Annotated in this window: 46 protein-coding genes and 11 pseudogenes (1 of these 57 only partly in view); 20 read left to right on the top strand and 37 right to left on the bottom strand. The window is 56.9% G+C overall.

Annotated elements, in window-relative coordinates; all coding sequences use genetic code 11:
* The 4 genes and pseudogenes from JZM24_RS03415 to JZM24_RS03400 all read right to left on the bottom strand — a co-directional run.
* Nucleotides 1-309: the beginning of a glycosyltransferase family 4 protein gene (locus JZM24_RS03415; RefSeq protein WP_215668568.1), read on the bottom strand. Its footprint begins 819 nt before the window's first position; only the first 309 of its 1,128 coding nucleotides appear in the window; its start codon is at nt 307-309; the stop codon falls past the left edge of the window.
* Between the two features lie 114 nt (nt 310-423).
* Complete coding sequence (gene rfaQ / locus JZM24_RS03410) at nt 424-1,536, bottom strand: putative lipopolysaccharide heptosyltransferase III (RefSeq protein WP_215668567.1); 1,113 nt, start codon at nt 1,534-1,536, stop codon at nt 424-426.
* 616 nt (nt 1,537-2,152) lie between these two features.
* Nucleotides 2,153-3,098: pseudogene (locus tag JZM24_RS03405) on the bottom strand (glycosyltransferase).
* A gap of 52 nt (nt 3,099-3,150) precedes the next feature.
* On the bottom strand, nt 3,151-4,254 hold the full coding sequence (locus JZM24_RS03400; protein WP_215668566.1) for a glycosyltransferase: 1,104 nt from the start codon (nt 4,252-4,254) through the stop codon (nt 3,151-3,153).
* A gap of 210 nt (nt 4,255-4,464) precedes the next feature.
* Between JZM24_RS03400 and JZM24_RS03395 the strand changes: the two genes are divergently transcribed.
* Nucleotides 4,465-5,439, top strand: coding sequence for a polysaccharide deacetylase family protein (locus tag JZM24_RS03395; RefSeq protein ID WP_215668565.1), 975 nt, complete (start codon nt 4,465-4,467; stop codon nt 5,437-5,439).
* Here JZM24_RS03395 and JZM24_RS03390 read toward each other — a convergent pair.
* Nucleotides 5,403-5,978: an O-antigen ligase family protein gene (locus tag JZM24_RS03390; protein ID WP_246579864.1), complete on the bottom strand. Its 576-nt coding sequence runs from the start codon at nt 5,976-5,978 to the stop codon at nt 5,403-5,405. The two genes, JZM24_RS03395 and JZM24_RS03390, sit on opposite strands and share 37 nt — an antisense overlap.
* A gap of 334 nt (nt 5,979-6,312) precedes the next feature.
* Between JZM24_RS03390 and JZM24_RS18320 the strand changes: the two genes are divergently transcribed.
* Nucleotides 6,313-6,549 carry a hypothetical protein gene (locus JZM24_RS18320; RefSeq protein ID WP_246579863.1) on the top strand — a complete coding sequence of 79 codons (237 nt, stop codon included), beginning with the start codon at nt 6,313-6,315 and terminating at the stop codon, nt 6,547-6,549.
* 37 nt (nt 6,550-6,586) lie between these two features.
* Here the strand turns inward: JZM24_RS18320 and JZM24_RS03385 are convergent, their stop codons facing one another.
* The 9 genes and pseudogenes from JZM24_RS03385 to envC all read right to left on the bottom strand — a co-directional run bounded on the left by JZM24_RS03385 (nt 6,587) and on the right by envC (nt 16,450).
* Nucleotides 6,587-7,492, bottom strand: a complete 906-nt coding sequence (locus tag JZM24_RS03385; RefSeq protein ID WP_215668564.1) for a sugar glycosyltransferase — start codon at nt 7,490-7,492, stop codon at nt 6,587-6,589.
* A 54-nt stretch (nt 7,493-7,546) separates the two neighbouring features.
* Nucleotides 7,547-8,669, bottom strand: a pseudogene (locus JZM24_RS03380) (glycosyltransferase family 9 protein).
* A gap of 6 nt (nt 8,670-8,675) precedes the next feature.
* A complete protein-coding gene (rfaC, locus tag JZM24_RS03375; protein WP_215668563.1) occupies nt 8,676-9,650 on the bottom strand; it encodes a lipopolysaccharide heptosyltransferase RfaC in 975 nt (324 codons plus the stop codon).
* A complete protein-coding gene (rfaF, locus tag JZM24_RS03370; protein ID WP_215668562.1) occupies nt 9,650-10,699 on the bottom strand; it encodes an ADP-heptose--LPS heptosyltransferase RfaF in 1,050 nt (349 codons plus the stop codon). The genes rfaC and rfaF overlap by 1 nt, the downstream gene beginning before the upstream one ends.
* A 31-nt stretch (nt 10,700-10,730) precedes the next feature.
* Entirely contained in the window at nt 10,731-11,663 is a 933-nt protein-coding gene (gene rfaD / locus JZM24_RS03365) for an ADP-glyceromanno-heptose 6-epimerase (RefSeq protein WP_215668561.1), read from the bottom strand.
* Between the two features lie 119 nt (nt 11,664-11,782).
* Nucleotides 11,783-12,690: pseudogene (locus tag JZM24_RS03360) on the bottom strand (hypothetical protein).
* A gap of 17 nt (nt 12,691-12,707) precedes the next feature.
* Nucleotides 12,708-13,914 (bottom strand): annotated as a pseudogene (locus JZM24_RS03355) (glycosyltransferase).
* Between the two features lie 282 nt (nt 13,915-14,196).
* Nucleotides 14,197-15,117 (bottom strand): divergent polysaccharide deacetylase family protein, encoded by a 921-nt coding sequence (locus JZM24_RS03350; RefSeq protein WP_215669986.1) that lies wholly within the window; start codon nt 15,115-15,117, stop codon nt 14,197-14,199.
* A 34-nt stretch (nt 15,118-15,151) separates the two neighbouring features.
* Nucleotides 15,152-16,450, bottom strand: coding sequence for a murein hydrolase activator EnvC (gene envC, locus JZM24_RS03345; RefSeq protein WP_215668560.1), 1,299 nt, complete (start codon nt 16,448-16,450; stop codon nt 15,152-15,154).
* Nucleotides 16,451-16,658: 208 nt separating this feature from the next.
* On the opposite strand from envC, the gene JZM24_RS03340 reads away from it, so the two are divergent.
* From JZM24_RS03340 to cysE, 5 genes and pseudogenes are all read left to right on the top strand, one after another.
* On the top strand, nt 16,659-17,090 hold the full coding sequence (locus tag JZM24_RS03340) for a rhodanese-like domain-containing protein (RefSeq protein WP_215668559.1): 432 nt from the start codon (nt 16,659-16,661) through the stop codon (nt 17,088-17,090).
* 25 nt (nt 17,091-17,115) lie between these two features.
* Nucleotides 17,116-17,354 (top strand): annotated as a pseudogene (gene grxC / locus JZM24_RS03335) (glutaredoxin 3).
* A gap of 66 nt (nt 17,355-17,420) precedes the next feature.
* Complete coding sequence (gene secB / locus JZM24_RS03330; RefSeq protein WP_215668558.1) at nt 17,421-17,891, top strand: protein-export chaperone SecB; 471 nt, start codon at nt 17,421-17,423, stop codon at nt 17,889-17,891.
* Nucleotides 17,892-17,893: 2 nt separating this feature from the next.
* Nucleotides 17,894-18,910 (top strand): NAD(P)H-dependent glycerol-3-phosphate dehydrogenase, encoded by a 1,017-nt coding sequence (gene gpsA, locus JZM24_RS03325; RefSeq protein ID WP_215668557.1) that lies wholly within the window; start codon nt 17,894-17,896, stop codon nt 18,908-18,910.
* A 37-nt stretch (nt 18,911-18,947) separates the two neighbouring features.
* Nucleotides 18,948-19,763 carry a serine O-acetyltransferase gene (gene cysE / locus JZM24_RS03320; protein WP_215668556.1) on the top strand — a complete coding sequence of 272 codons (816 nt, stop codon included), beginning with the start codon at nt 18,948-18,950 and terminating at the stop codon, nt 19,761-19,763.
* Nucleotides 19,764-19,769: 6 nt separating this feature from the next.
* On the opposite strand, the gene trmL is transcribed toward cysE, so the two are convergent.
* From trmL to cpxR, 3 genes are all read right to left on the bottom strand, one after another.
* Nucleotides 19,770-20,237 (bottom strand): tRNA (uridine(34)/cytosine(34)/5-carboxymethylaminomethyluridine(34)-2'-O)-methyltransferase TrmL, encoded by a 468-nt coding sequence (gene trmL / locus JZM24_RS03315; RefSeq protein WP_215668555.1) that lies wholly within the window; start codon nt 20,235-20,237, stop codon nt 19,770-19,772.
* Between the two features lie 238 nt (nt 20,238-20,475).
* Nucleotides 20,476-21,849 carry an envelope stress sensor histidine kinase CpxA gene (gene cpxA, locus JZM24_RS03310; RefSeq protein WP_215668554.1) on the bottom strand — a complete coding sequence of 458 codons (1,374 nt, stop codon included), beginning with the start codon at nt 21,847-21,849 and terminating at the stop codon, nt 20,476-20,478.
* Entirely contained in the window at nt 21,846-22,544 is a 699-nt protein-coding gene (gene cpxR, locus JZM24_RS03305; protein WP_025424069.1) for an envelope stress response regulator transcription factor CpxR, read from the bottom strand. Before cpxR ends, cpxA begins: the two co-directional genes overlap by 4 nt.
* A 193-nt stretch (nt 22,545-22,737) precedes the next feature.
* Here cpxR and JZM24_RS03300 point away from each other — a divergent pair.
* Nucleotides 22,738-23,077, top strand: a pseudogene (locus JZM24_RS03300) (Spy/CpxP family protein refolding chaperone); the annotation flags it as partial.
* Here JZM24_RS03300 and JZM24_RS19590 read toward each other — a convergent pair.
* From JZM24_RS19590 to JZM24_RS03285, 3 genes are all read right to left on the bottom strand, one after another.
* Nucleotides 23,026-23,688 carry an NUDIX hydrolase gene (locus tag JZM24_RS19590; protein WP_376775506.1) on the bottom strand — a complete coding sequence of 221 codons (663 nt, stop codon included), beginning with the start codon at nt 23,686-23,688 and terminating at the stop codon, nt 23,026-23,028. The pseudogene JZM24_RS03300 and the gene JZM24_RS19590 sit on opposite strands and share 52 nt — an antisense overlap.
* Before the next feature lie 10 nt (nt 23,689-23,698).
* Nucleotides 23,699-24,190: an LOG family protein gene (locus JZM24_RS03290; protein WP_215668553.1), complete on the bottom strand. Its 492-nt coding sequence runs from the start codon at nt 24,188-24,190 to the stop codon at nt 23,699-23,701.
* An 849-nt stretch (nt 24,191-25,039) separates the two neighbouring features.
* The gene (locus tag JZM24_RS03285; RefSeq protein WP_215668552.1) at nt 25,040-25,408 is read right to left on the bottom strand and encodes a hypothetical protein; all 369 of its coding nucleotides are present in this window, start codon (nt 25,406-25,408) and stop codon (nt 25,040-25,042) included.
* A 605-nt stretch (nt 25,409-26,013) separates the two neighbouring features.
* Between JZM24_RS03285 and JZM24_RS03280 the strand changes: the two genes are divergently transcribed.
* Both JZM24_RS03280 and JZM24_RS03275 read left to right on the top strand, forming a co-directional pair.
* Nucleotides 26,014-26,319 carry a TM2 domain-containing protein gene (locus JZM24_RS03280; RefSeq protein ID WP_215669985.1) on the top strand — a complete coding sequence of 102 codons (306 nt, stop codon included), beginning with the start codon at nt 26,014-26,016 and terminating at the stop codon, nt 26,317-26,319.
* 396 nt (nt 26,320-26,715) lie between these two features.
* Nucleotides 26,716-27,501 carry a phosphonopyruvate hydrolase gene (locus tag JZM24_RS03275; RefSeq protein ID WP_215668551.1) on the top strand — a complete coding sequence of 262 codons (786 nt, stop codon included), beginning with the start codon at nt 26,716-26,718 and terminating at the stop codon, nt 27,499-27,501.
* 128 nt (nt 27,502-27,629) lie between these two features.
* Here the strand turns inward: JZM24_RS03275 and psiE are convergent.
* Nucleotides 27,630-28,029: pseudogene (gene psiE / locus JZM24_RS03270) on the bottom strand (phosphate-starvation-inducible protein PsiE).
* 499 nt (nt 28,030-28,528) lie between these two features.
* On the opposite strand from psiE, the gene pfkA reads away from it, so the two are divergent.
* The gene (gene pfkA / locus JZM24_RS03265; protein ID WP_215668550.1) at nt 28,529-29,491 is read left to right on the top strand and encodes a 6-phosphofructokinase; all 963 of its coding nucleotides are present in this window, start codon (nt 28,529-28,531) and stop codon (nt 29,489-29,491) included.
* A 195-nt stretch (nt 29,492-29,686) separates the two neighbouring features.
* The gene (locus JZM24_RS03260) at nt 29,687-30,667 is read left to right on the top strand and encodes a sulfate ABC transporter substrate-binding protein (RefSeq protein WP_215668549.1); all 981 of its coding nucleotides are present in this window, start codon (nt 29,687-29,689) and stop codon (nt 30,665-30,667) included.
* A gap of 117 nt (nt 30,668-30,784) precedes the next feature.
* Here the strand turns inward: JZM24_RS03260 and tpiA are convergent, their stop codons facing one another.
* The 3 genes from tpiA to fpr form a co-directional block, all read right to left on the bottom strand.
* Nucleotides 30,785-31,552, bottom strand: coding sequence for a triose-phosphate isomerase (gene tpiA / locus JZM24_RS03255; protein WP_215668548.1), 768 nt, complete (start codon nt 31,550-31,552; stop codon nt 30,785-30,787).
* A gap of 125 nt (nt 31,553-31,677) precedes the next feature.
* Nucleotides 31,678-32,205: a DUF1454 family protein gene (locus JZM24_RS03250; RefSeq protein ID WP_312884992.1), complete on the bottom strand. Its 528-nt coding sequence runs from the start codon at nt 32,203-32,205 to the stop codon at nt 31,678-31,680.
* A 269-nt stretch (nt 32,206-32,474) separates the two neighbouring features.
* The gene (gene fpr, locus JZM24_RS03245; RefSeq protein ID WP_215668547.1) at nt 32,475-33,221 is read right to left on the bottom strand and encodes a ferredoxin--NADP(+) reductase; all 747 of its coding nucleotides are present in this window, start codon (nt 33,219-33,221) and stop codon (nt 32,475-32,477) included.
* A gap of 381 nt (nt 33,222-33,602) precedes the next feature.
* Between fpr and emrD the strand changes: the two genes are divergently transcribed.
* Complete coding sequence (gene emrD / locus JZM24_RS03240) at nt 33,603-34,778, top strand: multidrug efflux MFS transporter EmrD (RefSeq protein ID WP_215668546.1); 1,176 nt, start codon at nt 33,603-33,605, stop codon at nt 34,776-34,778.
* 27 nt (nt 34,779-34,805) lie between these two features.
* On the opposite strand, the gene glpX is transcribed toward emrD, so the two are convergent.
* The 3 genes from glpX to JZM24_RS03225 form a co-directional block, all read right to left on the bottom strand.
* Nucleotides 34,806-35,816: a class II fructose-bisphosphatase gene (gene glpX, locus JZM24_RS03235; RefSeq protein WP_215668545.1), complete on the bottom strand. Its 1,011-nt coding sequence runs from the start codon at nt 35,814-35,816 to the stop codon at nt 34,806-34,808.
* An 88-nt stretch (nt 35,817-35,904) separates the two neighbouring features.
* Nucleotides 35,905-37,410, bottom strand: a complete 1,506-nt coding sequence (gene glpK, locus JZM24_RS03230) for a glycerol kinase GlpK (protein ID WP_215668544.1) — start codon at nt 37,408-37,410, stop codon at nt 35,905-35,907.
* A gap of 38 nt (nt 37,411-37,448) precedes the next feature.
* Nucleotides 37,449-38,312, bottom strand: a complete 864-nt coding sequence (locus JZM24_RS03225; RefSeq protein ID WP_215668543.1) for an MIP/aquaporin family protein — start codon at nt 38,310-38,312, stop codon at nt 37,449-37,451.
* 517 nt (nt 38,313-38,829) lie between these two features.
* Between JZM24_RS03225 and zapB the strand changes: the two genes are divergently transcribed.
* A complete protein-coding gene (gene zapB, locus JZM24_RS03220; protein ID WP_074013146.1) occupies nt 38,830-39,069 on the top strand; it encodes a cell division protein ZapB in 240 nt (79 codons plus the stop codon).
* Nucleotides 39,070-39,268: 199 nt separating this feature from the next.
* On the opposite strand, the gene rraA is transcribed toward zapB, so the two are convergent.
* The 7 genes and pseudogenes from rraA to priA all read right to left on the bottom strand — a co-directional run bounded on the left by rraA (nt 39,269) and on the right by priA (nt 47,145).
* Entirely contained in the window at nt 39,269-39,754 is a 486-nt protein-coding gene (rraA, locus tag JZM24_RS03215; RefSeq protein WP_215668542.1) for a ribonuclease E activity regulator RraA, read from the bottom strand.
* An 89-nt stretch (nt 39,755-39,843) separates the two neighbouring features.
* Nucleotides 39,844-40,779 (bottom strand): 1,4-dihydroxy-2-naphthoate polyprenyltransferase, encoded by a 936-nt coding sequence (locus JZM24_RS03210; RefSeq protein WP_215668541.1) that lies wholly within the window; start codon nt 40,777-40,779, stop codon nt 39,844-39,846.
* 87 nt (nt 40,780-40,866) lie between these two features.
* Nucleotides 40,867-42,185, bottom strand: a pseudogene (gene hslU / locus JZM24_RS03205) (ATP-dependent protease ATPase subunit HslU).
* An 11-nt stretch (nt 42,186-42,196) separates the two neighbouring features.
* A pseudogene (gene hslV, locus JZM24_RS03200) lies at nt 42,197-42,725 on the bottom strand (ATP-dependent protease subunit HslV).
* Nucleotides 42,726-42,812: 87 nt separating this feature from the next.
* Complete coding sequence (gene ftsN / locus JZM24_RS03195; protein WP_215668540.1) at nt 42,813-43,679, bottom strand: cell division protein FtsN; 867 nt, start codon at nt 43,677-43,679, stop codon at nt 42,813-42,815.
* A gap of 89 nt (nt 43,680-43,768) precedes the next feature.
* Nucleotides 43,769-44,769 (bottom strand): annotated as a pseudogene (locus JZM24_RS03190) (substrate-binding domain-containing protein).
* A gap of 180 nt (nt 44,770-44,949) precedes the next feature.
* The gene (gene priA, locus JZM24_RS03185) at nt 44,950-47,145 is read right to left on the bottom strand and encodes a primosomal protein N' (RefSeq protein ID WP_215668539.1); all 2,196 of its coding nucleotides are present in this window, start codon (nt 47,143-47,145) and stop codon (nt 44,950-44,952) included.
* A 202-nt stretch (nt 47,146-47,347) separates the two neighbouring features.
* Here priA and rpmE point away from each other — a divergent pair, with 202 nt between their 5' ends.
* Complete coding sequence (rpmE, locus tag JZM24_RS03180; protein WP_215668538.1) at nt 47,348-47,563, top strand: 50S ribosomal protein L31; 216 nt, start codon at nt 47,348-47,350, stop codon at nt 47,561-47,563.
* Nucleotides 47,564-47,721: 158 nt separating this feature from the next.
* Here rpmE and JZM24_RS03175 read toward each other — a convergent pair.
* Nucleotides 47,722-48,839: pseudogene (locus tag JZM24_RS03175) on the bottom strand (IS3 family transposase).
* Nucleotides 48,840-49,089: 250 nt separating this feature from the next.
* Here JZM24_RS03175 and dnaB point away from each other — a divergent pair.
* From dnaB to JZM24_RS03155, 4 genes are all read left to right on the top strand, one after another.
* Nucleotides 49,090-50,496, top strand: coding sequence for a replicative DNA helicase (gene dnaB, locus JZM24_RS03170; RefSeq protein WP_215668537.1), 1,407 nt, complete (start codon nt 49,090-49,092; stop codon nt 50,494-50,496).
* Between the two features lie 139 nt (nt 50,497-50,635).
* The gene (locus JZM24_RS03165; protein ID WP_215668536.1) at nt 50,636-51,832 is read left to right on the top strand and encodes an amino acid aminotransferase; all 1,197 of its coding nucleotides are present in this window, start codon (nt 50,636-50,638) and stop codon (nt 51,830-51,832) included.
* 70 nt (nt 51,833-51,902) lie between these two features.
* On the top strand, nt 51,903-52,304 hold the full coding sequence (locus JZM24_RS03160; protein ID WP_215668535.1) for a secondary thiamine-phosphate synthase enzyme YjbQ: 402 nt from the start codon (nt 51,903-51,905) through the stop codon (nt 52,302-52,304).
* Between the two features lie 12 nt (nt 52,305-52,316).
* A complete protein-coding gene (locus JZM24_RS03155; protein WP_215668534.1) occupies nt 52,317-52,670 on the top strand; it encodes an MmcQ/YjbR family DNA-binding protein in 354 nt (117 codons plus the stop codon).
* Nucleotides 52,671-52,933: 263 nt separating this feature from the next.
* On the opposite strand, the gene uvrA is transcribed toward JZM24_RS03155, so the two are convergent.
* Nucleotides 52,934-55,777, bottom strand: a complete 2,844-nt coding sequence (gene uvrA, locus JZM24_RS03150) for an excinuclease ABC subunit UvrA (protein ID WP_215668533.1) — start codon at nt 55,775-55,777, stop codon at nt 52,934-52,936.
* 243 nt (nt 55,778-56,020) lie between these two features.
* Here uvrA and ssb1 point away from each other — a divergent pair, with 243 nt between their 5' ends.
* Nucleotides 56,021-56,560 (top strand): single-stranded DNA-binding protein, encoded by a 540-nt coding sequence (gene ssb1 / locus JZM24_RS03145; RefSeq protein ID WP_215668532.1) that lies wholly within the window; start codon nt 56,021-56,023, stop codon nt 56,558-56,560.
* Nucleotides 56,561-57,101: 541 nt separating this feature from the next.
* On the opposite strand, the gene JZM24_RS03140 is transcribed toward ssb1, so the two are convergent.
* Nucleotides 57,102-57,635 carry a hypothetical protein gene (locus JZM24_RS03140; protein ID WP_215668531.1) on the bottom strand — a complete coding sequence of 178 codons (534 nt, stop codon included), beginning with the start codon at nt 57,633-57,635 and terminating at the stop codon, nt 57,102-57,104.
* Nucleotides 57,636-57,671: the final 36 nt, after the last annotated feature.

Genomic DNA, 57,671 nt, shown 5'->3' with positions numbered 1-57,671 from the left:
ATCGCCGGCGCGAAAGACATCGCAGCTGGCGATGCGCTCATGGCTTTGCACCAAAGTGAACTGATGCTGTTGCCAGTACTGCCGGGCGGCCGCGGCAAAACCGCGCTCGCGGGCGATGCGACCGCTGCCGCCCGGGTTACAAATGTGCACATGCCAGTCTGGCCTGGGCTCCCCTGACCACTGGCGGGTGATGATGTTCAGCTCCAACCCGCTGTTATCAAGCGCCTCCAGGGCGCGGGAGATAAAACGTTCCGCGCCGCCGTCGGGACGGTATTTTTGCCGTACTATCGCGAGGCGGATAGTTGTCATGTCGGATTTTCCCTTACCGCCGCGGTCCACGGGCGGCCGTTTACGATAACCAAAATGCCCTTGTCGGTCCCGTACCGTGTGCGGACGGCGATTCTCTACCGGCGTCGTAACTGTTCAGGGCGCAGACTCCCTTCGCGCCGCCGGCATCGGTGCCGAAAGATAGCTCATTGCCGCCGCCAGCACCGGCTCAAGCGGTATGGCGCTCAGGTAGCGCTGCCGGGTCTGAGTATCAATGGTATCCGGATCCGGCAGTTCAGCATAATCCCCTGCCCACAGCACGGTACTTTTTTCGCTCCATGGCCGCCAGTGCTGCAGTTTCGTCGGGCCAAACAGTGCCACACAGGGGGTATTCAACGCCGCCGCCATATGCATTGGCGCTGAATCGACGCCGATGAACAGACGCGCGCCATCAATAACCGCCGCCAACTGGGCAAGAGATAGCTGACCCGCTAGATTGATGGGCTTCACCCCGCGGCAAAGCGAAATGATATGCGCCACCATTTGTCGTTCATGCTCATCCGGCGCGGCGGTCAGCACCACCGGCAACCGGCTCGATGCCAAACCATCAATCAGCTGCGCCATTTTGGCGTCGTCCCAGCATTTATACAACCAGCGCGACGTGGGCTGGATGACAATATAGTCGCCCGTCACCCCCTGTTCGCACAGCTTCGTTTCACCGCTGGCTTTATCCGCCGCGGCATAATACATGCTGCTGCGGCGGTCGGTAATCGCCAGGTTGAGCGGGTCCAGGATACTGAGGTTTTGCTCTACGGTGTGCAACCGGGCGTGATTGGCGGTGGTAACTAAATGATTGTGGGCCAGGCGCCAGAGGAAAGAGCGCCGCTTGGTATAGTCGAAACCAATCCGCTGCGCCGCGACGCTGAGCAGGGCGACAATCGCGCTGCGCCATTGATCGGCGAGATTGATAACCAGATCATAATGGCGAGCGCGCAAGGTTTGCGCGAGAGCGTATTCTTGCTTCAGCTGACGCAACAGGCCCTGCTTTTTCCATTGACGATCGACGACATGAATGTGGGCGATGGCCGGGTGGTGCGCCAGCATCGGCGCCGTCTCTTGATACAAGAGCACGTCAATTTCCGCCGCCGGATAATGCTGGCGCAGGTTATTGATAACCGGAGTCGTCAAAATCATATCGCCATGATGGCGCAATTTAATCAGCAGTATTTTGCGGGGCACGGCGGGCGTGACGTCATGACGCGTGGGCATGTTGGCGCGGACCTGTATTGAACAGTGGATTACTGAGCAGGACCGGCCAGAAACTGGACATCGCCAAGGGTGAACGCCTGCTTTATCCGGTAAATTACAGTAAGTAATACCATTATTAGATAATTATATGTATCGCATATGGTAACGACAACCTCTAATCATGCAGGGTGCGTCGGTCAGTGAAGGGCGTCGTTGCGGCAGCGGTAACGATTCATGTGCCGGTCCACGCCAGGGGCAGCTCCCGGGTGGCCCGAAGCAGTTTGGCAATAACTCATTATCTTCCCCAACGGGTAGCGTCAGGCTATGGCGTTGGGGCAACGGATGCGTCTAGGTAGCGCCAGATGGCCACCGTGAGGACATCATATAAAGTTTGCAGTGAATGTGGCGGGATGTACCGACACAGGCCATGTTCTCAAGGCGTCAGGAAGGACTCTGTGCGTCGGTAAAAGGGGAGGACGCCGCCGATAAAGCGCCGCGACAATGGTAGAACGGAAAAAGGAACGGGAGATGCTGGTCGGTCGGCGAGGGCTATGCCGCCCGGCCAAAGGTACTGCCGCAGCGGTTAGCGGCGACGCCAGGCGTAAAGACGGCACAGCCATAACAGCAACTGATACCCTTAGCGGATGCCACGCGCGTTGCGGATCATGCGCTTGTGGGTACCGGTGCTAAATATATCGTTGATGATCATCTGCCGCGCCGCAGGGTCCGGCTCTCGTCGCGCCGCATGGCAGACAGAGAGCGCCTCATGGGTCACCTGCCGCGCAAATTCAGGGGAAAGACGAATTTTGCCGCGATAGCGCCGGTTGATATCTTCGAGCAATTCGGCGATACGCAGATAATGTCGCTGGTATTCGACGTTTTTCATGCCGGTTCGTTTACGGTTGCTTATCGACTGGTCGTGGATGTAATAGCGGTACAGCACGTCTTGGGTATAGCGGACGCGGCGGGCGTTGAACATCAGCTCGGTGGTCCAGGGAATATCCTGATGATGCAGCCCCGGCTCAAAGCGCAAATCCAGCTGCTTTATCAAGGACAGCCGATAGATGCCCAGCCACACCACATGCAGGTAACGTCGGGTCGCCAACGCCCGGCGCAACCATTGGTGGCCGCTCAGCACGCCGGTCGAGCTCAGACGATCGAGGGGGATCAGCGTCTTGATCCGCTGTGAGCCGGCAAAAAAACGCTCGCCGTTGCATTGCGCCACATCCAAATCTTCTTGCTCCGCCATTGCCACCAGCCGCTGGTAGAGGGTGGGATAGAGCATATCCTCGGCGTCGGGAAAGGTAACATATTCGCCGCGCGCCGTCGCCAGCCCGGAGTTGCGCGCGCGTGAGACGCCGCCGTTGGCCTGATCGATCACCAGGACATGGGGATACCCGCTCGGCGTATTCCCGCGCCAGCACTTCCGACCCGTCCGTCGAGCCGTCGTTAACCAGAATGATTTCCAGCTCGGTAAGCGTTTGCGCCAATAGGGAAGACATAAAGGTGTGAAACATGGCGCCGGCGTTATACAGGGGAACGATAACGCTAAGCTTGATCGCTGCAGATGCCGGTTGTGTCATTGTCGTCATGTGCCGTTCATCGGATGATTTGCACCCGGCGCTGTCGCTGGGGTCAGGACGCATTATGCGCCAGGGCGATATATTGCCGGCAAATTGTCGCTATCTCGTAGGCCTGCAGATGGGAAGGTGAGATTGCCGGCGGCCGCTCATAAATCGCCCGCATGGTTTTCGCCAGCGAAGCGCTGCTTAAATCCGCCAGCCCCGCCGACAGGTCGCCGTCCAGAATTTCCACCGGACCGCCGGGACAGCGGGTGCTTACCACCGGCGTATGGCAGATAAGCGCCTCTACCAGCACATTGCCGAACCCCTCGCTGTCGGAGCTTAAAATCAACAAACGGGCATGGCGGATATAAGGGTAGGGATTGGTATTGAAGGCTTTGAACCGCACCCGATCGGTAATCTGCAAATCCTGCGCCAGGGATTGCAGCCGGCGCAGCATTGCTTCGCTGCCTTTGCCCAAAATCACCAACGGCGCCTGGATACCGCTTTCGGCGTAGGCTTTCAGCAGACGATCCTGACGCTTATTTTCTTGCAGGCGACCCACATGAATCAAATAATCCTGACCGGCCAATTCGCAGGGCGCATCGGCCAGCCGGCGTATAGCGGCGAAATCGAAGGGATTGTAAATCACCTCGGCCTGACGCGGCATAGCATTGAAGGTCTGCCGTATATCCTCCAATACGCCGCGCGAGACGGCGATAATATTGCGATCTTGATAAAGCGCGCGGATTTTACGGCGTTTCAGCCAACGCGAAAGCCCTTTACGATGGCCCAAATAGCCTAACGAGAACATGGTATGCAGACAAAACCAGATACGATCCCGCGGCGGCACCCGGCTGCGCGCCACGATGCGATCGGTTTTATGCAGATGAGAAACCACCAGATCGAACTCGCCGTTGCGCTGTTGCGACGCCCGGACCGTTTTATCCAGCGCCCGCGCCCGGCGCGACAGCTCGGTCAATTTGCGCCAGGGGCTATGGGCGTGGTCAGCGATAATCTGGTATTCGATACCCTCCGGTAGGGCGTAGTCGCACACGCCCCGCAGCGAAAATATCGATACTCGATGGCCCTGGGACACTAACCCCTGTGCGAGCGTTAGTAGCACTTTCTCTGCCCCTCCGCCGGGTAAACCATCAATAATCATTAATATACGCATGCTGAGTTCCGCTCTATGCCGCTGTACACGGTCTGTTTTCCCCGTGATCCTACCCTAAGGCGCGATGAAAATCTCTCATGATTTCATCACCACCGAAAGGACTGCATCACGCTGGCTCACCGGAAGGGTAGATTATCGCGAACAATCCAGTTTGCGCTGTTAACGGCGGCTGCGTAACATGGATTTCTCTGATTTCAGACTGGATTCGGTATGGCTACCCCTGCTTTTATTATTACTATAGACACAGAAGGCGACAATCTCTGGGAAAACCATCGGCATATTACGACCGAGAATGCCCGTTTTATGCCGAGTTTCCAGGCATTATGCGATAAGTATCGCTTTAAACCGGTGTATCTCACCAATTATGAAATGGCAATGGATGATGTGTTTGTCGAATTCGCCCGCGACGCCGTCGTGCGTGGCAACGCCGAGGTCGGTATGCATCTGCACGCCTGGAACAGCCCGCCGGCCCACGAACTTACCGGCGATGACGGGCGTCATAAGCCCTATCTGATCGAATATCCCGCAGCGGTCATGCGGGAAAAAATACTTTTTATGACTCAACTACTGGAAGACACATTCCAGACAAAAATGTTGAGCCATCGCGCCGGCCGCTGGGCGTTTGATGAGCGCTATGCCGCAATGCTGCTTGAGCTGGGCTATCAAGTGGATTGCTCGGTTACCCCGCGGGTGGATTGGCGTCGCTCCCCCGGCGCGCCGGCAGGGGCGGGCGGCAGCAATTATCGCCATTTCCCCGATCGCGCCTATTTTATCGATCCCGACAATATTGCTCGCCCTGGCGCCTCACGGCTGCTGGAAGTGCCGATGACTACCCGCGACAAGCATGCGCCCTGGGTGAATGCGGCCAGTCAGGTTTACGATCGTCTGCGCGGCAAACGGCGCGGTCCCTCGGTACAGTGGCTGCGGCCCGCCGGCGGCAATGCCGCGCAAATGTGCCAGCTGGCGGCGCAGCGCCTGGCCGCAGGGAGTGATTATGTGGAGTTTATGCTGCATTCATCTGAATTTATGCCGGGCGGCAGCCCGACGTTCAGGGACGAGGCCGCCATTGAGCGACTGTATCGCGATTTGGAGCAGCTGTTCGACTGGCTGCAAGACCGGGTAACCGGTATGACCCTGGCGCAGTACTATCAGCGCCGCCTGGTAAAGGCGGTGGCGTCGGCCTGAGAGGCCACCGCCGGCAGCGTCAGCACCACCGCCAGCGGCAACCAGAACATATTCCAGGCGACGGCGGGGTTGCTGATGATAAACATCCCCTGGGTAAGGTAAAACCCGGCGGCGAACAAAAACAGCGCGCCTTCCAGTCCCTGGTGGCGATAACACTGCCGTTTTGCCATGATGACGCCGTAGATTATCACCAGCGCCAGCAGCAGCATGCCGCACGCGCCGCCTTTCAGCAGCGCGGCCAGATAAAGGCTATGCGTGGTGCTGATGGTATCGCCCAGCAGGTTGACAAACGATAGCTGTTTATCCAGTCCCCAACCGAAAAAGGGTTTTTGCGCCACCAGCTCCAGCGTGTGTCGCCAGATGCCAAAGCGGATGAAGCTTTGCTGATAGCCGCTCGCCATGCGCTGCAAAAAGATATCGCCAAAACGGGTCATGAACAGCAGGGCCGGCACCCCTACCCCTATTAACGCCACCGCCAGAAGATGGCGTCCGCGTATCGCCGACCGTAAGGCCAAGAGAACCCCCAGAGCGCAGAGCAAGGACAGCAGGGGGCCCCGGCTCTGGGTAAGCAGTAGGGCCGAGCAACAGCACAGTGACCGGCAGATAGAGCCAGCGCGCGCCTGTGTCGCGCATCAGGATAAGGCACAGGAAAATACCCAATGCGAAATAGCCTGCCAAATCGATAACGTTAGGCGGCGCGCCAAAAAAACCATCCGTCATGCGATGACTCAGCATCGTTTTGGCATCGACCATAAGAAAAGTGAGTACGGCCAGCACCATCATCCCGGCGGCCACGGCCCATAGCGCTATCGACCGCCGGCCTTGCAGGGCCATCAGCCGGAACATGAGAAGAAACAGCAGCAGATAAAGAGCATGGGTGAGGTCGGAAATCAGCGCCTGGGGATGAGCGGACCACAACGTTGTAAGGCAAAAATAGCCCAGTTGAAATGTAGTCAACGACAGCCCGATGTTGAACCTGAGGTCGCTGAAGAGTTGACGGCGCAGGGCGACATTGCCCGCCAGCATCACCAGCAGGCACAGTGCGGACAGGTGAAACAGATTATTGACCCGCGTATAGCCGAAAAAAAGAGCGCTAAAGAACAAAAATAATGGAAAGAAAACCTGAAATCCCTTTCCAGCCCACTCGCTAGCTCTGGAAAGCATCATGGAAGCTCATCTTCTCGAAAATCTCGTTGCTTAGCGCGCTGTGCACAGAAAGATTTTTCACCACCACGCCATTTTGCTCTAGCACCTCGCTGGCCAAGCCGAAGGCGGGAACGATTAGGGTGGCAAATTTCTCTGCCAGGAACGACGGCAGCTTGTCTTGATCGGTTTCATAAAAGCGCGGCTGATGAAAATTGGTCATGTCCAGCCCGGCGATGTACAGGCGTGTGAAGCCCAGAAACTGCAAAATCTGCAGCGCCCAGAACACCACCGTGCCGGCATCAAACACCCCGCCGCGGATATCGGTAGTGAAGGCGATATTGGGATAGTTCGGACTGAACCGGATGTGGGGCTCCTGGCCGAAGTGGCGGCTCACGTCATCACTGGCGACCTTGGGTTGATAGACGCGATAACAGGCGTCCTCAATCAGCGCCAGCCGGCAGCGCACCGCCGCCAGCGTGAAACGGTCAATGATACGCGCGATACCGTGCAAGGTGGTGAACAAGGTTAATGCCGGATCGGCGATTATCGCTTGCAAAACGTCGGTGCGGCGATCGATGAAACTCATGTCCACGATGATATAGAGTTGAAAATTGAGCCGATCTTTGAGCGCGTAGGCGCCGTTGACGCCCGCCACCGTCATCGGCGGCAGCCTGGCGAAATCCATATCTTTGATGGACGGACCGGTAGCGGTAATCAGCGCATCGCCGCTGAAACGATGACGCCATTCGGCCAGCGGCACCAGCGGCACCGGCTGCCCCTTATAGCGCAGGTGGGTAATGTCCCCTGCGCTGCTTCGGGTGATGCGATAAAAAGGCCACAGATTTTCATTGTGCCGGTAGGCACGCGGTCGGGTATAGCGGTAGACTTGCTTAAAAAATGTGCTCATTTTCCGGTTCTTACGCCATAGCGTTCAGGTTAGCGCAGTCAGCAAGGAGGCCAATCAGGGAGCGGATATATACGACCGCCTGGCGTTCAGCCGCTGTCTGGCGGCGGCCAGGCATGCCACAAAATTATAAATATTCTCCCGATCGTCCGGGGTCAAGGCGTAAAGTTGCGTCGCCGGATGAGCGAAATGATACAGCGCAGCGAAGACAAAAGAGGAGGGCGGGATACTGTCGGGGCGAATTATCAATGCTTTGTTTAATGGCCGTTGTTCTTTTGCCTCACAAGGGCCCGCAAAGCAGATAACCGGTACTTGCAACGCATCGGCGATATAGACATTGCCCGAATCGGTGGCGATATAGCAGTCCATGCGGCGAATTGCATCAGGCACCTCCTGAAGCGGCAGTAGCCCTATCAGGCTGACGATGTCTGTCTCGGCGCCGGCGTGGCGAACCAGGGCATCGAAATAGCCTTGTTCATTAGCGGTGCCGAAAACATAGTAGCGGCACGGCAGACTCGCCAGCAGCGTGAATATTTCGCCCCACACCGACGGCGGTAGCGTTTTGGCCTTGTTACCGGCGGAGATGCTGATACCGATGTTGAGGGTGTCAGGCGGGGTCGCCAGCTCAGGGCGCGGCGCCGACGGCCGCCATAGCGGCGAGGTGGCGTGTTTAGGCTGGCTGCGCCAGGTCAGGGAACGATCCGCCAGCCGCAGATAGTTCTGCAGCGTCAGCGTATCGCGCTGATGCTCAACCACGCCGCTGGCGGTGAGATAAAATAGCCTATGGTACCAGCGTCGCGTATAGGTACTGAGAAACTGTTTGTCCGGGGCGTTACACAAGGCGGCAAAAAACAGATTACTGTTGTTGGGATGCAGCAGATAGACATGGCTGTAGCGATTGACCAGCCCGTAAGCCCAGGCGGATCTTGCTGAAAAAATTCTGCTTGTAATCCTCAATATACAAGCACTCCGCCAGCGTATCGTCACGCTCGGCCAGCGGCGAGACCGTGCGGCTGAGCAGCGCGTCCGACACCCCCAAATGGCGCAGCAACGGGGTGATATTGACGAAATCGCCGATTTTCTCCGTCTGGATCACCAGATTTTTGCCCGATGGCTGCTGGATCAGTTTTAACAGCAGCTTTACCGGCAACAGCAGAAGAAAGATGAACAGATAATTCATGATGCGCTATCCTTGTTCCCGCGGCGGCGGCATCGGTTGCAGCGTCCGCCAGACGTGCTCCGCCGTCAGGCTCTCCATAGTGCCGTCTTCCGCGCGCAACGCCTGCTGGTGGCGTCCATAACCGCCGATGAGCCCCGGATCGGTAGGACCGTACAGCGTCAGGTTCGGACGATCGAGGGCGGCGGCCAAATGGCTGAGGCCGGTATCCACCGAGACGACAGCCGTCGCGCCCGCCAGCTGTGCCGCCACCTGCGCCAGCGTCAAAGAGGGCAGCACTTCCGCTGCGCTGAACCCCTCGGCCAGCCGTTGGGCGCGCTGGCGCTCATGCTCCGCTCCCCAGGGTAAGGTGACTCGATAGCCGGCGTCGCCGGCAAGCTGATTCAGCGTGCGCCAGTGGGCTTCTGGCCAATGTTTACCGGGACGGGTCGTGGCGTGCAGAAAAACCAAATAGGCTGGTCCGACCGGCTGAGGAGGAAAATGGCCGGCAATGGCATAGTCGCCGGGCGTGGCAGGAAGCGGGTAGCCCAGGCTGGCGGCGAACAGTTGGCGAATGCGCGCGATAGCGTGCTGCTGTTTGCTCACGTCGTGCCGCCGGTGGTAAAACCAGCTGGCGAAGGGTTCGCGCGCGCTTTTGCAATCCAGACCGTGTTTTTCGCCGCGGGCCACGCGGGTGACGAGCGCGGCGCTTTTCATCAGGCCCTGCGCATCGATAATCACGTCGTAGCGCTCGCGCTGCAGCTGACGTTTGAAGTCGTAGCGCTCCTGGCGCACGGCGGCGCCGAACAAGTTCTTGCGCCAGCGGCGGATAGCCACCGGGATCACCCGCCGCACCGCAGGGTGCCAGGTGGGGATTTGGGCAAAATTCTCTTCTACCACCCAGTCGAAAAGGATCCCGGGTAATGCGCGCACCGCATCGGTCAGCGCAGGCAGAGTATGCAATACATCACCCATCGAGGACGTTTTGACGATAAGGACCTGCATTAATTCTCCTCTTGGGGGGCCAATAACGTTTCCAGTTCGCTCAGCACCCGGTCAGTTTGAATCGCGATCAGGCTCTGATGGTAGCCTTGTTCGTCGTCACCTTGCCGAATTTTATGGTAACCACTGATTAAACGAATCACCCGGGCCTGATGGGAAAGCGGCGGGGTGAAATCCGGGCTGCTGGGCCCGTATAGCGCGACCAGCGGACGATCCAGCGCGCTGGCCACGTGCATCAGACCGGAATCGTTGCTGACTATCCCCCGGCAGGCGGCAATCAGCGCGACCGCCTGCTCCAGTGACGTCTGACCGGCCAGATTATGGCAGTGGCCGCGGGCGTCCGCCGGCAGCGCGTCGCCGATGGCCTCGCCGGCCGCCTGATCCTTGGCGGAGCCGAACAGCGCGATTTGATAGCCGCGGTGGATAAGCGCCTCGGCCAGCGCGGCATAATGATAATGCGGCCAGCGTTTGGCCGGGCCGAACTCGGCGCCGGGACAAAAGCCGATAAGCGGGCGCGTAGCCTCAGGCACAAACGTGCTCAGTGCCTGCGCTTGCTCCGCCGCGCTGACCATTAGGCGCGGCCAGGGCAGCGGCGTGGGTAAATCGGCGGCGCTGCGCATCGTCCTGCGATCGAAGGCCAGGGCGGCGTAACGCTGCACCATCAGCGGAAAAGCCTGTTTATCCAGCGTGCGCAAATCGTTGAGCAGTCCATAGCGCATTTCGCCGCGCCAGCCGGTCCGCTGTGGAATGTCTGCGAAAAAGGGGACCAGCGCCGATTTGAACGAATTTGGCAGCACCAGCGCCTGCTGGTAGCCGCTTTGACGCAGCGAACGCCCCAGCCGGCGGCGCTCGCCCAGCGCCAGAGCGCCGTGGCCGAGCGGCATTGCCAGCGCTTGGCTGACCTCCGGCATGCGGTTGAGCAAAGGGCAACACCAGGCCGGGGCCATCACATCAATTTGCGCGCTGTGATGGCGCTGTACCAGCAGGCGGTACAGGCTCTGGGACATCATCATATCGCCGACCCAGTACGGTCCGATCACCAGTATTTTCATGCCGACGCTCTCTTTCTTGCCCTCAAGGAAATTAATGATTGTGGTTCAGCCAGCGTAGATAGTCCGTCACCCCCTCGGCGACGGTTTTGAAAGTTTGCGTGTAGCCGGCGGCGCGCAGCTGGGTTAAATCCGCCTGTGTGTAGGCCTGATAACGCCCTTTGAGTTTTTCCGGGAACGGAATGTATTCCAACTGGCCTTTTTTATGGTAATCCAGCACCGCGTCCGCCACTGCCTGGAACGATTCTGCCCGGCCGGTACCGCAGTTGAAAATCCCCGAGACGTTGTTTTGCCAGAACCACAGATTCACCGCCGCGACGTCGCCGACATAGACAAAGTCGCGCTTAAAACCTTCGCTGCCGGCAAACAGTTTCGGATTCTCGCCGGCGTTGATTTGATTATTCAGATGGAAAGCCACGCTCGCCATGTCGCCTTTATGCCATTCGCGCGGGCCATAAACATTAAAATAGCGGAAGCCGCAGATTTGCGACTCGGCCTGGGGCAATTGCGCGCGCACATACTGATCTAACAGGAATTTGGAATAGCCATAGACGTTCAAGGGCTGCTCGTACTGTCGATCCTCAATGAAATGTTCCGTCCGGCCGCCATAGGTTGCCGCAGAAGAGGCATACAGAAACGGTATACTGCGTTCCATACAGTAGTGCAGGAGCTCTTTGGAGTACTGATAGTTATTGTCCATCATGTACTTACCGTCCCACTCGGTAGTGGAAGAGCAGGCGCCTTCGTGGAATACCGCATCGATATCGCCGAAATCATCGCCGGCGACGATGCTGGCGATAAAATCCTCTTTGTCCATATAATCGGTGATATTCAGGTCGACCAGATTGGCATATTTGGTGCCGTCCTTGAGGTTATCCACCACAAAAATATCGTTGTAGCCAATCTGATTTAACGCCTTAACGATATTACTGCCGATAAAACCGGCACCACCGGTGACAACTATCATGGGTTACCCTTGCGCTTCGACGGAGCCGGCACAACGTCAGCTCCTGATAATGCTTTTATCATAGCATTTCCTCTCCGGGCTTTATATCTTCCCGCTTGGCCGCAGATGCGGTATCGCCGCTAGCGCGCAAGCCGCTCTTCATCGCTGAGATAGCGCACTTTTCGGGTGTAAGTTTGCGGCTTGAACAGTAGTGGCGTATCGCGCGAATGCAGATATTTATGCCACTCCGACAGCGGGAAACCACCGTGAGCGCCTATCACCTGCGGTGGTATGACCGATGGCGTGCCGCCAATGCGTTTCGCCACCGGCCAGTTCATCCACTCACCCAGGTTGATGGAGCGAATGTCCAGCGTATCCAGCATCGCCGCCAGCGGCAGCTGATCGGTGGGCGGCTGGGTGCCGGCCATGCGCGACCAGGTATCGCGGAAAAACGCGATCCAAAGCGGGTACATCCGTTGCCAGGTCTGGCGGGTGGCGGCAAGAAAGGCGCCGTTGACATGATCCACCCATTTCGGACGCACCGCGTCGCGATAATAAGCCGGCACCGCCGCCGGCGCGAGGCCGCTCAGTTTGTCGATCATTTTTCCCCGGCGAAAGCTGGCGTAAATATGATCGTCATGCAGCGCTATGTGCGGCATCGACAGCAAATTCAGATCGGAATCGATCATCAAAATACCGTCGGTGCGCGCTTGCAGCGGCGCCTGCATTTTGATAAGGCGACTGAGATAGATTTGCTTATAAGGATAATCGCCGCCGCGGGTGTCATCACTGGGCGTGACGACGCGGGTTTTGTGGCCGGTAACGCGGGAAAGGCGGCGGCGCTCTGGTCGGTGACGATCACTATCTCGGTTAACGCCGGTGCAAAGCGCGCGGCGAATGTCGCACTTAGCAGCGCTTCTTCACTATAATCAGCGCCGACGGAGGGGATGACCACCGACGTGACCGGTAAGCCGCCGGCCACTGCCTGATAGGGCAGATTATGGCGCGCGCGAATACGTCGGTATCTGGCATTGAACACATCGAACACATTGAACATACAAAGTCTCAGGGTAAAGGGGCGCCGGCAAGCACGGCTTCGACGCCAGCGATATAGTTTTCGATGGCAAACTCCCGGCGAACCCGCTCATTGGCGCGCCGTGCCAGCACACGGCGTTTGTCGACATCGCTGTAAAGCGTTGCAAGGTGGTGCGCCAATTGCGCCACATCGCCATAGGGAAACAGCAGGCCGGTATCCTGATGGCGCACCAATTCGGCGGTGCCGGTGACCGCCGAACCGATGACCGGCGTTTCGAGCAGCATCGCTTCCAATACCACCCGCGGCAGGCCCTCGCTGCGCGAGGCGAGTATCAGCGCGTCGAAAGCGGCCAGGTATTCCATTGCATTGCGCTGAAAGCCGGTGAAGATAACGCGATCGCCGAGGCCGGCTTGCTCCACCTGACGCGCCAGATTAGCCTGTTGGTTACCCGATCCGACCAACACCATTTTCCAGCGTGCTTCGGGGTGGGCCTGATGGAATGCCTGCAGCGCCTGCAGCGTGTGATCATGCGCCTTGCGGGCAATGAGCGAGCCGATATTGCCGAACAGGAAGGTACCCGCATCGGCGCCGAGGGATTGGCGCAGTCGCGCGCCGTCCGGCAGCGGCTGATGAATATCGATGCCGTTAAACACCGTTTGGCACAGCGCCGGCCGGATACCGCCGCAGATCAGGGTTTGTCGCACGCCCTCGATTACCGCGATGACGCAGCGCGCGCCCCGGTTGACCCGGGAGACGATGTGTGGGTCGAGGACCGGTTCAATGCGGCAATGTTGCACCACCGCCACCGGCAGACCCTCGGCCGCTCTATAGCCTTCCACATTGGAGCTGGGATTACAGCAGGTGAAAGTTTCCCGCGCGCAGCAGGGCGGCAAGTTGCCGGGCATTCGGCGCAATGCGCCAGCGATGGTCGACGGCTTGCACGGCACGTTGGCGCCAGAGAGCGTGGAACAGCAGAAGGCCGCGCAGGATCTCCTTGCTCAATTTTGCCCACAGCGGTTGCCGGCGCTGCGCTATAAACTGCGTCGGAATACCGATGGCGCTCAGAACGTCGCCGATGGTTTATTCATTGTCGCGCTGATAATTATGATAAAAACAACAGGTAATTTCAAACCGGCTGCGGTCGATACGTTTAAGGAGTTCCAGCAGGCTATTGGTGCCGCCGCCCCACTCTTTGCCGTTATCCAACAGCAGAATTTTCAACCGACCTTGTGGCATCGTCATGCATTTCCACCGCACAGATCTCCCTCATTACGGTGCATGGTAGCATAGGTGCACTACCTGCACTATTTCGCCACGGCAAGACAGCCAGCGCCGGTCGTTGACACTGGAGGGGAAAATCGGCGATCGCGAGTAAGCGAAAGACTGGCGTTGCGGCTGTGGCCGGCGGCGGGCCGTAATCCCCTGATTAGCCTTCAGAGTCTTGCTGCGGCCAGACCGTTGCAAAGGCGCCGCTGCTTTGCTTGACCGCCTGAGGCAGGGGACGCCTTTCCCGGTCGGTTATTGTGCCGCGTCAGGCTTCCCGGAACCGGGTTGTGCCGCGTCGGACTTCCCGGCGGCAGGGGCCGTCTCGCCGCGCAGGATATTGCGCCAGGTATCGGCAACGCTTGAGGCGATGGCGCCTAGCATGGCATCGGCATAAATCGGCGGCGCCGGCTGACGACTCGGACAATAGGGCACGCCGCGGAAGGGGTGCGGACGCGGCGGCGCCGGTTTAGCCATCGGCGCCGCCGCGGGACGTTCGTCAAGCAGCATGCTCGGGCGCACCAGGACGATATCTCCCGGCAGGGACGGCAGCATCTGTTGCAGCACGCGCACCGTGGCCGGATGCGGATGACCGATAGCGAAACCGTTGCGGCGGGCCAGCGCCACCGCGCGATTGAACTGGTGACGGATGTCGGCCTCATTGGCGGTATCGTCCAGGAACACCTGTCGCTTGAGAACCCGGACGCCGGTGCCGGCGGCGGCATCCACCGCCTGACTGTTGCCGATCGTCACGCTATCGAGGAAGTAATAAGAATAGTGGCTTAACGCCTGCGTCACATGTTGCATGCCGCTAAGACTGGAGGTCATCGCGCTGCCCATATGATTGTTCAACCCCACCGCATAAGGGACTTTCTGGGTCGCCTGCCGGATAATGTCCGCCACCTGGTCGCGGCTCATCGCCGGCGTGAGCGTATTGCGTTCCAGGGGCTGTTTGCTTAACGGCGCCATTGGCAAATGAATGAGGATTTCGCGCCCCTGTCGATGGGCTTTAAGGGCCATTTCCCGGGCATAGGGCGCATCAGGCAGCACCGCAATGGAAACGTTAACCGGCATGGCCAGGACCTGATTTTCGGTCGCGGGCCGGTAGCCAAAATCGTCAATAACGATGGCCAGTTTCCCGGCCTGCGCCACGTGGCTTGCCAGCAGCAGGAACATCACGATAGCGGTGCTACAAATTTTAATCGACAAACTACCTTCCTAACCAGGGTATGGGATTGACCGCCTGGCCCTGACGGCGAATTTCAAAATAAAGCGACGGCGTGCCCTGACCGCCGCTGGCCCCGACCAGCGCAATAGGCTGCCCGGCCTTGACCTGATCGCCGACGTTGACCGGCGCGCTCTGGTTATAACCATAGAGACTCATATCGCCCTTGCCGTGCTCGATGACCACCATCAGGCCGTAGCCCTGCAGCCAGTCGGCCATCAGCACACGGCCGGCGGCGATGGCCTTCACTTCGCTGCCTTCCGCGGCCGCAATGACCAGCCCTTTATAGCGCAATTCTCCCTGCTGCGGCTCGCCAAAGCGATGAAGCGTACGACCCCGCACCGGCCACAAATCCTGTCCCGCCGGCCGACCAAGACCACCGGTACGGGCGACCAGCGCCCGCTCACTCTCGCTAGGCTTATAAGTGCTGCCGCGGCTTTTCGCTTGCGCTTCCCGTTCACGCACCCGCTGCGCCTCCCGCGCTTCACGCTCCGCACGGGCTTTCGCTTCCCGCTCGGCGCGGGCGATAGTATCGCGTAACCGCGCCTCGTTTTGATGCAGCTCCGCCAATCGTTGCTTATCTTCCGCGATGGACGAATTCAGGCCACTCAAGGTTTTCTGGCGCGCGGCGCTGGCGCCCTGCAAGGTCTGCTGTTGTTTTTGCTGCTGCTGCAACACCTGCTGCTGTTGTTGTTGTTTCTGCTGCTGTTCGCGCTTTTGCGCTGCCAGATCGGTTCGTGTCTGGCTCAGGTCATTGATGGTTTTGGTGCGCGCGTCGTTCAGGTAGCTGAAGTAGGCCAGGATGCGCTCACTGCGCAGACTTTCCTCGTTACTGAGGATCAACTGTAGCCCGGAGTGCTGCCCCTGACGGAATGCGGCGTCCAACTGCTGCGCCAGCAATTTCTGCTGCGCGGCCTGCCGGTCTTGTAATTGGCGAATCGAACGCGTCAGCCGATCAATATCGCCCTTCAGCGTCGCCAGGGTATGTTGCGTATCCCGCAGGGCACGGGACGAGCGGGAGATGGACTGTTCTTGTTCCTTCAATTGGCCGAGCAAGGTGGTGCGCTGTTTTTGCTGCTGTTGAACGCTTTTTTCTTTGGCGAGGATATTTTGCTGCACCGTTTCAAGCTGTTGCTTATTGTCTGCGGCGTGAACGGCGGCGGGCAATAGCAGAGTGCCGGCGCAAAGCATGCAGGCGCAAAGACGATACCTTAATCCGGTGGCGCGGTGCCGACAGCCGGTGCGCGTGGGATATGAATTTTTCAACGGTGCTTTTTCCCTCATGGTGGCGATTATTTCACGTTGAACAGCGGCTTACCAGTCATCTATTGACGCTTTGGCATCGGTTTCATCCGAGATTTATGCGCTGCGGCGCGCATTGCCGCCAGTTTCTTGGCGATGTATCGGTATATTGGCTGAATTTGCCCGGCGGCGAGGGTATACTCGAATGCTTTGACGTTGGGTCATTTATTAACGGGAGTCTTCTCACCCCATGCAAGAAATTATGCAATTTATCGGCAATCATCCCATGCTTAGTCTGGCGTGGATGGTCCTTTTGGGTGCCATAATTTTTACTACTTTCCAAAGCCGTTTTTCCAAGGTGGGCGACATTGCCCGCGGTGAAGCTATCCGATTGATCAATAAGGAAGATGCGGTGATTGTTGATCTGCGAAACCGGGATGATTACCGTAAGAGGCATATCGCCAACAGTTTAAATCTGGCGGCGGCAGACATCAAATCCGGCAATCTGGGCGAGCTGGAAAAAGCAAAGGGTAAGCCGGTCATCGTTGTTTGCGCCGGCGGCACCAGCTCGCGCGATCCGGCGCAAAACCTGATCAAAGCCGGCTTTAAACGGGTTTATGTGCTTAAAGAAGGCATATCCGGCTGGAGCGGGGAAAATTTACCGCTGGTCAGGGGTAAATAACTCTTTTCCATCAAGAAGGGAAACCATGGCCAATATCGAAATTTATACCAAAGCAACCTGTCCCTATTGCCATCGCGCTAAAGCGTTAATTACCCGCAAAGGGGTGCCTTTTCAGGAGATCCCCATTGATGGCGACGTGGATCTGCGCGAAGAAATGATAAAGCGCAGCGGCCGCACCCCACGGTGCCGCAAATCTTTATCGATGGCAAGCATGTGGGCGGGTGTGACGACTTGCATGCGCTCGATGCGCGCGGCGGCCTTTAAATAAACAGAACCGACGGGTCGTGCGCCTAGCCCCCGTACCCGGCACTTTAACCAAAGGGTTTTTCAATGTCAGAACAAAATAATACCGATATGGCGTTTCAGATTCAGCGCATTTACACCAAGGATGTGTCTTTTGAAGCGCCGAATGCGCCCAAGGTGTTCCAGCAGGAATGGCAGCCTGAAATCAAACTGGATCTGGATACCGCGTCCAGCCAGCTGGCGGAGGACATCTATGAAGTCGTACTGCGGGTAACCGTAACGGCATCGTTGGGCGGAGATACCGCCTTTCTGTGCGAGGTCCAGCAGGCGGGCATATTCACCATCTCCGGCATTGACGGCACCCAAATGGCGCACTGTCTCGGCGCCTACTGCCCGAATATTCTTTTCCCCTACGCCCGTGAGTGTATCACCAGCCAGGTATCCCGAGGCACCTTCCCGCAGTTGAATCTGGCGCCGGTCAATTTTGACGCGCTGTTCATGAATAACCTGCAGCAGCAGGGCGACGGCGACGGCAGCCAGCCGGCTCAGGACGCCTGATTATGCCCGGCGATGCTTCAATGATTGTTATCGGTGCAGGCTCGTACGGTACGGCCCTGGCTATCACCCTGGCGCGTAACGGTCATGAGGTGTTGCTGTGGGGTCACGATCCGGCCCATATCCAAGCGTTAGAGGCGGCGCGCTGCAATCAGGCTTTTTTGCCCGACGTACCGTTTCCGCCGACGCTGCGCCTGGAGGCATCTCTGTCGACGGCGCTAGCCGCCAGCCGTGATGTGCTGATTGTGGTGCCAAGCCACGTCTTCGGGCAGGTGCTTACACAACTCCAACCCCATCTGCGCCAAGATGCCCGCATTGTCTGGGCTACCAAGGGGCTGGAGGCGGAAACCGGCCGGCTGCTGCAGGAGGTGGCGCGGGAGGTGCTGGGCGACCAGATACCGCTGGCGGTGCTGTCGGGGCCAACGTTCGCGCGTGATCTGGCGGCAGGGTTGCCCACCGCCATTGCGCTGGCGGCCACGGACGCTACCTTCAGCGACGATTTACAGCGGCTGTTACACTGCGGTAAAAGTTTCCGGGTTTACAGTAATCCCGATCTCGTCGGTGTCCAGCTGGGCGGCGCGGTGAAAAACGTGATTGCCATCGGCGCCGGCATTTCTGACGGCATCGGTTTTGGCGCCAACGCGCGCACCGCTTTAATTACCCGCGGTCTGGCCGAAATGTCGCGCCTCGGCGCGGCGATGGGCGCAGAGCCCGGCACCTTTATGGGCATGGCCGGGTTGGGGGATCTGGTGCTTACCTGTACCGACAATCAGTCGCGCAATCGCCGTTTCGGCATGCTACTGGGGCAGGGCATCGGCGTCGAAGCGGCGCAGGAAACGATCGGACAGGTGGTGGAGGGTTACCGCAATACCAAGGAAGTATTGGCGCTGGCCGGACGCTACGGGGTAGAGATGCCCATCAGCGAGCAGATATATCAGGTGCTTTACCAGCACAAAAACGCGCATCAGGCGGCGCTGACGTTGCTTGGCCGTGCGCAGAAAGATGAAAGGGCCGGCGGCTGAGGCCGGTTACCCAGCAACAAAGCAAAAGGCGGGCGGTATGTCGACAGAAGAATTGGAACTTGTATGGAACAACATTAAAGCTGAAGCGCGCTTGCTGGCCGATTGTGAACCCATGCTGGCCAGTTTTTTCCATGCAACCCTGCTCAAGCACGAAAACCTGGGCAGCGCATTGAGCTATATGCTGGCCAATAAACTCAGCAACCCTATTATGCCCGCCATTGCCATCCGTGAAGTGGTTGAGGAGGCTTACAGCGCCGATCCGAGCATGATTTTCTCCGCCGCGCGTGATATTCACGCGGTGCGACTGCGCGATCCGGCGGTGGACAAATACTCTACTCCGCTGCTGTATCTGAAAGGGTTCCACGCTCTACAGGCATATCGGATTGGCCATTGGTTGTGGTATCAGAATCGCCAGGCGCTGGCGATTTATCTCCAGAATGAAATTTCCGTATCCTTCGGCGTGGACATTCACCCGGCGGCGCGCATCGGCTGTGGTATCATGCTCGACCATGCCACGGGTATCGTGGTTGGCGAAACCGCGGTGGTGGAAGATGACGTTTCCATCCTGCAGTCCGTCACGCTTGGCGGCACGGGCAAGACCAGCGGCGACCGGCATCCCAAGATCCGTGAAGGGGTGATGATCGGCGCCGGCGCCACCATTCTCGGCAATATCGAGGTGGGCAGAGGGGCGAAAATCGGCGCTGGTTCCGTCGTCTTGCGCTCGGTACCGGCCCATACTACCGCCGCAGGCGTGCCGGCGCGGGTGGTGGGGAAAGCGGAAAGTGACCGGCCGTCGGAAGAGATGGATCAGTCTTTTAGCAGCCCCGGTTTTGAATTCGGCGATGGTATCTGAGGAAGGCTAGTCTCGTGCGCCGGCATAATCCAATTGGCGCCAGGCTTCATACAACACCACCGACACCGCGTTGGACAGGTTCATGCTGCGGCTGTCCGGCTGCATCGCGCTGCGGATTTTCTTCGTCATGGGCAGCGCGTCAAGAATTGACGGCGGCAACCCGCGGGTTTCAGGTCCAAACAGCAAATAGCCCCCGGCCTGATAGCGCACGGCGCTGTGCGCCGGCTGACCCTTGGTGGTCAGGGCAAACAGCCGCGCCGGCTGCTCCTGCGAAAGAAAAGCGGCATAGTCGCGGTGATTGCGGACTGCGGCGAATTCATGATAATCCAGCCCCGCGCGGCGCAGCCGCTTGTCATCCCAGGTAAACCCGAGTGGTTGTATGAGGTGAAGGTGAAAACCGGTATTCGCGCTCAGGCGGATGATATTGCCGGTGTTGGGCGGAATTTCCGGTTCGTATAATACGATGTTAAGCATAATGCCCCCTTAAGCAGGGCGCAGAATAGCAAAAAATGTTCGCTCCTGCCGCCACTTCCTGATGCGCTGCGGGCTTCGCTTCTTGGCAATCATGCGCGGGGCTTTACTTCATGGTAATCATGCTCAGGTGCGCTGCCGTCTATCGCGGCCCGGAAGGACCATTGTCAGCCGGTGAACCGGACAGGCCGCTTTCCCACGGGCCGGCGGGCGCGGATCCTGCTTTCGCGCCTGGCTGTGCTTAGCGCTGGGGTAACAAAGGCAGCCAGATAATTAGCCGCAATCCGCCGAGCGGGCTGTCCTCGGCCTTGACCCAGCCGCGGTGCTGCATCACGGCGGTTTCGACAATCGCCAGCCCCAGACCGGTACCGCCGGACTCGCGATCGCGCGCTTCATCGGTACGGTAAAAGGGGCGGAAAATCTGCTCGCGATCGTCCTCGCTGACGCCGGGGCCATCATCATCAACGGTAATGGTTATCCCCTGCTGATCGGCGCTGAACCCGACCGTGATACGCTGGTGCGAATAACGCAGGGCGTTGCGCACGATATTTTCCAGCGCGCTGTACAGTGCGGAGGGGTTGCCCAGCAGTGTCCAGTTGCCCGGCGGCGAGGTGACCTCCAGGCTTTTACCCATTTGCTCGGCTTCAAATGTGGCGTCATTAAGCACATCCGACCACAGATCATTCGCCTTGAGCACTTCCCGCGACAGATCGTTTTTATGCTGATTACGGGACAGTACCAGCAGATCGTTAATCATCGAATCTAGCCGCTGCGCTTCGGTCTCGATGCGTGCAAGCTCGTGTCCCTCGCCGTGCCGTCGCCGCATCAGCGCGGTGGCCAACTGGAGCCGGGTTAACGGCGTACGCAGCTCATGGGAGATATCGGACAGCAGGCGCTGCTGCGCGGTGACCATCCGTTCCAGGGCGCTGACCATCTGATTGAAGCTAACGCCGGTCGCCAGAAACTCCTGCGGCCCCGCTTCCAGCTCAGGGTGTTGCCGCAGATTCCAGCGCGCCACTTCATCGGCGGCATGCTTCAGTTTACGCGCCGGTTTGGCCAGGCTCCAGGCCAGCCATAACAGCAGCGGGATACTGATAAGCATGGTGACAATCAGCAATAGTAGCGGGCGATCGAACAGCAAACTGATAAAGTCCGATTGGGCGCTGCCGGCCGGGCGAATCTGATAAAGTTGATAATTGTCCTCGCCGTCGCGAATGGCGAAAGGGCCCACTAATTCCGCGCGGCCGTATTTTTTCTTTTGGGGATGATCGGCATTGTCCGATTGACCAATAAAGTTGCGGATAATCTGCATTTCATTGCGCTGGGCGTCGATGACCCGCCCTTCACTGGTCACCAGAATCAAACGCTGGCCGGGAGGGGCCCATTTATCGATAGCGCGAAACAGCCGGCGCCACCACATCAAATCGTTGGCCGGATCGGCGGCCAGCTCAGCCTCCACATGCTGCTGCAGCATTACGCCCTGGCGTTGCTCGCTGTCGAGCAATTGCGTCATTTGCCGAGAATCCAGCTTGGGCACCATAAGCACCAACACGAGCACCAGCGCGAGGGTCAACCAGAATATGGCGAAAATGCGTGCGGTCAAACTGTTGATCATGCAGCGGATACCATCAAATAGCCCCGGCCACGTAACGTTTTGAACCACGGATGCCCGTCTTTGCGTTCCGGCAGCTTGCGACGCAAATTGGAAATATGCATATCGATGGCGCGGTCAAACGGCGTCAGACGTTTGCCCAGCACTTCCTGGCTTAAATGTTCCCGCGACACCACCTGGCCTAAATGCTGCGCCAGCAGATACAGCAACGTAAACTCGGTACCGGTCAACTCCAGCGGCGTTCCGTCAAAGGTGGCCTCCTGCCGGCCCGGATTCAGGCGCAGGAAATCGACCTCCAGCGACGGCGTGCCGGCCTCGCCGGTCTGCTGTTGTTCCGTCCAGTGTGAACGGCGCAAGATTGCCCGGATACGCGCGACCAGTTCACGGTCGTTGAACGGCTTGGGTAAATAATCATCCGCGCCCAATTCCAGACCCAAAACGCGATCCAGCTCACTGCCGCGAGCGGTCAACATAATCACCGGCGTCTGGTGCTGCTGCCGCAGCTCTTTAAGAGTATCGATGCCGTTCTTACGCGGCATCATTACATCGAGAAGCAAGAGATCAATGGAACTGTCCAACTGGCTTAACGCCTGTTCGCCGTCATGCGCCACCTGGACATTAAAGCCTTCCATTTCCAATAGTTCCTTCAACAGCGACGTTAATTCGCGGTCATCATCAACCAAAAGGATTTTATTCATTTTATACACCTCCTGACGCAAAATACGTCATCAATCCCTTCCAATCCATGACTTTACGTAGCTTTACACCGCATGACGCATGTTTGCAGCGGCTTGGGTAGACTAACTTCCATCATATAGCGACAAAGAAACATGCCAAGGGGGCCGGGATGCACAAACACATCCTCTTGTTCATCGCCGCCGCGCTGGTCTCTTCTCTGTTAATACTGTAGCTGCTAAAAACAATACATTGGAAAGCTGGCAACAGGATGCCCTTACGCATCGGATACAGGAAAGCCACTACAGCATGTTTGATGGTGTTAAGCTGACGGAACAGCAGCGGCAACAAATGCGGGACCTCATGAGCCTCGCCAGCCGCGACACCGCCGAGTATTAATATTAGCGAAATGGAACGCATGCATACGCTGGTGACCGCCAAAACTTTCGACGAGGCTGCCGTTAGGGAACAAACGGAAAAGATGGCCCAGGAGCAGGTTGCTCGTCAGGTCGAAATGGCCCGGGTGCGCAACCAAATGTATAACTTGCTTACGCCGTAACAGCAACAGATTCTAGAGCAAAAGCATCTGCAGCGGTTAAGTGATTTAAAGCTGCAGATGGCGGAAAAGATTTCGACTTCTGCCAAGAAGCCAGCAGTAAACGAATAAAGAATGACCTTTTTCCTTTCCATAGACACCATCCCTGTCTTCCACGCCTCATCAGCGGGTTTTTTTTGTGCCTGAGATACACTAATTACCGTTCGTGATTGCAAAAGCAATGGAATAAGCTGCTTTTGGGTCAGTGGCGCCAGCGGAACAGTTTGTTCGGCTAATGGATCAAGCCATATAACCTCCTCTATCTCTGCTGCAGGGGTGATCACATGGTCGGGAGCAGGAACGGCAAAAATTTCGGCGATTAGCCTGTAACCGGGCTCGTTGGCTGCGATATCGGTAAATTGACCCAGAAAAGAAACATCCTCTGCTGGAATATGGAGCTGGAGTTCCTCGTGCAGCTCGCGCACCAGAGCCATTTCCGGGCGCTCTCCGGCCTCGATTTTGCCTCCCGGCTGCATAAAGTAGGCTGAATGACGTTTTCTAACCAGCAAGATCCAGCCCCGCGCGTCAGTGATTACCGCCGCGGCGATATGGATGACATTTTCATCCGCCATTTTCTTTTCCTCACTGTGACCATTTGACGGCGGGGGCGCGATAATCAGCAAAATATTCGGTTATTTCTGTCATGTTTGCCGAAAAAATCAGCATATCTTCATGGCTCTTTTTCAGAAATCCTTGCTCGACCATTTGACGGATCATGTCTTGCAACGGGCGGTAAAAGCCGTTGACATCAAGAAAGGCACAAGGCTTTGCATGTAGCCCCAACTGCGCCGCCATTTTCATTTTGCGTTCGTGCATATTCGCTACCACGTGAAGGTGGGTTAGTCCGGTGTGGGCGATTTCACGCTCGACTAATGATTGTGGGATCACGCCGGTGACATGGCCGCCGTGCTCTAATGCCGCATCAGCGACAGCGCCCATCAGGCCGACCTTTCCCCCGCCATAGACGATACCCATTCCTTTTCCGGCCAATAACTGACCGGTCTGGCTGGCGGCTTCCCGGTAAACCGGATCGCTACCGTTAGCGGAACCGCAAAAAATCCCAATATTAATCATATTATTATTCCTTAAGTGAGCTATCTTGATACTCTTCCCTGGAGGGTGGATGCTCTCCAGCCGCTTCGAGCTGTGCTGCTTTCACTCAACTTAACTCAAATCGTGGCGAGAAAGCAGTACTCAGCTAATGACCGACGTCATCTGTGACCGACGGCGTCGTCTATGCCGGGCATGTCGAGCATACCGGCGCGGCCCAGCAAAGCTGGCCCCCCGCCTGGTGGTGGTGGGGGTGGCGCGTGTCACGCCCGGCAATCGCACTCACGGCGCTAAACCCCCGCCCGGCAGCGCTTGGCGCAAACCTCACCGGGCTTAATAATGTCCCGGCGGCGCTTGGGGCCACACCACACATTCTTCGGCAGCGCTTGGCGCTGCACCTTAGATGGCCCAATCTGCTAGGCGCTCCCCTCCCTACACCCGCAGCGCTCAACTCTTCAGGCGCCGCGGACATGCTCGCCGTATAGAAAAGGGGATGGGTAAAATTCTATCAATTTGCCCCTGACATTTTCATAAACACGTAAATAATTTCATTGTCATCCTTTCTGCTGCCGCACCCCATTAGAAATGTCATTGCCTGGTTGCAGTGGAAATCCAGCGTCAACGCCGTTGTGGCGCGGCTGTGATGTGCAGTCTCTGAGCGCGCTGCCAGCACGTGATGTCGCGTTAATGCGAGGTATACATTTACCACCCGCTGGCGAATGACGATTGCCAAAGCCTTGTGAAACGAAAGGGGTGAATCAGTGCATAAACGGCTAAGGCTGTAATTCTTTTACTGCAATCGGATTTTACAGAGGTGATAAGGCCCTATGGACGCGCTTGCTTATCAGCGCGAGCTTTGCGCGACAATCTGTATTAAAGCGAAGCACCAGACGGAGGTATTTTCTGGCACGCCGTATCCGTCGCCGGCGCTTCTGCCATTGTGTCACATATCCCATCATGGCCAAGAGGCATCACGCTGTCCTCTTGGCGGTAATAAGTAAAGATGATGCCAGGGATCCATTCTTTTGTTGGCCTCCACGGCAGAGCTTCTTGTGTTTTGAACCCGCAGAGCAGAGCAAGATCATTGCGCAAATAGGTTCTGATTTTGGGATCAATTTGGTAGTCATTGATGTAGGGATAGAGCAGAAAAATGATCTGTGGCATGGTTAAGCTCAATACGGTGACGGGATCGGATTTCACTAGCGCTATAATGGATTCACGTGCATATTTGTCGCCATTCATATAATCCTACTTGTCCTGGGTAAGCTCAGAATAATCAAATACCATGAGTTCCAGCGACAAACAAAGCGCGGTGGATGACCCTCTGTTTATCCTTGTGTTCTAAAACGTCAAAATGTTGCTGATAAAAATGCTCAAAAAAACGGCGGATTGTAATTTTTTAAAAGCTAATAGGGCGATTTTATTCATTATTTCTTGCTTGATAGGCATAGAGGATTCTTTTCATGTTTAAATAATTATTGGCGATAATTTGAGCGAAATGCGACTAGCAGAAAGGTTACTGCAAAAAAACGGTGCCGAATAGCAGTTGTTTTAGACATTGTCCGAGTGTGACCTGTTCATTTAAAGAAGAGCTTGTCTGGCGTGAGCGGGCTTTATTGTCGGGGAAAAGTAGGTCTAATGCCTTTATGGCGACCCTTTCTATTCGGTATTGGCATCGGCGAAGAGGCAACGGGCGCCATAACGGGTGCCATAAGGCATCAGCTTTCCATCTACTCAGCTTGTGCGGGCGATGTTGAACAGCAGGGCCTTGTAAAGATTGATTAGGGCGGTAAAATATATATCAAAGTCTCTACTCAGCGGCTTGCAATAAAAATAACATCATAAGGATTACGACTAGGTCGAATAATGTTTACTGTCGGGGCTGCGAAAAGCAAATCCATGAAACAGCAAAAAGCTGCCCGCACTGTGGCGCCATCTATAACGTAGTCGGCAGTAAAAATCGCATCTCCGCCGCGCTATTGGCGTTTTTCCTCGGCGGTTTCGGCGTTCACAAATTCTATTTAGGCAAGACTGGCCAGGGGGTACTGTATCTGCTGTTCTGCTGGACCTTTATCCCTGCGTTAATAGCTTTCATTGAATTTATTATCTATTTATGTACCTCTGACGAAAATTTCGCCAGAAAGTATGGTTAAACCCAGGCGCATGACCTTAATCCGGAGCGGGATTAATCATCCTCATCCGCGTTTAACGTTTCGCTTAGAGTCCTTTTTGAATAGCGGCAGAGATCCCTGGCTTGCTCGACAGGGTCACGCTGGCTGATGAAGGCGCGAATGGTCGAAGCGGGATATCTTGCTGTTTCCTTAGGATTGACATTCAAAGGCGAACACTAACCCGATTGGATTGGCGTTCGGTTCTGGTGTGGGCGTAAGGACTGGGTTAACGTGAAGGCTATCCCGCCCGGCCATCGCCACAGGCACCAGGGCCATGATGCATGCTGTTTTGGGTCTGGCAGGAGGGAAAACCATGGGCGGCAGAATGCTATCCCTTACTGCCGCGAATCGTTAATCAACTGAGGTGAGGAGCAAGGCATGCACAAGCACGCGATATTGCGTTCAACGCTCGACAACCGGCAACTTTTCACCGCGATGGCCGCCCATAATCCCTTGTGCGCGCGGCTTGCCGCTGAGGCGGGCTTTGACGGCATCTGGGGCAGCGGGTTCGAGTTGGCGGCCAGCTACGCGGTGCCGGATGCCAATATCCTGCCGATGGGCATTCACCTGGATATGATGCGCGCTATCGCTGCCGCCGTCGCAACCCCCGTGATTGCGGATATCGATACCGGTTTTGGTAACGCGGTAAATGTCAGCTATGCCATCCCACAGTATGAGGCGGCCGGCGTGGCGGCGGTAGTGATGGAGGATAAGACCTTTCCAAAAGACACCAGCCTGCGCACCGACGGGCGGCAGGAGCTGGTCAGCATTGAAACCTTTCAAGGCAAGATTGGCGCCGCCATCGACGCCCGCCAGGATAGCAATTTGGTAATTATCGCCCGGGTCGAGGCGTTGATTGCCGGGCTCGGGCAGGACGACGCCCTGCGCCGGGCGTACGCGTATCAAGAAGCTGGCGCGGATGCGATCCTCATTCATTCCCGGCAAAAAACCCCGGCGGAGATCCTCTCGTTTATCGATGCCTGGACAGGCCAGATTCCGCTGGTGCTGGTGCCGACGGCGTATCCGCAGCTTACCGAGTCGAGTATTGCCGAGAGCGGTAAAGTGGGGATCGTCATTTACGGTAATCACGCCATCCGCGCGGCGGTCGGCGCGATGGCGGCATCTATGGGGTGGACACCGCCTTGCCGACCGTCAACGACATAATGACGCTGCAGGGGGACGAAAGCATGCGCGCGGTGGAAAGTCGCTTTTTGCGCTAAAGCGATGGCAAAACCGGGCAGGGCGGCGGTGCGATGGGGACCAGTCGCAGAGGGCCGCTCAATGTTCGGGCGTTATTCGCGCATGAGTCTAGAGCTATGCGCCAGCCACAATGTGACTACCAGTATCAAAATGGCGGCTGAATAACACAGCGTGTCCAGCGGGTTTTCATGATCGACGACGATGAGGCGGATAATGGCCGTAATGCCAATATAAATAAAGTAACGCAGGGGAAAGTGATATCCTGACTGAAAATATTTCACTATCAGGGCGATAAACTCAAAGTAGAGAAAATAGGTGACAATACCCTCTATCAACAGATAGGTAGAACTTTGTTCGCCCGCGTTGAGCAGCACCCGCGCTAAATCGTAGGTTTGGCCAGCCCAGGAAAATAATCAATATCATACTCAAACATACCAGGCCGATATTTAAAACCATTTGCAGTGCATCGGCAATACGCGTTCCAGAAATCATGGTGTCATTACCCTGCATAAACGTTGTCGGGGTTATCTCCGGCAGTATAACGCTTTTCAGTGTGATGTATGTCACAAAAAGGAGCTGATGACCCTAACGGCTATCTGGTTTAACCGCGGTTTAAACCATTAAGGTCGGCTTGGGTGGTAAACCAACCTTGAGGATAACGCGGGGTCAGGGGGGGTGACTGGTACTAAAAAGGAACCGAAGTAACACCCTATTAGCGCCGATTAACGCCGACAGGAGCGGCTTTTCACACCCCGATGTGAATGTTGCTGCGCATTAAAGCGGAAGCGGCCATGCACGTTTTACAGTATGATAAAGTCCGCAAAACGTGTATTTATTAGCTGAGTAATAGAAAGTAGTCTGACCTGAATCAATTCAGCTTTGGCGATTTGTTATACTCTTTCTTCACACGCCCCGGCATCCGTTGCGGGTGGGAAAGGCGGTAACAAACGTATTGTATTCTACAAGCGGTATCTTAAGTTCAGAGGTAGTCATGATTAAAAAAATCGGTGTACTGACAAGCGGCGGTGATTCACCAGGCATGAATGCGGCCATCCGGGGCGTGGTACGGGCCGGCCTTTCCGAGGGCCTGGAGGTCTACGGCATTTACGACGGTTACCTGGGCCTGTTTCAGGATCGGATGGCGAAACTGGATCGTTATAGCGTTTCGGACATGATTAACCGCGGCGGCACCTTTCTCGGTTCTGCCCGTTTTCCAGAATTCCGAGAGGAAGGCACCCGCGCCATCGCTATTGAGAACATGACCAAGCGTGGCCTGGATGCGCTGGTGGTGATCGGCGGAGACGGCTCCTATATGGGTGCCAAGCGTTTGACCGAAATGGGTTTCCCCTGCATTGGCCTGCCGGGCACGATTGATAATGACGTGGCGGGCACCGATTACACCATTGGCTACTTCACCGCGCTGGAAACGGTCGTCGAGGCCATTGACCGGCTGCGCGATACGTCTACGTCACATCAACGTATTTCCATCGTGGAGGTCATGGGCCGGCATTGTGGCGATCTGACCATGGCGGCCGCTATCGCCGGCGGCTGCGAGTTTATTGTGTTGCCTGAGGTGGAATTTAAGCCGGAAGACCTGGTCTACGAAATCAAGGCGGGTATCGCTAAAGGTAAAAAACACGCCATTGTCGCGATCACTGAACATATTTGTAATGTTGCCGAGCTGGCTCAATATATTGAAAAAGAGACGGGGCGGGAAACCCGTGCCACCGTACTGGGCCATATCCAGCGCGGCGGTATCCCGGTGGCTTACGACCGTATTTTAGCCTCACGCATGGGTGCGTACTCCATTGAACTGCTGTTGCAGGGCTACGGCGGCCGCTGTGTCGGGGTGCAAAACGAGCGACTGGTGCATCACGACATCGTCGACGCCATTGAAAATATGAAACTTCCTTTCCGCAGCGATATCCTGGAAACAGCAAAAAAACTGTTCTGATGTTGCCGGTTGCCTTGCCCTCGGATCCGAGGGCAAGTGCTCTAGCTCCCCCGACCCCACCCCGCCATCATACAAATCTCATTATATTCTTTGGTTATATAAACTATGTTTATATTCTTTTAGCTCGCTAAATTTTTCTGCCACTCTCTGCAGAAAACGTTTCCAATTCCAAAAAATTTCCAGATGGAGTGAAAGATGTCCAAATGGCGTGCCGGCGTGTTACTTATGTTGCTGTCTGGAAGCGTGGTGGCTAAGGATATTCAGCTGCTAAATGTTTCCTATGATCCTATCCGCGAATTCTATCAGCAATACAATAAGGCGTTTAGCCAGTACTGGCAGCAAAAAACCGGCGATCACGTTACGGTGCGCCAGTCACATGGTGGCTCCGGCAAACAGGCGACCTCCGTCATTAACGGCATCGAAGCGGATGTGGTCACACTGGCACTGGAGTCAGATGTGGATGCTATTGCCGAGCGTGGGCGCATCGATAAAAACTGGATCACACGCCTGCCCGACAACTCCGCGCCTTACACCTCCACTATCGTATTCCTGGTGCGCAAGGGCAATCCGAAACAAATCCATGATTGGTCCGATTTGATTAAACCTGGCGTATCGATTATTACGCCCAATCCTAAAACATCCGGCGGGGCGCGCTGGAACTATTTGGCCGCCTGTGGCTATGCACTGCACCAAAACAATAACGATCAGGCTAAAGCGCAGGCGTTTGTAAAGGCGCTGTTCAAGAATGTCGAAGTGCTCGATTCCGGCGCTCGCGGCGCAACCAACACCTTTGTTGAGCGCGGCCAGGGGGATGTGCTGATTGCTTGGGAAAATGAGGCGCTGTTGGCAATCAATGAATTGAATAGCAAGGATCAGTTTGAAGTCATAACCCCAAGTGAGTCGATTTTGGCTGAACCAACAGTATCGGTGGTGGATAAGCGCGGCACCCGCGATGTGGCAACGGCATATCTGAACTATCTCTATTCGGCTGAAGGGCAACGTATCGCGGCGCAAAACTATTATCGCCCGCGCGACGCCAATGTGGCCAAGGAATTTGCCAAAGAGTTTCCAACATTGAAGCTGTTTACCCTGGCTGAGACTTTTGGCGATTGGACCAAGGTGCAAAAAGAGCATTTCGCCAGCGGAGGCAGTTTCGATAAGATTAGCCAGCGCTGAAAACAGACGGGCGGCAATGCGACGTTTGACCTGTTAAACACCACCGGGCCGGTCAGCGTTTGACCGGCCCGGTGCTTTTGCGAGGGGCTGCGTTATCCCCTCGCCGGACTTGAGCTATCAGGCCTGTTTCGCTTCTGCTGCAGACTTAACGATCACCGCAAAGGCGTCAGCCTTCAGCGATGCGCCGCCGACCAGGGCGCCATCGATATCCGGTTGTGTGAAAAGCTCCGCGGCATTTCCGGCGTTAACCGAGCCGCCATATTGGATAATGACCTGCTCAGCAATTGCCGCGTCATGCTTGGCGATATGGTCGCGGATAAATTTATGCACCTCCTGCGCCTGCGCCGGCGTCGCGGATTTGCCCGTACCGATGGCCCAGATGGGCTCGTAGGCAATGACGGTATTCTCAAACGCTTTGGCGCCCAGGCTGTTAAGCACCGCATCGATCTGACGGGAGCACACCGCTTCGGTTTGGCCGGCTTCGTTTTCCGCTTCGCTTTCGCCGATACACAATACCGGGATCAGGCCAGCTTCTTTTAAGATGGCGAATTTTTCGGCGATAAACTCATCGCTTTCCTTATGATAGGTGCGGCGTTCGGAGTGCCCGATGATGATATATTTCGCGCCGATATCTTTCAGCATTTCGGCGGAGACTTCACCGGTGTAGGCGCCCGAAAGATGGGTGTCGACGTTTTGCGCACCCAGCGCAATCCGGCTGCCGCCCAGATGGTGTTTCGCCAAATCAAGATAGGTCACCGGCGGTGCGATGGCGACATCGCAACCGACGACGCTGCTGAGTTCGTTGCGCAGCGCCGCGATCAATTCATTGACCACATGCTTGCTGCCATTAAGTTTCCAATTACCCATCACTAACGGATGTCGCATTGTTATTCCTCCATTCAGGGAACGCGAGAGATGAAAAGTACTGCCTAGGGGCAAGTTTTACCTGACCTCAGTATAAAGAGGAAATACTTGGGTGGCTTTGTTTTTTGTCATTTATCGTGCATGAATCAGGGCTCGGCCAGGGCGAGTTTGACGGGTTCGACGGCGAGAGTCAGGCCCTTGTCGCCATTGTCCGCCACCACATAGCGCAGCGCGCCACACTGTTGTTGAAAAAAACGTGAACCATGCCCGCGATTAAGCAGATCCAACACCCGCCCGGTGCTTTGCTCCACGCTTATCGTCGGTTTAAACTCACGCAGCAGCGCCGCCATATAGGTGATGGCGGTCGCGCGAGCGGCTTTTCCGGTGCTGCCTTCCACCGGCAGATAGGTAAGCTGCAGCGTTTTGATTTTGCCGCTACCTTTTTCCAGCGCCGTGGAGGCATACAGGGTTTCATTAATCTTACTGGCGGCGCGGGTGAGATTCGCCGGTTCGCTCGGGCCTCCCAGAGCGTGAAACTCGCCAATGGGCAGGGTCGGATTGTGGCTGTTGTACCGTTCGCGGAATTTGGTCACCGTGGTATCGAACGTCGGCGCTCCGGCCAGCAGATAAGGGGCGGTCTGGGCTGTGCCGTTTGGCGCCGGCGGCCCGGCGATGCCGTTAGCGGCAGAGGGTGCGCTTGCCGGGGGCAGAGGGGAGGCGCTGTGGCTGGTGCCTGTTGCGATGGCGGCAGGGGGTGGCGCAGCGCTACCGCTGGCGGCAGGGGGCGGCGCGCTTGCAGCTGCAACGGGGGGATGGCGGTGCACTGCGGCAGGCGCCTCTTCCCCGTAGGCGGTGGGGCCGATGGCCATCGCGCACAGCAGCGCCAGCCGCCAGGCGGAACGGCGTGACAGCGGCCTGCAGGCCTTTATCTCCGTCGCCACCATTACCAGTAATGCTCGCTGGTCATATGGCCCGGCTTGCGCTTGAAATGTTTGCGCATGCCGCGGCTGTCTTTCAACAGCTGCTGCGTGTCGCGCACCATTTGCGGGTTACCGCACAGCATGACGTGGCTATTTTCGTCTTCCAGCCTCAGGTCCACCGCCGCTTCCAGCGAGCCGTCGGCGATAAGGGCAGGTACGCGTCCGGTGAGCGACCCGGGAACCTGTTCGCGGCTGACCACCGTTTGGACGCGCAGCTTACCGTTAAAACGCTGCTGAAGTTCCAGCATCTGCGGCAGATAGCTCAGATCCTGAGCAAAACGCGCCGCGTGCACCAGAATAATCGAGTTGAACCGTTCAAGCCCTTCGCCTTGCTCAAGAATCGATAAATAGGGCCCTAATGCGGTACCCGTCGCCAGCATCCACAAATTGTCACAGGGCGGGATCTCGTCCAGCACGAAGAAACCCGCCGCTTCCTTGGTCACCATCAGATTATCGCCGGGCTGTAGCCTATGCAGCGGCGGGCTGAGTTTGCCTTCCGGTACGGTAACCAGGTAAAACTCCAGGTTGTTATTCCGCGGCGCGTTGACGTAGGAATAGGCGCGCTGAATCTTTTCGCCGTTGATTTCCAGCCCCAGCTTGGCGAATTGTCCGGCGGTAAAGGGGTCGACGGGCGCATGGACGATGAGACTAAAGAGACTGTCCGTCCAGTGCTTCACCTGCACCACGTTACCCGATACCCATTCAGCCATAGTATTTAACTCCCCTTGATCCTGCCGGTCGTTCCCCGGTCGACATGCGTTAATCCACTCTGTCACAGCGGCTGAAATTGTCCTTCAGGACGCGTCGGCGTTCGGCGCACGGCCTGAACTCCCCATCTGCGGACGAGCCATTATCGGCTAATTTCGTTAACGCATCCAGTCCGCGGCGCGGTAAGCGGTTATTCAAGGACGCGTACAGAATAATTTACCGTCCGTTCACCGGACATTACAGCGCAAGGGTTGGGATAATGAAGATATTAACTGGACTTAAAGCTTGAGTGTGGTATTTATGTCGGAAAATCAACCATTGTTCTGTATATATCACTATTAACAAGCAATACACAGAATTAATCAGCTATCTAAGTAATATCTATGATGAACCCGCGTGCGTTGTCCGTGTTGATGTTATTAATTACCTTGGTGGCCGTCGGGCAGATGGCGCAGACCATTTATGTACCCGGTATTCCTCTTATCGCCCGTGATCTCATGGTGCGTGAAGGGGCGATACAGCGGCTGATGTCCGCCTATCTCCTGTGCTATGGCGGTTCGCAGCTTATTTACGGTCCGCTCTCCGATCGGGTGGGGCGCCGTCCGGTCATCTTGAGCGGGATGGCTATCTTCTGCCTGGGAACGATGCTGAGCCAATCGCTGTCGATGATGACGATTGCCTGCGGTATCCAGGGCATCGGCACCGGCGTGGGCGGCGTGATGGCGCGGACGCTGCCGCGGGACATCTGCGATGGCCGCTCGCTGCGGCGGTCTAACGGTCTGCTCAATATGGGCATTTTGATAAGTCCCCTACTGGCGCCGCTGATAGGCGGCGTACTTGCAGACTGGCTGGGCTGGCGCGCGTGCTTCGCGTTTTTGCTGCTGCTGAGCTGCAGCGTCAGTCTGCTGGTCTGGGGGCGTTTGCCGGAGATGCGTCCGCAGCGCCCGGTCGGCAGCGGCCGAAGTCTCGGTTTTAAGCGCCTGCTGAGCGAAAAGGTCTTCAATCACTATCTGCTGATGCTGGTCGGCGGACTGTCGGGGATTGTCGCCTTCGAGGCCAGCAGCGGCGTGCTGTTGGGCAGCATGGGGCTGACGGGCCGAGAGGTCAGCCTGTTGTTCATCCTGCCGCTGCCGGGCACGTTTTTGGGCGCCTGGTATGCGGGGCGCGCAATCAAGCCCTTCAGCGCGCTGATGTGGCGGGCGGTAATGAGCTGCCTGCTGGCGGGGATATTGATGTGGCTGCCGGCCTGGTTCGGCATCATGACGCTCTGGACGTTGCTGTTGCCGGCCGGCCTGTTCTTTTTCGGCGCCGGCATGCTGTTTCCGCTGGCCACTACCGGCGCGATGGAGCCTTATCCCTATTTGGCCGGCACCGCGGGCGCGCTGGTCGGCGGCCTGCAAAATATAGGCTCAGGCGCCGTTGCCGGCTTTTCCTCGCTGCTGCCGCAGCAAGGCCAGTTCAGCCTGGGGATGATAACCTTCGCCATGGGGATGCTGATCCTGCTGTGCTGGCTGCCGCTGGCGCAAACCCTGCACCGCCAGAGGCCGGAGATTGTCTAGGGCGCGCGCCGACGCTCCGGCCGGCGCTCAGAGGATGAAAGGATGCAGCGCGTCATCCTTGCGATCGAGATAGTGAATCGACGTAATGCGGCGAATGGTGCGGCTCTTGCCGCGGATGAGCAGCGTTTCGGTGGTGGCAATATTGCCTTTACGCGTGATGCCGTTCAGCAAGTCTCCTTTGGTAATGCCGGTGGCGGAGAAAATGACGTTATCGTTGTGTGCCATCTCTTCCAGTCGTAGCACCTGATTCGCCATAATACCCATCTCCGCGCAGCGGGCGAGTTCAGCCGTGCCTATCAGGCGGTTATCCTCGCTGTCGCCTTTCACCCGATGACGCGGCAGCAGGCGGCCCTGCATATCACCATCCATGGCGCGGATCACCGCAGCGGAGATCACCCCTTCCGGCGCGCCGCCGATGCCATACATCACGTCCACTTCGCTATCGGGCATGCAGGTGAGGATTGACGCCGCGACGTCGCCATCGGGGAAGGTGAAGACCCGCACCACAAGCCGCTGCAGGGATTGTATGCATGCCTCATGACGCGGCTTGGCCAGCAACGACACCGTTAATTCCGACAGGGTTTTACCCAGACGGCTGGCGACCGCGCGCAAATTATCCTCCAGCGGGGCGGAGAGATCGATGGCGCCCCGGGCCGCCGGGCCGACCACCAATTTTTCCATGTACATATCCGGCGCGTGTAAAAACGCGCCTTTTTCCGCTACGGCCAGCACCGTCAAAGCGTTGGCCTGCCCCAGGGCGGTCATGCGGGTGCCATCGATAGGATCGACGGCAATATCCACCGCCGCGCCGGCGCCGGTCCCGACCGCTTCACCAATGTACAACATGGGTGCCTCATCAATATCGCCTTCGCCTATCACGATACGGCCATTGATGGGCACCTGATTTAGAACAATGCGCATGGCCTGAACCGCAGCGTTATCGGCGGCGTTTTTATCACCGCGGCCCAGCCAGCTATAACCGGCCAGGGCGGCGGCTTCGGTGACGCGGGAAAATTCAATGGCTAATTCACGTTTCATGACGGTTTCCTGACGGCCTAACAAGCACAATTGCCGCCAGTTTATCACACTCCGCCGCCGCCGGGGGGGAGGTGCTGGACGGCGACCGTTACTCTTTGTCCTGTTCTTCCCAGGCCCGCGCGCGTGCCACCGCTTTTTTCCAGCCCTCATAGCGATAGTTACGCTCCGTGGTTTCGATACCGTGGCGGAACTCGCGTTCGATGACCGCTTTACTGCGCACCTCCTCCAGATCGCTCCAGAAACCGACCGCCAGGCCCGCCAAATAAGCGGCACCGAGAGCGGTGACTTCCCGGACTTCCGGGCGTTCGACGCGGGTCCCCAAAATATCGGACTGGAACTGCATCAGAAAATTATTGGCCACCGCGCCGCCGTCAACCCGTAACGCTTTCAGCCGCTCGCCGGAATCCGCCTGCATGGACTCGATAAGATCGCGCGTTTGGAAGGCAATGGACTCAAGCGTCGCGCGGATGATGTGGTTGGCGTTCACGCCGCGCGTGATACCGAAGATGGCGCCGCGGGCGTAGGGATCCCAATACGGGGCGCCGAGGCCGGTAAAGGCCGGCACCACGTATACGCCGTTGGTGTCTTTCACCTTGCTGGCGAAATATTCCGAGTCGGTGGCGTTGTTAATCAGCTTCATCTCATCGCGCAGCCATTGTATGGCGGCGCCGGCGACGAACACCGCCCCCTCCAGCGCATAATTCACTTCGCCGCGCGGGCCGCAGGCGATGGTGGTTAGCAGGCCGTGACGCGACTGTACCGCTTCGGTGCCGGTATTCATTAGCAGGAAGCAACCGGTGCCGTAAGTATTCTTCGCCATGCCGGGGGAGACGCATAGCTGGCCGTACAGCGCCGCCTGTTGATCGCCTGCGATACCGGCGATGGGAATACGGGTGCCGCCTTTGCCGCCGATATTGGTCTGGCCATAAATTTCCGAGGACGGCCGCACTTTGGGCAGCATGGCGCGCAGAATATCGAGGATATCCAGCAGGCGGTCGTCCCATTCCAGTTTATGGATGTTGAACAGCATAGTGCGCGAGGCGTTGGTGTAATCGGTGACATGCACCCGTCCCTGGGTCATTTTCCAGATAAGCCAGCTGTCGACGGTGCCGCACAGTAATTCGCCGCGCTCGCGAGCGCCCTTCACATGGTCGAGGATCCATTTGACTTTGGTCCCGGCGAAATAGGGGTCGATAACTAAGCCCGTGGTGTGGCGCACATACTCTTCAAGCCCATCGCGTTTCAGCTTCTCGCAGATATCCGCAGTACGGCGGCACTGCCACACGATGGCGTTGTAGATAGGTTTCCCGCTCTCTTTATCCCATACCACCGCGGTTTCACGCTGGTTGGTGATGCCGATGCCGGCAATTTGATCGGAGCGGATATCCGCTTTCGCCAGCACTTCCACCAGCGTCGAGCTCTGGCTGGCCCAAATCTCCATCGGGTCATGCTCCACCCAGCCCGGCTTAGGATAGATTTGGCTAAATTCCCGCTGCGAGACGCTGACAATGTTGGCGTCGTGATCGAGCACGATCGCGCGCGAGCTGGTGGTTCCCTGGTCGAGCGCGACGATATATTTTTTTTCTGATGGCATAAGAGTTTCTCGCTATTGTAAACGTTCAACAAAGGAAATCAGGCTTTAGGCTCGGAACGCGTGGCGCGGCCCTGGGCGACGGCGACGTCATCGGCCTCTTCACCGCTCAGTTGACCGGGCAGATGCGGCCCAATCAATGCGCGATAACCGAAGGCGCCCAGACAGGCTCCGACCACCGGCGCAATCAGCGGCACCAGGAAGTATGGGATCTCCCGGCCGCCGGTATAAGCAACTTTGCCCCAGCCGGCCAGGAAGGCGAAGGTTTTGGGGCCGAAATCACGCGCGGGATTCAGGGCGAAGCCGGTCAGCTGCCACATCGAGGCCCCTATCACCGCTATTAAAATCCCGATTAGCAGCGGCGCCAGGGGCCCGCGCGGGATGCCATTGCCGTCGTCGGTCAGCGCCAGAATCAGGCACAGCAAAATGGCGGTAATGACCATTTCGACCAGAAACGCCTGGGCTACCGAAATATGCGGATTAGGGTAGGTCGAGAAAATGCCGGCGAGATCCAGACTTTCGACACTGCCGCGAACCATATGATGTGTCTGCTCATAATCAAAAAACAGATTATAGTAAAGGCCGTAGACCAGCGCCGCGGCGCAGAAAGCGCCGAGCATTTGCGCCACGATGTAGGGCAGGACTTTACGCCGCTCGAAGCTGGCGAACAGCCAGAGCGCAATGGTGACGGCCGGGCTGAGGTGCGCACCGGAAACGGCCGCGGTGAGATAGACCGCCATCGCCACGCCCATACCCCATATGATGCTGATCTCCCATTGACCGAACGACGCGCCGGCCAGCTTCATGGCGGCGACGCAGCCGGCACCGAAGAAAATCAGTAATCCAGTCCCGAGGAATTCGGCGATGCACTGCCCTTTGATTGTCGGTGATGTTAATTGGCTCATAAACGGTTCCTGTGGCTGAGCGGTATTGAACCTAGCTGATGCAACACAGCTGTCACTGATTGAGAATAGGGTAATAACTTATGTAGTTATAATGTGAATTTATCGTTAACGAGCAAAAACGAGAAATATCGAACGTTAAATGTGTGGGACGTGTCATAAAAATGCGCGTATTCGCTTAATAATTGGTTCCTAAACACCCATTTCTTACGCTGCTAAGTACCCAAATTGCACCCGGCATCCGTCACAAAGGGAAACGGTAGCGCCGCCGCCGCCGGCTGGATAAAAAGCCGCCGGCAACGCGAAATCCCACCATGGGGGCGAACCGGTGGCGTTGGTGGAGGTCTAATGTCCTAATTGAGACAATGTGTATGGACACGGGCAGGCAGGCTACTTAAAATCCGGGATAAGTCACAGCATAGGGCAGCGGCAACACGCCTGGGCGGTCGGCTTTATCGAGTTACACAAGGGTGTGTAGCGACCACTGACCAAGACGCCTTGTGTCTTTAAGGGGAAACAAATGGCATTTGAAGTATTTGAGAAACTGGAAGCGAAAGTCCAGCAGGCGATCGATACCATCACGCTTTTGCAAATGGAAATCGAAGAGCTGAAAGAAAAGAACAACAGCCTGAGCCAGGAAGTGCAGCAGGCGCAGGGCAACCGGGAGTCACTGGTGAACGAAAACGAGCAGCTCAGACAGGAACAGAGTGTGTGGCAAGAGCGTTTGCGCGGCCTGTTGAGCAAGATGGATGAAGTCTGACGTCCCTGACGTTCTCCCTGCTGGCGGTGTGCGCATCGCCTTGCGTGTCAGGTCAGCCGCGCCAGGCTGGCTGACCCTGGCGGCGTTTGCTGCCGGGCATCCCGTCGCTGCGGGTGCTGCCGCCTGAGCGTGTGCGCCGGGCAGCCACGGGACGCCGCCGTCGCCATGCTACGCGTTACGTTCACGGCGGCGCTAGCCCTTATTCCAGATCGAGCGCGTCTTCGGACAGGATAACGCCGGTGTTGTCAGCATACAGATGATCGCCGGAAAAGAAGGTGACGCCGCCGAAATTGACGCGGGTATCGCTTTCACCAATGCCTTCGCTGGCGGCGCCGGCCGGGGTGGCGGCCATGGCTTGAATGCCCAGATCCAGCTCTTCCAGGTCATCCACCTGGCGCACCGCGCCGTAAACCACGATCCCTTCCCACTCGTTTTGCACCGCGAGATTGCCCAGTTCGGCATCAATGAGCGCCCGCCGTACCGATCCGCCGCCGTCCACCAGCAGGACGCGGCCGCGTCCGTTTTCTTGCAGCAGATCGTAAAGCAAACCGTTATCCTCAAAACACTTTACGGTCGTGATCTGACCGCCGAAGGAGGTTCTGCCGCCAAAATTAGTGAAAAGAGGCTCAACAACGTTCACGTCTTCCTGATAGATGTCACATAATTCTGAGGTATCGTATTTCATAGGATTTACGTCGGTTTGCCACTGGAGACGCAAGTATATCGCGTTCTCAGCAGAGTTGCCAAAGTCATCAAAGGCGAACTTGATGCGTGTCAGAAAAGCAGCCGCGTCAGGGACAGCAGCAGGCCTAGCGCGAACAAAATGTTGACGATCAATACGCATTTGACGGTTTTTTCCAGCATCGGCCTGATGCCGGAAGGATCCGTTTCGTGCAGGACGAAACGCGCCTGCATATACAGCGCCGGCACCGCCAGCAAAAATAGCCAGCCGGTAAGATTATGCATCTCCAGCAGGGCGAAAATCGCCAGGAACAGCACCGCGCCGGCCAGCAGACAGACGTGATAATAACGCGCCCGCTGGGGCCCCAGGCGCACCGCCAGGGTGTTTTTACCGTTGAGACGATCGCTTTCGATATCGCGCAGATTATTGATATTCAGCACCGCCGCAGCCAGCAGGCCACAAGCGGTGGCGGGTAAGATCACCACGGCGTGGAAGGCGCCGGTTTGCAGGTAGTAGCTGCCGCCCACGCTTAGCCAGCCGAAGAAAATCAGCACCGACAAATCGCCAAGTCCCATGTAGCCATAGGGGCGGGTGCCGACGGTATAGGTGATGGCGGCGATAATCGATAAGACGCCCAGGCACAGAAAGCCGAACACATCCGCTGCGGTGTTGCAGGCGACGAAAATCAGTAGCGCGCCCGACAATAACGACAATACCACCGCCAAGAGCAGTGCAAATTTCATCTGCTCGCGAGAGATGAGCCCCAGCTGCATGCCGCGCAGTGGCCCGATGCGGCCACGGTCGTCGCTGCCTTTCACCGCATCACCATAATCGTTGGCCAGGTTGGAGAGGATCTGCAGCATGGAGGCGGTCAATAGCGCCAACAGCGCCACCACCGGCCGGAATTGTCCCTGCCAGCCGGCTATCGCGGAGCCGGTGACAATGGAGGCGAGCGCCAGCGGCAGGGTGCGTAGCCGCAGGCTGACCCTCCAGGCTTTTGTCGGACTGAGTGTTGCTGTGTCGCTCATGTATGCACTCTTCTCTACGGTGGCGTGCGTGCCAAAAAAAGGGAGGCCTGAGCCTCCCGTTGCGGATGTCGATTACCCTGAAATGCGTTACAGGATAAAGCGGCTCAAATCTTCATCAGATACTAACTCATCCAGGTGGCCGCGAACATAATCTGCATCAATAGAAATAGTTTTACCGTTCCCCTCGCTGGCGTCATAGGAAATATCTTCCATTAACCGCTCCAGAACGGTATGCAGACGGCGGGCGCCAATGTTCTCGTTACGCTCATTCACCTGCCAGGCGGCTTCGGCGATCCGCTTGATGCCATCCTCGGTGAAGGTGATGCTCACCCCTTCCGTCGCCATCAGCGCGATATATTGGTGATGAGCGAGGCGCTCGGTTCGGTTAGGATGCGCTCAAAATCGTCGGTGGTCAGGGCTTCAAGCTCGACGCGGATCGGCAGACGGCCTTGCAGCTCGTGGATCAGGTCCGACGGGCTGGAAACCTGGAATGCGCCGGAGGCGATAAACAGAATATGGTCCGTTTTTACCATCCCGTGCTTGGTAGAAACGGTGCAACCTTCCACCAACGGCAACAGATCGCGCTGCACGCCTTCCCGGGAGACGTCAGGCCCGGACACTTCGTCACGTTTGCAGATCTTATCGATTTCGTCGATAAAAACGATACCGTGCTGCTCTACCGCCTCGATCGCCTTCTCTTTCAGTTCTTCCGGGTTCACCAGTTTGGCTGCTTCTTCCTCTACCAGCAGCTTCATGGCCTCTTTGATCTTTATCTTGCGCGGCTTCTGTTTCTGGCCGGCCAGATTTTTGAACATCGATTGCAGCTGATTAGTCATCTCCTCCATGCCGGGAGGCGACATGATTTCAACGCCCATCGGCGCCGAGGCGAGATTGATTTCAATTTCTTTCTCATCCAGCTGACCTTCGCGCAGCTTTTTACGAAAATTTTGGCGCGCGCTGGAGGGTTCGCCGCTCTCCTCCGCTTGTCCCCAGTTGTTCTTGGCCGGTGGGATCAGGACGTCCAGCACCCGCTTTTCGGCGCGAAAACGATTTTGTTCTATGGACTGCAGACGCACCATTTTGACGGCCGCATCGGTCAAATCGCGAATAATGGAATCCACTTCTTTGCCGACATAGCCGACTTCGGTGAATTTGGTGGCCTCGACTTTGATAAACGGAGCGTTGGCCAGTTTTGCCAGGCGACGGGCGATCTCCGTCTTACCGACGCCGGTGGGGCCAATCATCAGAATATTTTTCGGTGTCACTTCATGGCGCAGCGCTTCGTCCAGTTGCATGCGACGCCAACGGTTACGCAACGCGATGGCCACGGCCCGCTTGGCGTTATGCTGGCCGACGATATAGCCATCGAGTTCACTGACGATTTCCCGTGGGGTCATTTCAGACATTTTCAGGATCCTTACGCTTTGGACGTTAATTCTTCAATAGTGTGGAACTGGTTGGTGTAAATGCAGATATCACCAGCAATTCCCAACGCTTTTTCGACGATCTCGCGGGCGCCCAGTTCAGTGTTTTCCAACAGCGCGCGCCGCCGACTGGGCATAAGGGCCGCCGGAGCCAATAGCGATAAGATCATTTTCCGGCTGAATGACGTCACCATTGCCGGTGATAATGAGCGAGTCTGGTTCGTTTGCGACCGCCAGCAGGGCTTCGAGACGGCGCAGCATGCGATCGGTACGCCAGTCTTTAGCTAATTCAACCGCGGCTTTGACCAAATGGCCTTGGTGTACTTCCAATTTACGTTCAAACATTTCAAACAGGGTAAAGGCATCCGCGGTGCTACCGGCGAAGCCCGCGATAACTTTGTCATTATATAGGCGGCGGACTTTGCGCACGTTACCTTTCATGACGGTATTACCCAGAGTGGCCTGTCCGTCACCACCGATGACGACATGGCCTTTGCGGCGTACGCTGACGATTGTTGTCACGAGCAACCCCTTGGAATGGAAATAGTGAGCACCCCGCAAAGAATACGGGGCGAGGATAACTATTAAATGGGGTGGGATTCCGGGTTTTCAACCCCCGGCGGCAACGGGGATGCAATTTGATACCCCGGCACCGCGCACGCTCTGCAGGATCTTGTCGGCGCCAGCACGGCTGGAATAGGGGCCCAGCAGGACGCGATTACAGCCGCCGCCGGTAGTAATGCGGCTTTCAATGCCGGCGAATGCCAACTGTGCCCGCACTGACTCAGCCTGATCCATTGCCTTGAACGAGCCGCACTGGACCAGCCAACGCTGCGGTTTCTCTTTGGGCGCCGTTTTCGCCCCTCCTGCCTCGGCGCTCTTCTGCACCGGCTGAATGGGCGCCGGCGCAGGGGTTTGCCGCGCCGGCGGCGGCACGACGGTAGCCGGTGGCGTCTGGTGTGGCGCCTGCACAGGTTGCTGACTGAAAGGGTTGCGCGGTGCCTGGGTCGTCGGACGCGTTTGCACCGCACCCACCGTTTTACTTTGATCGTTATAGGGCACTTCGTTCAGGTGCGTCGGTCCCCGGCGCATATCCGCCTGCATCTGCTCCAGCAACTGGCGCTGTTCATTGGTCAGCTGCGCGGGTGAGTTCACCTCGCCGCCCGCGGTGGGCTCGGTCGGTGACTGTACCCCAATCTGACGATTTTCCAGCTCCTTGATATAATGCCAGCGTTCTTCCGGCTTGTGCGGTAGCCCGCTGCCGGCGTTTTTGCCGCGGTTAGGCACAATCACCGCGTCTTTCGATTTGTTATGCGCAATGAAATAGAGACCGCCAATAAACGTAATCAATACGGCCGCCGCCAGTGCGATCATCGTTTTGGACGTGCCGGAGGAGGAACGTTTCTTTTTACGGTTGGTCGTTTTACGCCGCGTGCCCGAGGACTTGCCACGGCCTACATAGTCTCTTTGTGCCACTATCGTTTCGCTAAATTTGAGATAATCATCAGGCCGTCATGTTACTGAAGGCAGTAATATTTGACCAGTGTCAGCATTCCGAAAGCGCATCAGTGATGCGTCTGCGGCAGGGCGCTGGTGCCGCGTATGACTAATTCACTGTCGAGCATCATTGATGCTGCCCCTGTCGCATGTTGCCTGAGTTGGCGCAAGAGTAACAGCACTGCTTCGCGCCCAATACGATAACAGGGGGGCGCCACCGTCGTCAGCGGCGGGCAGCAGTAGGCCGCCGCCGTCAGATTGCCAAACCCGGTCAGGGAGAGTTCTTCCGGTACCCTGAGGCCAAGCTGTTTCGCCTGCGCTAACGCCCCCAGGGCTATCATATCGCTATGGCAAAAGATAGCGGTAGGCGGTTGTGGTCGTGAAATCAACATGTTAAGTCCCGTCAAGCCAGTCTGGCAAGTCAACGGGCCGTGAAAGATGCTCTGTTCTCGCGGCGTAATGCCATGGCGCCGAAGTGCCTGACGATACCCCTCCAGGCGCAACCGGCACGCGGGCAGCTGCGCCGGACCACTGATACAGCCGATGCGGCGGTGGCCCAGCCGGTAAAGATAATCCACCACCCGCCAGGCTGCGGTCAGATTATCAGTATGTACCGTTGGCAGCGCCAGCGCCGGCACATATTCATTCACCATGACCATCGGCGGTAGAGCGGACTGCATTTCGCTATCAAGGCAAAACGGCACATCGGCGCCGAGCAGCAACATACCATCAATCGCTCTGCCGCAGATCACGTCGCTTAGATTTTTTTCTGCGCCGGCGCTGGGCGGTACGGCAGCAGCAGCAGCCAATAACCCTGGGCGGCGGCGGTTTCCTGGATGCCGCGCAGGACCTCGCCAAGGTGCGGGTCACCGCTATCGGGCACTAACGCCAGAAGCGTGGCGCTTTCGTGGCTTTTCATTGGCCGGCCGGGGTAGAGCGGTGCATAGCCGATGTTACACGCCGCCCGTCGCACCCGCTGCAGCGTCGCTGGCGACACCTTTTCTGGACGCATCAGCGCCCGTGAGACGGTCGCGGTGGAAACGCCCGCCTGCTGCGCCACATCCCGCATTGTTGCGGGGCAAGCACGGCTTCTTTTTGATTCCACGCATTACTCCTGGGGCATCCCTGGGCCTGTTCAACCTCAACGGCACCCCCTTTGTATCAGATCTCGTGCCGCCGGGACGAGGTCAATACCTTAGTGAATATCGTTTTTACGCCATTGCCGAAGCGCGATCGCAAAACCTTGGCGTCAGCTGTCGAGCGGATCAACGTCCAGCGACCATTTTACTTTGCGCGCCTGGGACAGGGTGCCTACCAGCGGTAGACTGGCGGCGACCAGACGCTGTAGCTGTGGACGCGAAGGGTGGGACAGCAGCAATTGCCAGCGAAAACGCCCACCGCGCTTGGGCGCCAGCGCGGGGATGGGTCCCATCAGCCATAAGGCATTATCCCGCAGCGGGTTGGCGTCCAGCAGTTGGCGTAATTGATCGAGAAACAGCCCTGCCTGGCGGTTGTCATGATCTTCCGCGCGAAACAGGATATGGCTGGTAAAGGGCGGCAGACCCGCCTGGCGACGTTCCTCCAGGGTTTGCTGCGCGAAGTCCATATAACCGCGATGCAGTAACGTTTGCAGCAGAGGATGCTCGGGATGGTGGGTCTGTAATAAAACCTCTCCCTGTTTCCCGGCACGGCCTGCGCGGCCGGCAACCTGCGTATAAATCTGGGCGAAACGCTCGGCGGCGCGAAAATCACCGGAAAATAGTGCGCCGTCCACGTCCAGTAACGACACCAGCGTGACATCCGGGAAATGGTGACCTTTGGCTAGCATCTGAGTGCCGATCAAAATGCGCGCGCCGCCGCGCTGTACCTGAGCTAGGTAACCTTCCAGCGCGCCTTTGCGCGCCGTGGTGTCGCGATCGATGCGCGTCACCGGCACGTCTGGAAACAAGGGCGTCAGCGCCGCCTCCAGCTGCTCGGTGCCCAACCCGACCGCAACCAGTTGGGTTGAACCGCACTGCGGGCATTGCTGCGGCAGCGGGCGCTGGCTGTCGCAGTGGTGGCAGCGCAGCTGACGCTGGTGTTGATGTAAGGTGTAATAGTGATCGCAGCGTTGGCATTCGGCAATCCAGCCGCATTCATGGCATAACAGCGCCGGCGCGAAGCCGCGCCGGTTCAGAAACAGCATGACCTGATTGCCGGCCTGCAAATGCGTGCGCATTTTATCCAGCAGCGGCGCCGATAGGCCGTGCGTCAGCGCAAGCCCCTTCATATCCAGCAATTGCTGGCCGGCGGGTCGGGCGCTGCCGGCGCGTTTGCCCAGCGTGAGCTGGCGGTATTTTTTCTGCTGCACATTATAAAGCGTTTCGAGGGCGGGCGTGGCGGTACCCAGTATTATCGGTATCTTCTCTTCCCGCGCGCGAAAAACTGCCAGATCGCGGGCGTGATAGCGCCACCCTTCATGCTGCTTGTAGGAACTATCGTGCTCCTCGTCGATGACAATAATCCCCAACCGGGCGAAGGGGGTAAACAGCGCCGAACGGGTGCCGATGACGATAGCGCACTCGCCACCCCGCGCTTTCAGCCAGACCGCCAGCCGTTCACTGTCGTTGAGTCCCGAGTGCAGAACCTCAACCGGCGCAGTGAAGCGCTCGCGAAAACGGGCAATGGTTTGCGGTGTCAGACCAATTTCCGGCACCAGCACCAGCGCCTGTTGGCCTTTGGCGAGAATGTTTTCCAGCACCGTCAGATAGACCTCGGTTTTGCCGGAGCCGGTGACGCCGGCCAGCAGCCAGGCGGCAAACCGGTCATCCTCGCTGCGGATAGCGCCGACGGCGGTGGCCTGCTCGGTATTAAGCCGTAGCCGCTCGCCGTTAACGCAAAACCCGGGGCGCCAGTCGTGCGTGTCCACCGCCTGGGGCCGCAAATCGCATAAACCTTTGGCGCGCAGCGCCTGCAGCGCCGCATCGGCCAGCTGCAGTTCGCTTACCTGATGGCGATACACCGGCCCCCGCAGCAGCGCCGCCAACGCCTGTTGCTGTTTTGGCGCCCGCTTCAGAGTGTCGGGTAGCGTGCTGCGTCCTTGTTCCGTGGCGAACCACTGCCACAGCGGCGCCATCGAGGCAGGTTTGCCCTGGCGAAGCAGAACGGGCAAGGCGTGGAACAGCACTTCGCCAGCGGGATAATGGTAATAGCCGATGGCCCAGTTCAGGATGCGCCAGAGGCTATCCGGGAACAACGACTGGCTGTCGAGTACATCGCTTATCGGCTTTAACTTGTCCAGAGCCACCTCGCTGTGCTCGCGGATGGCGGTAACGATGCCAATCGCCTGTCGTTGACCAAACGGAACCCGGACCCGCCATCCGATTACCGGCGCGGCGTTAGCGGGCAAAAGATAATCAAATGTCCGAGCCAGCGGCACCGGTAACGCGACGTTTACAACGGACATGCATTCATCCTGGGTGGCAAAAAAGTGCTGCCAGTGTACACTGTGTCGTCTTTGATGTGCGGATTCTGTTTGCAAAGATTGGCGGCATTCTGTATGATTCGACGCCTTTGATGTCATCCGACATTAGAGCGATAAACTCCATTCGCGTGGTGTCTGGCTAAAGTAGACTGGATAGCGACGCGGCCTTACGAAGAGGTTTTCCATGCAAAAAGATATCCACCCGAAATACGTAGAAATTACTGCTACCTGTTCTTGCGGTAATGTCATCAAGACCCACTCCACCCTGGGCCACGATCTGAATCTGGACGTTTGCGGCGCTTGCCATCCGTTCTACACCGGTAAACAACGTGTGGTTAATACCGGCGGTCGTGTTGATCGCTTCAACAAGCGTTTCAGTATTCCGGTCGGCAAAAAATAATTGCCCTGCCGGTAAAGAAAAAAGGCGCCGCAGGCGCCTTTTTGCTAAGCCTTAAGCGTCGAAAATAGATACCCCTACGTTTCATCAAAAGTTGTACTCGCTTGTCAACTCGTCCCCAGAGTGATCTTGCCCCGCCATCTCCGTACAGCTTTTGTATCTTAAGTTAACGAAGCCCGCTGCCGCCGGTATTCTCTCGGAGAGTGATATCCCAGCGCGCTGTGCGGATGGTTTTCATTGTAATGCGTGAACGCTGCTGCAAGGTTTCGCAGGGCTGCTCACCGCTGTTGTGCAGGGCTCCAGATCCAGTTCTCTGGCGAACCTCTGCGTTTCATGCGCGGTATACGCTGAACCGTTGTCCGTCAACCACTGCACCGCTGTATCGGGTAACCTGTCGCCGAAGCGCTTTTCTACCGACATCAGCATCACATCCTGCACGGTCGAACTGTCGTAGCCTACAGTGCTCGCAGCCCAGTCTATGGCCTCTCTGTCGCAGCAGTCCAGTGCGAACGTGACCCGCAGTTTTTCACCGTTGTCGCAGCCGAACTCGAAGCCATCTGAACACCAGCGCATATCGCTTTCTGCCACCGCGATCCTGCCCTTATGCTCACGCCTCGGCCGCTCTGGTTTTCAATGTAATAACAGCAGGTTATGCTCACACATGATCCTGTAAAGTCGTTTCGCATTTACCGGCGGCAGTCCCTCTGCGCGACGTTGTTTACGCAGGATGCCCCACACCCGCCGATAGCCGTAGCTGGGCATATCGCTGATGATGTCGAGGATGTCCGACAGTATTTCAGCGTCTGCTTCGTCATTACGCCGGTTACAGCGCCTGTCCTGCCAGTCGGCAGAACGCTTAATCCGCAGTGACAGCGGCGCACGCGACACGCTCATGGCGCGGCTGACCTGTGCTATTCCCCGGCCTTTGGCAACAAGGGCGCGTGCGCTATCCATTTTCGTGACTGGCCGTACTCCACGGCTTCTTTTAGGATCTCAACCTCCATCGTCTTCTTACCCAGAAGGCGCTGGAGCTCCCGGACCTGCTTCAATGCAGCTGCAAGCTCAGAGGCAGGAACAACGTCCTCCCGGCAGCCACGGCGGTGAGGCTGCCTTCCTGATATTGCTTTTTCCACTTAAACAGCAGGCTGGGCTGGATACCGTGCAGTCGTGCGAGATGGGAGACATTCATGCCGGGCTCCATCCTCTGCTGAATAATGGCCATTTTTTCCTGAGGAGTTTTACGTTTACGGACTTCTTGACCTAACAGGATCCCGGTCATATCAAAATTGGCGTTAGTGTTAGACATATATTAAGCCTATCTCTTATCTGGAGATACAGCTACTGTCTGGTGTTTCAGGGGGCTAAATCAGCAAACTGTATACGCTTAGCCATCACTCTTCCTCCTGTTGAGATATCTTTAATAACCATAAGCCCTGCGGCGTGGTTTGCAAAGCGCATAGGATCTCGACACGAGAGAGGATACAATGCGCCTTTATTCGAGGACTTCCAGATAGGTAAAGTACGCTTTCATGTCAGAAAAAAAGCCGTCTAACAAAGCAAATTTTCCCCGCGACCGCCAGGTTGAAGGTCTGAAGATGCCGCCCCATTCGCTGGAAGCGGAGCAGTCGGTGCTGGGCGGTTTGATGCTGGATAACGAACGCTGGGACAATGTCGCCGAACGGGTGACCGGCAACGATTTCTTTAACCGTCCCCACCGCCTTATCTTCGGCGAGATACAGCGTCTGCTGGAGCTGGGCAAGCCTATCGACCTTATCACCATTTCGGAATCCCTGGAGCAAAAAGGGGAGCTGGGCGCGGTTGGCGGGTTTGCCTATCTGGCGGAGTTATCGAAAAATACGCCCAGCGCCGCCAATATTTCCGCTTATGCCGATATTGTGCGCGAACGGGCCGTGGTGCGGGAAATGATAAGTGTCGCCCATGAGATTGCAGATGCCGGGTATGATCCTCAAGGACGCAGCAGCGAGGATTTGCTGGACCTGGCGGAATCGCGGGTGTTCCAGATAGCGGAGAATCGTGCCAGTAAGGATGAAGGTCCGAAGAGCATTGACCGTATTCTTGAGGATACGGTTGCGCGCATCGAGCAGCTTTACCAGAAGCCGCACGACGGCGTGACCGGCGTTTCCAGCGGTTATCTCGATCTGGATAAAAAGACCGCCGGGCTGCAAAAGTCGGATTTGATCATCGTGGCCGCGCGCCCCTCCATGGGGAAAACCACCTTTGCCATGAACCTGTGTGAAAACGCCGCCATGACCGAGACCAAACCGGTGTTGATCTTCAGCCTGGAGATGCCCGGCGAGCAGATCATGATGCGTATGCTGGCATCGCTGTCACGCGTCGATCAAACCCGGATCCGTACCGGCCAGCTGGACGATGAGGATTGGGCGCGCATTTCCAGCACCATGGGGCTTTTGCTGGAAAAACGCAATATGTACATCGATGACTCATCAGGCCTGACGCCCACAGAAGTGCGTTCCCGCGCGCGACGGGTATTCCGTGAACACGATGGCTTGAGCCTGATTATGATCGACTATCTGCAACTGATGCGGGTACCCTCGCTGTCCGATAACCGCACGCTGGAAATCGCCGAAATTTCCCGTTCGCTGAAAGCGCTGGCGAAAGAACTGCAGGTGCCGGTGGTGGCGTTATCGCAGCTGAACCGTAGCCTGGAACAACGCGCCGACAAGCGCCCCGTCAACTCCGACCTGCGCGAGTCCGGATCTATTGAGCAGGATGCCGATCTGATTATGTTTATCTACCGTGATGAGGTTTATCACGAGAGCAGCGACATGAAAGGTATCGCTGAAATTATTCTCGGCAAGCAGCGTAACGGCCCTATCGGCACCGTGCGGCTGACCTTCAATGGACAGTGGTCACGATTCGACAATTATGCCGGTCCACACTATGACGATGAGTGATGTCTCCCGGCGCGATATTTTCCCATCGCACTCTTATTTTTGACGCTTTTTGTTAACTTATCCGCCCTTCTAATCTCTTTATTTGATATTGTGATGAGTGTGTGCACTGTTGCACCCGTAAATCCAGGAGAGCTGCACCGTGTTCCGAAATGTTGATGCTTATGCGGGTGACCCCATCCTTACGCTGATGGAAACCTATAAACAGGATCCGCGACCTGACAGGGTCAATTTAAGCATCGGCCTTTATTACAACGAACAGGCGATCATTCCCCAGTTGCAGGCCGTAGCCGAGGCGCAAGCCATGTTGCTCGCCCGTGCGACGTCGAGCTCATCGTCCTATCTGCCGATGGAAGGCTTGTCAACCTACCGCAGCGCCACGCAGGCGTTGCTGTTCGGTGAGGATCATCCGATGCGCAATGCGTTGCGTATCGCCACGATCCAAACCGTGGGCGGCTCTGGGGCGTTGAAAGTCGGCGCGGACTTTCTCAAATGTTATTTCCCTGATTCGCAGGTCTGGGTCAGCGACCCGACCTGGGAAAACCATGTGGCGATTTTCTCCGGCGCCGGATTCCAGGTGAACCGGTACCCTTATTTCGACAGTGAGAAGCTGGGCGTCAACTTCAGCGCGATGCTGGCCTGTTTCCAACAATTGCCGCCGCGCAGCATCGTGCTGCTGCATCCGTGTTGCCATAACCCGACCGGCTCGGACCTGACCCGTTCCGAATGGGAGCAAATCATCGCGGTAGTGGCCCAAAGAGAGCTCATTCCTTTTCTGGATATCGCCTACCAGGGTTTCGGCGATGGGCTGGAAGAAGACGCCTTTGCAGTGCGCGAAATGGCGCGACTGGGCCTGCCTTGTTTGGTAAGTCATTCTTTCTCTAAGATTTTCTCCCTCTACAGCGAACGTGTGGGAGAGCTGTCGATAGTCTGCGACAGCGCGAGCGAAACCGAGCGCGTGCTGGGTCATCTGAAAGCGACCGTGCGCCGCAATTATTCCAGTCCGCCGAACTTTGGCGCCCAGGTTGTGTCACAGGTCCTGAACGAGCCGGCCTTGAATGCCCTGTGGCGTGAAGAGGTGGCGGCAATGCGCCTGCGTATCCTGGCAATGCGCCAGAGCTTGGTGGCGGCCTTGAAGGTCGCGCTGCCGGGCCATCAGTTCGATTATCTCCTACGTCAGCGCGGCATGTTCAGCTACACCGGTCTCAGCCCGGCGCAGGTGGCGCATCTGCGCGAAACCTTCGGCGTGTATTTGATCGACAGCGGTCGGATGTGTCTGGCCGGTCTGAATACCGCCAACGTCGCTAAAGTGGCCGAGGCGTTCGCGGCAGTGCAGTAATCGCCGCGCCCGGTTTTTACCTGCTCCCGCGTTGCCACTATACTGAGTGATCAACATAGGAGCAGGTAGTATGTGGCATCAACAGACCCTGAAAGCCCGATCGCGCGGCTTTCATTTGGTCACCGATGAAATCGTTTCCCAACTGACGTCGCTAAGCGCAGTCCGCACCGGGCTGCTGCATTTATTGCTGCAGCATACCTCCGCGTCCCTGACGCTGAATGAAAACTGCGATCCCACCGTCAGAACCGATATGGAAAACCATTTTTTACGTCAAGTCCCGGAATCGGCACCCTATCTGCACGATGATGAAGGGGCGGATGATATGCCGGCACATATCAAATCTTCTCTGCTTGGCAGCTCACTGTTATTGCCTGTCGGACATGGCACGCTGTTATTGGGCACCTGGCAAGGTATTTGGCTGGGCGAGCACCGTAACCGCGGCGGCGTCCGCCGCATCGTCGCCACTCTGTAGGGGGAATAATCCATGGACCAATCGACGCTGTTGAGTTACTGCATGACCAAACCGGGCGCCGTGCAGAGTGTTCATCAAGAGTGGCAGGCCAACCAGGTTAAAGTCGGCGAGGTGATGTTTGCCATGACCCATACCGTGGACGGCAGACCGGCGATATCGTTGAAAAGCAGCGCCGAGATGGCCGGCGTATTGCGCAGCGCGTTCAATGCGGTGATACCGGGCGAGCGACTGAATAAAGCCCATTGGAGCACGTTGTTTCTTGACGGTGATATTCCTGATTCCCAGCTGTATCAACTGGTAGACGCCTCCTGGCAATGGGCGGTGGCAGGTCTGTCGGAAGCGACGCGTCAGACGCTGAACATCTGAAGGGGCGGGCGTCTGTCGAGAAGGAAAAACAGTGGCAAGCAATGACGCCGATGCGCCGACAAGGTGTTTGATGGCCGGGCAGCGTCATGCCGGCGTAGCGTTGCGCCGGGATCAGCGGGCAAATCAATGCCGAAAGGGCTGGCGTCTGTCCGGCAGAGTCCTGCCGTCAGGTGCGCCGGCAAGTCGCCAGTGCGGCCGTTAACGTCAGCTATCAATGTCTGCCGTTAACGACAGCGGCCCGAACGCTGGCCTGACTGTTTTTCCTATGCTTTTTGTAGCGCCCGTTCCAGCATTGGCCGCAAAAAGCGCGCGGTATGGGAGGATTTACAGTCCGCAACCGTTTCCGGCGTGCCGGCGACCAGAATTTCGCCGCCGCCGTTACCGCCTTCCGGGCCGAGATCGACAATCCAGTCCGCGGTTTTGATCACGTCCAGATTATGCTCAATAACCACGATGGTATTGCCCTGATCGCGCAGCTGATGTAGCACTGCCAGCAGTTGCTGGATATCGGCGAAATGCAAACCGGTCGTCGGCTCGTCGAGGATATACAGCGTTTGCCCGGTGCCGCGTTTGGACAGCTCGCGCGCCAGTTTCACACGCTGCGCCTCGCCCCCGGACAGCGTGGTAGCGGACTGGCCTAAACGGATGTAGGACAGCCCAACATCTATCAGCGTTTGCAGCTTACGCGCCAGAGCGGGAACGGCGTCGAAAAATTCGCGCGCTTCCTCAATGGTCATCTCCAGCACCTGGTGGATATTCTTGCCTTTATATTTCACTTCCCGCGTTTCACGATTATACCGTTGGCCCTTACAGTGATCGCAGGGAACATAGATATCCGGCAGAAAGTGCATTTCCACCTTGATGACGCCATCGCCCTGACAAGCCTCGCAGCGTCCGCCGCGTACGTTGAAGCTGAAACGGCCCGGGGTATAACCGCGGGCGCGGGATTCCGGCACGCCGGCGAACAGCTCGCGCACCGGCGTAAAAACGCCGGTGTACGTCGCGGGATTGGAGCGTGGCGTCCGGCCAATCGGGCTTTGATCGATATCGATGACCTTATCGAAATGCTCCAGGCCCTGCACATCGCGATAGGGCGCCACTTCGGTAGTGGTAGCGCCGTTTAGCTGGCGCTGCGCCACCGGAAACAGGGTGTCGTTAATCAGCGTGGATTTACCCGAGCCGGAAACGCCGGTGATGCAGGTAAACAGCCCTACCGGCAGGGTCAGAGTCACGTCCTTGAGATTATTGCCGCGCGCGCCGACCAGTTTCAATACCCGGGTGGGATCCGCCGGGATACGCGCCTGCGGAATGGCTATTTCCTGCTTGCCGCTGAGGAACTGGCCGGTCAACGACGCCGGGTGGGCCATGATTTCCTCGGCGGTACCTTCGGCTACTATCTCACCGCCGTGGACGCCGGCGCCCGGACCGATATCGATAATATGATCGGCGGCGCGGATGGCGTCTTCGTCGTGCTCCACCACGATGACCGTATTGCCGAGATCGCGCAGATGTATCAGCGTTTCCAGCAACCGCTCGTTATCGCGCTGATGCAAACCAATGGAAGGCTCATCCAGCACATACATGACCCCGACCAGGCCGGCGCCTATCTGGCTGGCTAAACGGATACGCTGCGCCTCGCCGCCGGATAAGGTTTCCGCCGAGTGGTACAGGGAGAGGTAGTTCAGTCCGACGTTGACCAGGAATTTAAGCCGGTCGCGGATCTCCTTCAGTACTTTTTCCGCAATCTTGGCGCGCTGGCCGCTCAGTTTTATGTCGTCGAAAAACGACAGCGCGTGGCCGATGCCCATTTCGGAGATCTCCGGCAGGGTGGTGTGCTCCACGAAGACGTGGCGGGCCTCACGCCGCAGACGGGTGCCGCCACAGGTGGCGCAAGGACGGTTGCTGATATATTTGGCCAGCTCTTCGCGCACTGCGGTGGACTCGGTTTCTTTATAGCGGCGCTCCATGTTGGGCAGCACCCCCTCAAACGGATGCCGACGCACCGAGGTGTCGCCGCGATCGTTGATATATTTAAATTCGATGTTTTCCTTGTCGGAACCGAACAGAATTTTTTGCTGTACCGTCGGGCTCAGGGCATGGAACGGTGCCTCAACGTCGAACTTATAGTGCTCGGCCAACGAGCGCAGCATCTGGAAATAGTAAAAATTACGTCGGTCCCAGCCGCGAATGGCACCGCCGGCGAGGGAAATATCCTGATTTTGCAACACCCGGTCGGGATCAAAGTATTGCTGCACGCCGAGGCCGTCGCAGGTGGGACAGGCGCCGGCCGGATTGTTGAAGGAAAAGAGCCGTGGCTCCAGCTCGGGCATACTGTAGCCGCAAATGGGACAGGCGAAATTGGCGGAAAACAGCAACTCTTCTGCTTTCTCGTCATCCATATCTGCCACCACCGCGGTGCCGCCCGAGAGGCCGAGAGCGGTTTCAAAGGATTCCGCCAGCCGTTGCGCCAGATCCTCGCGTATCTTGAAACGATCTACGACCACTTCGATGGTATGTTTTTTTTGCAGCTCGAGTTTAGGCGGATCTGACAGATCGCAGACCTCCCCGTCGATACGCGCCCGGATATAGCCCTGCGCCGCCAGGTTTTCCAGCGTTTTGCTGTGCTCCCCTTTGCGCTCTTTAACGATGGGCGCCAGCAGCATAAGCCGTTTGCCTTCCGGCTGCGACAGCACATTATCTACCATCTGGCTGACGGTCTGCGCCGCCAGCGGCACATCATGATCCGGGCAACGCGGCTCGCCGACGCGGGCGAATAGAAGACGAAGATAATCGTGGATTTCGGTTATCGTTCCCACCGTTGAACGAGGATTATGGGAGGTGGATTTTTGTTCAATCGAAATGGCGGGCGACAGACCTTCGATATGATCCACATCGGGTTTTTCCATCAGCGACAGAAATTGCCGGGCATAGGCGGAAAGCGATTCAACATACCGACGCTGGCCTTCGGCATACAGCGTATCAAACGCCAGCGATGATTTTCCAGAACCCGACAAGCCGGTAATGACTATCAATTTATCGCGGGGTATCACCAAACTGATGTTTTTCAGGTTATGGGTACGAGCACCACGAACTTCAATCTTATCCATTCAACTAATCCCAACACCGGATAAATGAGGGTGGCCTGCGTGGTTGACAAAACCGCGGCGTCGCGAAACGGTCAATTATGACACAAAAAAATCTGAATGAATATCCAGTATTGCTTGTAACAAATAATTCTGCTTCACACTGTTTTTGATGCGCCGTCCAAGTTTCAAAACATGTTCTTTAAGCGGTGGCAATGGTAAACTTGGGCGATTAAACTTAGTCATCCATCTTATCAGGAGACCCCCATGGCCAGCAGAGGCGTTAATAAAGTGATTCTAGTCGGAAACCTGGGCCAGGATCCGGAAGTCCGCCATATGCCTAATGGTGGTGCGGTAGCCAACATTACGCTGGCCACCTCGGAGAGCTGGCGCGACAAGCAAACCGGCGAGACCAAAGAGAAAACGGAATGGCACCGCGTGGTGCTATTTGGCAAGCTGGCCGAGGTGGCGGGCGAGTATCTGCGTAAAGGCTCCCAAGTGTATATTGAGGGATCGCTGCAGACCCGCAAGTGGCAGGACCAAAGCGGTCAGGATCGCTATACCACCGAAGTCGTGGTTAATGTGGGCGGCACCATGCAAATGCTCGGGGGCCGTCAGGGTGGCGCGGCGGGCGGCGGTGCGGGCGGCGTCGGTCAGCAGGGCGGCTGGGGCCAGCCTCAGCAGCCCCAGGGGAATAACGCGCAGTTCAGCGGCGGTAATGCCCCGGCGGCGCGCCCCGCGCAGAACACGGCACCGGCGCCCGGCAATGAGCCGCCGATGGACTTTGATGACGATATTCCGTTCTGAGATTAACCTGAGACAACCGTGTCAATGATGCGCGAAAAAACCTCCGATGACCTGGAGGTTTTTTTGTTTTGATGTGAGCCGAAGATGTTAACGGTCAGGGAAAGAGTTAATTGCGAACGTAGACTGTGCATTTGCGTACGCTTTTTCTCGGGGTACCTAGTATAAGAGTACGGCAACAACCTATTTGTGCTGAAAGCGGGTAGGTTGATGCCGAAAACTGGACAGAGAGCTTCCTGGGCTGCAAACAAATTATAGCGAGAGGTTCAGCATCCGGTCACGTACGGCAGGATTTCCCGATGATTATAAGCGAAACGTCAATGATGGTACCGACATTTTGCGCAGCACGGTGCAATGTATTGCGTGAAGAACATTAACAATCCCCTTTTTGATTTGATCTTTTTTAGATCAAGCTGCACGTTATAGGTGATTGAGCAATTTTTATTCTTTGTACTCATCTTAATTGCGAGAGTATCTTATGCCACTGTTGTGTTGGCTTAGCTTAGCAGCGGGTAATCAAGCGATAGCGAAACATTGGAATACATTATCGTGGATGCAAACTCTGCTGCGACGAATTAACCATTTTCGCCAATATGGATTTTGTGGGTTTCATATAATTGGGTATTGGCCGGTCAGCAATTGTCGGATTTTTGCGCGGTGAGAAAGTACTGCGAGCCATTTTTTGGCTGGTTTTGCGGCTGGCGTGAGTCTTTGAAGATAAAGAGGTCTGAGGGGTTTGTGATGATGTCACCACAACCCTGGCCCCTTTTCTTTTAACGCTAATCGGTGCCGCCGAAAAGACGCTAGACATCGCCGCGTTCTCAACCGGTAACGGTGCTTTTATGTCACCGGTTGCCTTGGTGCTGTCGGTCAGGAGCGAGGACGGTTTATTATCGACCCTGGACTTGATGCGTTGATCGAAATCCGTCCTGGTGGCTTGATTATTTTCCGCCAATGTTTGCAACCTTGCCTTTGCCCCTTCGGCTAGATGTTGCATCGCCTTTAATCGTTTGCCGTTCTCCTCTAAACGCTTCACCCTATTGCTAACTTTGGCAATGTTTGCCTGTATATTCGCCATTGTCTGTTGCCTGCTCGCGCCGCTACTCGTCGTCGA

The sequence above is a fragment of the Candidatus Sodalis endolongispinus genome (assembly GCF_018777395.1).
GTDB lineage: Bacteria > Pseudomonadota > Gammaproteobacteria > Enterobacterales > Enterobacteriaceae > Sodalis_B > Sodalis_B endolongispinus.
This window is presented reverse-complemented; position numbering and strand designations above follow the sequence as displayed.

Excerpts from the sequence above, each read along its gene's own strand:
- JZM24_RS03210 (WP_215668541.1), bottom strand. The coding sequence starts at position 40,779 with ATGAGCGACACAGCAACACTCAGTCCGACAAAAGCCTGGAGGGTCAGC.
- rraA (WP_215668542.1), bottom strand. The coding sequence starts at position 39,754 with ATGAAATACGATACCTCAGAATTATGTGACATCTATCAGGAAGACGTG.
- fpr (WP_215668547.1), bottom strand. The coding sequence starts at position 33,221 with ATGGCTGAATGGGTATCGGGTAACGTGGTGCAGGTGAAGCACTGGACG.
- uvrA (WP_215668533.1), bottom strand. The coding sequence starts at position 55,777 with ATGGATAAGATTGAAGTTCGTGGTGCTCGTACCCATAACCTGAAAAAC.
- JZM24_RS03395 (WP_215668565.1), top strand. The coding sequence starts at position 4,465 with ATGGCTACCCCTGCTTTTATTATTACTATAGACACAGAAGGCGACAAT.
- JZM24_RS03275 (WP_215668551.1), top strand. The coding sequence starts at position 26,716 with ATGCACAAGCACGCGATATTGCGTTCAACGCTCGACAACCGGCAACTT.
- JZM24_RS18320 (WP_246579863.1), top strand. The coding sequence starts at position 6,313 with ATGGGTGAGGTCGGAAATCAGCGCCTGGGGATGAGCGGACCACAACGT.
- JZM24_RS03385 (WP_215668564.1), bottom strand. The coding sequence starts at position 7,492 with ATGAGCACATTTTTTAAGCAAGTCTACCGCTATACCCGACCGCGTGCC.
- glpX (WP_215668545.1), bottom strand. The coding sequence starts at position 35,816 with ATGAAACGTGAATTAGCCATTGAATTTTCCCGCGTCACCGAAGCCGCC.
- priA (WP_215668539.1), bottom strand. The coding sequence starts at position 47,145 with ATGTCCGTTGTAAACGTCGCGTTACCGGTGCCGCTGGCTCGGACATTT.
- dnaB (WP_215668537.1), top strand. The coding sequence starts at position 49,090 with ATGTCAGAAAAAAAGCCGTCTAACAAAGCAAATTTTCCCCGCGACCGC.
- trmL (WP_215668555.1), bottom strand. The coding sequence starts at position 20,237 with ATGCTTAACATCGTATTATACGAACCGGAAATTCCGCCCAACACCGGC.
- gpsA (WP_215668557.1), top strand. The coding sequence starts at position 17,894 with ATGCCCGGCGATGCTTCAATGATTGTTATCGGTGCAGGCTCGTACGGT.
- tpiA (WP_215668548.1), bottom strand. The coding sequence starts at position 31,552 with ATGCGACATCCGTTAGTGATGGGTAATTGGAAACTTAATGGCAGCAAG.
- JZM24_RS03140 (WP_215668531.1), bottom strand. The coding sequence starts at position 57,635 with ATGGCGAATATACAGGCAAACATTGCCAAAGTTAGCAATAGGGTGAAG.
- JZM24_RS03340 (WP_215668559.1), top strand. The coding sequence starts at position 16,659 with ATGCAAGAAATTATGCAATTTATCGGCAATCATCCCATGCTTAGTCTG.
- JZM24_RS03225 (WP_215668543.1), bottom strand. The coding sequence starts at position 38,312 with ATGAGCCAATTAACATCACCGACAATCAAAGGGCAGTGCATCGCCGAA.
- rfaF (WP_215668562.1), bottom strand. The coding sequence starts at position 10,699 with ATGAAAATACTGGTGATCGGACCGTACTGGGTCGGCGATATGATGATG.
- envC (WP_215668560.1), bottom strand. The coding sequence starts at position 16,450 with ATGAGGGAAAAAGCACCGTTGAAAAATTCATATCCCACGCGCACCGGC.
- secB (WP_215668558.1), top strand. The coding sequence starts at position 17,421 with ATGTCAGAACAAAATAATACCGATATGGCGTTTCAGATTCAGCGCATT.
- JZM24_RS03155 (WP_215668534.1), top strand. The coding sequence starts at position 52,317 with ATGGACCAATCGACGCTGTTGAGTTACTGCATGACCAAACCGGGCGCC.
- rpmE (WP_215668538.1), top strand. The coding sequence starts at position 47,348 with ATGCAAAAAGATATCCACCCGAAATACGTAGAAATTACTGCTACCTGT.
- JZM24_RS19590 (WP_376775506.1), bottom strand. The coding sequence starts at position 23,688 with ATGGCGGATGAAAATGTCATCCATATCGCCGCGGCGGTAATCACTGAC.
- JZM24_RS03260 (WP_215668549.1), top strand. The coding sequence starts at position 29,687 with ATGTCCAAATGGCGTGCCGGCGTGTTACTTATGTTGCTGTCTGGAAGC.
- JZM24_RS03350 (WP_215669986.1), bottom strand. The coding sequence starts at position 15,117 with ATGTTCCTGCTGCTGGCAAGCCACGTGGCGCAGGCCGGGAAACTGGCC.
- ssb1 (WP_215668532.1), top strand. The coding sequence starts at position 56,021 with ATGGCCAGCAGAGGCGTTAATAAAGTGATTCTAGTCGGAAACCTGGGC.
- cysE (WP_215668556.1), top strand. The coding sequence starts at position 18,948 with ATGTCGACAGAAGAATTGGAACTTGTATGGAACAACATTAAAGCTGAA.
- JZM24_RS03290 (WP_215668553.1), bottom strand. The coding sequence starts at position 24,190 with ATGATTAATATTGGGATTTTTTGCGGTTCCGCTAACGGTAGCGATCCG.
- emrD (WP_215668546.1), top strand. The coding sequence starts at position 33,603 with ATGATGAACCCGCGTGCGTTGTCCGTGTTGATGTTATTAATTACCTTG.
- cpxA (WP_215668554.1), bottom strand. The coding sequence starts at position 21,849 with ATGATCAACAGTTTGACCGCACGCATTTTCGCCATATTCTGGTTGACC.
- zapB (WP_074013146.1), top strand. The coding sequence starts at position 38,830 with ATGGCATTTGAAGTATTTGAGAAACTGGAAGCGAAAGTCCAGCAGGCG.
- rfaQ (WP_215668567.1), bottom strand. The coding sequence starts at position 1,536 with ATGCCCACGCGTCATGACGTCACGCCCGCCGTGCCCCGCAAAATACTG.
- rfaC (WP_215668563.1), bottom strand. The coding sequence starts at position 9,650 with ATGCAGGTCCTTATCGTCAAAACGTCCTCGATGGGTGATGTATTGCAT.
- cpxR (WP_025424069.1), bottom strand. The coding sequence starts at position 22,544 with ATGAATAAAATCCTTTTGGTTGATGATGACCGCGAATTAACGTCGCTG.
- pfkA (WP_215668550.1), top strand. The coding sequence starts at position 28,529 with ATGATTAAAAAAATCGGTGTACTGACAAGCGGCGGTGATTCACCAGGC.
- JZM24_RS03285 (WP_215668552.1), bottom strand. The coding sequence starts at position 25,408 with ATGAATGGCGACAAATATGCACGTGAATCCATTATAGCGCTAGTGAAA.
- glpK (WP_215668544.1), bottom strand. The coding sequence starts at position 37,410 with ATGCCATCAGAAAAAAAATATATCGTCGCGCTCGACCAGGGAACCACC.
- JZM24_RS03400 (WP_215668566.1), bottom strand. The coding sequence starts at position 4,254 with ATGCGTATATTAATGATTATTGATGGTTTACCCGGCGGAGGGGCAGAG.
- rfaD (WP_215668561.1), bottom strand. The coding sequence starts at position 11,663 with ATGATAGTTGTCACCGGTGGTGCCGGTTTTATCGGCAGTAATATCGTT.
- JZM24_RS03160 (WP_215668535.1), top strand. The coding sequence starts at position 51,903 with ATGTGGCATCAACAGACCCTGAAAGCCCGATCGCGCGGCTTTCATTTG.